At 64.7% G+C, this 56,079-nt stretch carries 59 protein-coding genes and 1 tRNA gene (2 of these 60 cut by a window edge); 43 read left to right on the top strand and 17 right to left on the bottom strand.

All coding sequences use genetic code 11. The features are described from left to right. The 10 genes from EYE40_RS15265 to EYE40_RS15220 form a co-directional block, all read left to right on the top strand. On the top strand, window positions 1–1,572 hold the 3' end of the coding sequence (locus EYE40_RS15265) for an FtsK/SpoIIIE domain-containing protein (protein WP_130983127.1). Its footprint begins 2,784 nt before the window's first position; only the last 1,572 of its 4,356 coding nucleotides appear in the window; its start codon lies beyond the left edge, outside the window; its stop codon occupies window positions 1,570–1,572. A gap of 64 nt (window positions 1,573–1,636) precedes the next feature. Continuing rightward, window positions 1,637–2,206, top strand: coding sequence for an FHA domain-containing protein (locus tag EYE40_RS15260; RefSeq protein WP_130983126.1), 570 nt, complete (start codon window positions 1,637–1,639; stop codon window positions 2,204–2,206). Window positions 2,207–2,249: 43 nt separating this feature from the next. Further along, window positions 2,250–2,579 (top strand): hypothetical protein, encoded by a 330-nt coding sequence (locus EYE40_RS15255; protein WP_130983125.1) that lies wholly within the window; start codon window positions 2,250–2,252, stop codon window positions 2,577–2,579. 27 nt (window positions 2,580–2,606) lie between these two features. Then, window positions 2,607–3,176, top strand: a complete 570-nt coding sequence (locus tag EYE40_RS15250; RefSeq protein WP_130983124.1) for a hypothetical protein — start codon at window positions 2,607–2,609, stop codon at window positions 3,174–3,176. A gap of 144 nt (window positions 3,177–3,320) precedes the next feature. Then, entirely contained in the window at window positions 3,321–3,614 is a 294-nt protein-coding gene (locus tag EYE40_RS15245) for a WXG100 family type VII secretion target (protein ID WP_130983123.1), read from the top strand. A 74-nt stretch (window positions 3,615–3,688) separates the two neighbouring features. Further along, window positions 3,689–4,102, top strand: coding sequence for a WXG100 family type VII secretion target (locus tag EYE40_RS15240; protein ID WP_130983122.1), 414 nt, complete (start codon window positions 3,689–3,691; stop codon window positions 4,100–4,102). Beyond that, on the top strand, window positions 4,099–4,407 hold the full coding sequence (locus EYE40_RS15235) for a WXG100 family type VII secretion target (protein WP_130983121.1): 309 nt from the start codon (window positions 4,099–4,101) through the stop codon (window positions 4,405–4,407). The genes EYE40_RS15240 and EYE40_RS15235 overlap by 4 nt, the downstream gene beginning before the upstream one ends. 29 nt (window positions 4,408–4,436) lie before the next feature. Beyond that, entirely contained in the window at window positions 4,437–7,169 is a 2,733-nt protein-coding gene (locus EYE40_RS15230) for a hypothetical protein (protein ID WP_130983120.1), read from the top strand. 16 nt (window positions 7,170–7,185) lie between these two features. Next, window positions 7,186–7,581 (top strand): SseB family protein, encoded by a 396-nt coding sequence (locus EYE40_RS15225; RefSeq protein WP_130983119.1) that lies wholly within the window; start codon window positions 7,186–7,188, stop codon window positions 7,579–7,581. Between the two features lie 18 nt (window positions 7,582–7,599). Continuing rightward, entirely contained in the window at window positions 7,600–7,878 is a 279-nt protein-coding gene (locus EYE40_RS15220) for an SseB family protein (protein WP_130983118.1), read from the top strand. A 6-nt stretch (window positions 7,879–7,884) separates the two neighbouring features. Here EYE40_RS15220 and EYE40_RS15215 read toward each other — a convergent pair whose 3' ends face one another. After that, window positions 7,885–8,391, bottom strand: a complete 507-nt coding sequence (locus EYE40_RS15215) for a hypothetical protein (RefSeq protein WP_130983117.1) — start codon at window positions 8,389–8,391, stop codon at window positions 7,885–7,887. Window positions 8,392–8,454: 63 nt separating this feature from the next. Here EYE40_RS15215 and EYE40_RS15210 point away from each other — a divergent pair, with 63 nt between their 5' ends. The 8 genes from EYE40_RS15210 (at window position 8,455) to EYE40_RS15175 (ending at window position 18,585) form a co-directional block, all read left to right on the top strand. Continuing rightward, a complete protein-coding gene (locus tag EYE40_RS15210; protein ID WP_130983116.1) occupies window positions 8,455–8,925 on the top strand; it encodes a hypothetical protein in 471 nt (156 codons plus the stop codon). A 9-nt stretch (window positions 8,926–8,934) separates the two neighbouring features. Beyond that, on the top strand, window positions 8,935–9,399 hold the full coding sequence (locus EYE40_RS15205; protein WP_130983115.1) for a hypothetical protein: 465 nt from the start codon (window positions 8,935–8,937) through the stop codon (window positions 9,397–9,399). A 9-nt stretch (window positions 9,400–9,408) separates the two neighbouring features. After that, window positions 9,409–10,032: a hypothetical protein gene (locus EYE40_RS15200; RefSeq protein ID WP_130983114.1), complete on the top strand. Its 624-nt coding sequence runs from the start codon at window positions 9,409–9,411 to the stop codon at window positions 10,030–10,032. Then, on the top strand, window positions 10,029–10,526 hold the full coding sequence (locus EYE40_RS15195) for an Imm61 family immunity protein (protein WP_161972419.1): 498 nt from the start codon (window positions 10,029–10,031) through the stop codon (window positions 10,524–10,526). Before EYE40_RS15200 ends, EYE40_RS15195 begins: the two co-directional genes overlap by 4 nt. Before the next feature lie 50 nt (window positions 10,527–10,576). Continuing rightward, on the top strand, window positions 10,577–11,836 hold the full coding sequence (locus EYE40_RS15190) for an AAA family ATPase (RefSeq protein ID WP_130983112.1): 1,260 nt from the start codon (window positions 10,577–10,579) through the stop codon (window positions 11,834–11,836). Between the two features lie 2 nt (window positions 11,837–11,838). Beyond that, on the top strand, window positions 11,839–13,266 hold the full coding sequence (locus tag EYE40_RS15185; RefSeq protein WP_130983111.1) for a tetratricopeptide repeat protein: 1,428 nt from the start codon (window positions 11,839–11,841) through the stop codon (window positions 13,264–13,266). A gap of 123 nt (window positions 13,267–13,389) precedes the next feature. Then, a complete protein-coding gene (locus tag EYE40_RS15180; protein ID WP_130983110.1) occupies window positions 13,390–18,375 on the top strand; it encodes an OmpL47-type beta-barrel domain-containing protein in 4,986 nt (1,661 codons plus the stop codon). Window positions 18,376–18,387: 12 nt separating this feature from the next. Next, window positions 18,388–18,585 carry a hypothetical protein gene (locus tag EYE40_RS15175; protein WP_130983109.1) on the top strand — a complete coding sequence of 66 codons (198 nt, stop codon included), beginning with the start codon at window positions 18,388–18,390 and terminating at the stop codon, window positions 18,583–18,585. Between the two features lie 6 nt (window positions 18,586–18,591). On the opposite strand, the gene EYE40_RS15170 is transcribed toward EYE40_RS15175, so the two are convergent. Then, a complete protein-coding gene (locus tag EYE40_RS15170) occupies window positions 18,592–19,650 on the bottom strand; it encodes a magnesium and cobalt transport protein CorA (protein WP_130983108.1) in 1,059 nt (352 codons plus the stop codon). 102 nt (window positions 19,651–19,752) lie between these two features. Between EYE40_RS15170 and EYE40_RS15165 the strand changes: the two genes are divergently transcribed. Further along, window positions 19,753–20,442, top strand: coding sequence for an aspartate/glutamate racemase family protein (locus EYE40_RS15165; RefSeq protein WP_130983107.1), 690 nt, complete (start codon window positions 19,753–19,755; stop codon window positions 20,440–20,442). On the opposite strand, the gene EYE40_RS15160 is transcribed toward EYE40_RS15165, so the two are convergent. Then, on the bottom strand, window positions 20,435–20,875 hold the full coding sequence (locus EYE40_RS15160; protein ID WP_130983106.1) for a MarR family winged helix-turn-helix transcriptional regulator: 441 nt from the start codon (window positions 20,873–20,875) through the stop codon (window positions 20,435–20,437). The two genes, EYE40_RS15165 and EYE40_RS15160, sit on opposite strands and share 8 nt — an antisense overlap. 61 nt (window positions 20,876–20,936) lie before the next feature. Here EYE40_RS15160 and EYE40_RS15155 point away from each other — a divergent pair, with 61 nt between their 5' ends. Beyond that, window positions 20,937–21,308: a VOC family protein gene (locus EYE40_RS15155; RefSeq protein WP_130983105.1), complete on the top strand. Its 372-nt coding sequence runs from the start codon at window positions 20,937–20,939 to the stop codon at window positions 21,306–21,308. 4 nt (window positions 21,309–21,312) lie between these two features. On the opposite strand, the gene EYE40_RS15150 is transcribed toward EYE40_RS15155, so the two are convergent. Further along, a complete protein-coding gene (locus EYE40_RS15150; protein ID WP_161972418.1) occupies window positions 21,313–21,807 on the bottom strand; it encodes a hypothetical protein in 495 nt (164 codons plus the stop codon). A gap of 323 nt (window positions 21,808–22,130) precedes the next feature. Between EYE40_RS15150 and EYE40_RS15145 the strand changes: the two genes are divergently transcribed. From EYE40_RS15145 to EYE40_RS15130, 4 genes are all read left to right on the top strand, one after another. Further along, complete coding sequence (locus tag EYE40_RS15145) at window positions 22,131–22,499, top strand: peptidase inhibitor family I36 protein (RefSeq protein WP_130983103.1); 369 nt, start codon at window positions 22,131–22,133, stop codon at window positions 22,497–22,499. Between the two features lie 14 nt (window positions 22,500–22,513). After that, window positions 22,514–23,200, top strand: coding sequence for an ABC transporter ATP-binding protein (locus EYE40_RS15140; protein WP_161972417.1), 687 nt, complete (start codon window positions 22,514–22,516; stop codon window positions 23,198–23,200). Between the two features lie 110 nt (window positions 23,201–23,310). After that, the gene (locus EYE40_RS15135) at window positions 23,311–25,635 is read left to right on the top strand and encodes an ABC transporter permease family protein (RefSeq protein WP_130983101.1); all 2,325 of its coding nucleotides are present in this window, start codon (window positions 23,311–23,313) and stop codon (window positions 25,633–25,635) included. A gap of 462 nt (window positions 25,636–26,097) precedes the next feature. Then, window positions 26,098–26,532, top strand: coding sequence for a hypothetical protein (locus EYE40_RS15130; RefSeq protein ID WP_130983100.1), 435 nt, complete (start codon window positions 26,098–26,100; stop codon window positions 26,530–26,532). Between the two features lie 737 nt (window positions 26,533–27,269). Here the strand turns inward: EYE40_RS15130 and EYE40_RS15820 are convergent. Together EYE40_RS15820 and EYE40_RS15120 are read right to left on the bottom strand one after the other, a co-directional pair. Then, window positions 27,270–27,515, bottom strand: a complete 246-nt coding sequence (locus tag EYE40_RS15820) for a transposase (protein WP_154071871.1) — start codon at window positions 27,513–27,515, stop codon at window positions 27,270–27,272. Window positions 27,516–27,857: 342 nt separating this feature from the next. Continuing rightward, a complete protein-coding gene (locus EYE40_RS15120) occupies window positions 27,858–28,451 on the bottom strand; it encodes a TetR/AcrR family transcriptional regulator (protein WP_161972416.1) in 594 nt (197 codons plus the stop codon). Between the two features lie 202 nt (window positions 28,452–28,653). Between EYE40_RS15120 and EYE40_RS15115 the strand changes: the two genes are divergently transcribed. Together EYE40_RS15115 and EYE40_RS15110 are read left to right on the top strand one after the other, a co-directional pair. Beyond that, entirely contained in the window at window positions 28,654–29,283 is a 630-nt protein-coding gene (locus tag EYE40_RS15115; RefSeq protein WP_161972415.1) for a CPBP family intramembrane glutamic endopeptidase, read from the top strand. A gap of 46 nt (window positions 29,284–29,329) precedes the next feature. After that, entirely contained in the window at window positions 29,330–29,698 is a 369-nt protein-coding gene (locus EYE40_RS15110) for a hypothetical protein (protein ID WP_130983096.1), read from the top strand. A gap of 239 nt (window positions 29,699–29,937) precedes the next feature. On the opposite strand, the gene EYE40_RS15105 is transcribed toward EYE40_RS15110, so the two are convergent. Then, the gene (locus EYE40_RS15105) at window positions 29,938–31,677 is read right to left on the bottom strand and encodes a CocE/NonD family hydrolase (RefSeq protein WP_130983095.1); all 1,740 of its coding nucleotides are present in this window, start codon (window positions 31,675–31,677) and stop codon (window positions 29,938–29,940) included. A 120-nt stretch (window positions 31,678–31,797) separates the two neighbouring features. On the opposite strand from EYE40_RS15105, the gene EYE40_RS15100 reads away from it, so the two are divergent. From EYE40_RS15100 to EYE40_RS15765, 5 genes are all read left to right on the top strand, one after another. Continuing rightward, entirely contained in the window at window positions 31,798–32,394 is a 597-nt protein-coding gene (locus EYE40_RS15100) for a TetR/AcrR family transcriptional regulator (protein ID WP_130983094.1), read from the top strand. A gap of 239 nt (window positions 32,395–32,633) precedes the next feature. Then, the gene (locus EYE40_RS15095) at window positions 32,634–33,539 is read left to right on the top strand and encodes a magnesium and cobalt transport protein CorA (protein ID WP_130983093.1); all 906 of its coding nucleotides are present in this window, start codon (window positions 32,634–32,636) and stop codon (window positions 33,537–33,539) included. Window positions 33,540–34,068: 529 nt separating this feature from the next. Then, complete coding sequence (locus EYE40_RS15090; protein ID WP_130983092.1) at window positions 34,069–34,272, top strand: three-helix bundle dimerization domain-containing protein; 204 nt, start codon at window positions 34,069–34,071, stop codon at window positions 34,270–34,272. Between the two features lie 719 nt (window positions 34,273–34,991). Then, window positions 34,992–36,518 carry an SIR2 family protein gene (locus tag EYE40_RS15085; RefSeq protein ID WP_161972414.1) on the top strand — a complete coding sequence of 509 codons (1,527 nt, stop codon included), beginning with the start codon at window positions 34,992–34,994 and terminating at the stop codon, window positions 36,516–36,518. 159 nt (window positions 36,519–36,677) lie between these two features. Next, entirely contained in the window at window positions 36,678–36,887 is a 210-nt protein-coding gene (locus EYE40_RS15765) for a DUF2283 domain-containing protein (protein ID WP_130983090.1), read from the top strand. A gap of 709 nt (window positions 36,888–37,596) precedes the next feature. On the opposite strand, the gene EYE40_RS15070 is transcribed toward EYE40_RS15765, so the two are convergent. Beyond that, a complete protein-coding gene (locus EYE40_RS15070; RefSeq protein ID WP_130983089.1) occupies window positions 37,597–39,228 on the bottom strand; it encodes an IPT/TIG domain-containing protein in 1,632 nt (543 codons plus the stop codon). Window positions 39,229–39,365: 137 nt separating this feature from the next. Between EYE40_RS15070 and EYE40_RS15065 the strand changes: the two genes are divergently transcribed. The 3 genes from EYE40_RS15065 to EYE40_RS15055 are packed head-to-tail and all read left to right on the top strand — an operon-like array spanning window position 39,366 to window position 41,294. Next, on the top strand, window positions 39,366–39,812 hold the full coding sequence (locus EYE40_RS15065; protein WP_130983088.1) for a MaoC family dehydratase N-terminal domain-containing protein: 447 nt from the start codon (window positions 39,366–39,368) through the stop codon (window positions 39,810–39,812). Beyond that, window positions 39,809–40,213, top strand: coding sequence for a MaoC/PaaZ C-terminal domain-containing protein (locus tag EYE40_RS15060; RefSeq protein ID WP_130983087.1), 405 nt, complete (start codon window positions 39,809–39,811; stop codon window positions 40,211–40,213). Before EYE40_RS15065 ends, EYE40_RS15060 begins: the two co-directional genes overlap by 4 nt. After that, window positions 40,203–41,294: a UDP-N-acetylmuramate dehydrogenase gene (locus EYE40_RS15055; RefSeq protein ID WP_130983086.1), complete on the top strand. Its 1,092-nt coding sequence runs from the start codon at window positions 40,203–40,205 to the stop codon at window positions 41,292–41,294. Before EYE40_RS15060 ends, EYE40_RS15055 begins: the two co-directional genes overlap by 11 nt. Before the next feature lie 3 nt (window positions 41,295–41,297). Here the strand turns inward: EYE40_RS15055 and EYE40_RS15050 are convergent, their stop codons facing one another. Genes EYE40_RS15050 through EYE40_RS15035 form a run of 4 tightly spaced genes read right to left on the bottom strand, consistent with a single transcriptional unit; the run spans window position 41,298 to window position 44,742 of the window. Next, window positions 41,298–41,912 (bottom strand): response regulator, encoded by a 615-nt coding sequence (locus EYE40_RS15050; protein ID WP_130983085.1) that lies wholly within the window; start codon window positions 41,910–41,912, stop codon window positions 41,298–41,300. Beyond that, window positions 41,909–43,051: a sensor histidine kinase gene (locus EYE40_RS15045; RefSeq protein ID WP_130983084.1), complete on the bottom strand. Its 1,143-nt coding sequence runs from the start codon at window positions 43,049–43,051 to the stop codon at window positions 41,909–41,911. Before EYE40_RS15045 ends, EYE40_RS15050 begins: the two co-directional genes overlap by 4 nt. After that, complete coding sequence (locus tag EYE40_RS15040) at window positions 43,052–43,861, bottom strand: ABC transporter permease (protein ID WP_130983083.1); 810 nt, start codon at window positions 43,859–43,861, stop codon at window positions 43,052–43,054. It lies immediately after the preceding gene. Further along, window positions 43,858–44,742: an ABC transporter ATP-binding protein gene (locus tag EYE40_RS15035; protein WP_130983082.1), complete on the bottom strand. Its 885-nt coding sequence runs from the start codon at window positions 44,740–44,742 to the stop codon at window positions 43,858–43,860. Before EYE40_RS15035 ends, EYE40_RS15040 begins: the two co-directional genes overlap by 4 nt. A gap of 178 nt (window positions 44,743–44,920) precedes the next feature. Between EYE40_RS15035 and EYE40_RS15030 the strand changes: the two genes are divergently transcribed. Continuing rightward, a complete protein-coding gene (locus EYE40_RS15030) occupies window positions 44,921–46,099 on the top strand; it encodes a glycosyl hydrolase family 18 protein (protein ID WP_204742279.1) in 1,179 nt (392 codons plus the stop codon). Window positions 46,100–46,140: 41 nt separating this feature from the next. Here EYE40_RS15030 and EYE40_RS15025 read toward each other — a convergent pair whose 3' ends face one another. Together EYE40_RS15025 and EYE40_RS15020 are read right to left on the bottom strand one after the other, a co-directional pair. After that, window positions 46,141–46,368 (bottom strand): hypothetical protein, encoded by a 228-nt coding sequence (locus tag EYE40_RS15025; protein ID WP_130983080.1) that lies wholly within the window; start codon window positions 46,366–46,368, stop codon window positions 46,141–46,143. Continuing rightward, on the bottom strand, window positions 46,368–47,783 hold the full coding sequence (locus tag EYE40_RS15020; protein ID WP_130983079.1) for a PspC domain-containing protein: 1,416 nt from the start codon (window positions 47,781–47,783) through the stop codon (window positions 46,368–46,370). Before EYE40_RS15020 ends, EYE40_RS15025 begins: the two co-directional genes overlap by 1 nt. A 102-nt stretch (window positions 47,784–47,885) precedes the next feature. On the opposite strand from EYE40_RS15020, the gene EYE40_RS15015 reads away from it, so the two are divergent. Both EYE40_RS15015 and EYE40_RS15010 read left to right on the top strand, forming a co-directional pair. Beyond that, the gene (locus EYE40_RS15015; RefSeq protein WP_240034868.1) at window positions 47,886–49,022 is read left to right on the top strand and encodes a PspC domain-containing protein; all 1,137 of its coding nucleotides are present in this window, start codon (window positions 47,886–47,888) and stop codon (window positions 49,020–49,022) included. Next, window positions 49,015–49,662, top strand: coding sequence for a LuxR C-terminal-related transcriptional regulator (locus EYE40_RS15010; protein ID WP_130983077.1), 648 nt, complete (start codon window positions 49,015–49,017; stop codon window positions 49,660–49,662). The genes EYE40_RS15015 and EYE40_RS15010 overlap by 8 nt, the downstream gene beginning before the upstream one ends. 66 nt (window positions 49,663–49,728) lie before the next feature. Here the strand turns inward: EYE40_RS15010 and EYE40_RS15005 are convergent, their stop codons facing one another. Continuing rightward, on the bottom strand, window positions 49,729–50,454 hold the full coding sequence (locus tag EYE40_RS15005; protein ID WP_161972413.1) for a DUF559 domain-containing protein: 726 nt from the start codon (window positions 50,452–50,454) through the stop codon (window positions 49,729–49,731). Window positions 50,455–50,748: 294 nt separating this feature from the next. After that, entirely contained in the window at window positions 50,749–51,945 is a 1,197-nt protein-coding gene (locus EYE40_RS15000; RefSeq protein ID WP_130983075.1) for a pyridoxal phosphate-dependent aminotransferase, read from the bottom strand. A gap of 157 nt (window positions 51,946–52,102) precedes the next feature. Here EYE40_RS15000 and EYE40_RS14995 point away from each other — a divergent pair. From EYE40_RS14995 to EYE40_RS14970, 6 genes are all read left to right on the top strand, one after another. Further along, window positions 52,103–52,175 (top strand) — tRNA-Trp (locus EYE40_RS14995). An 83-nt stretch (window positions 52,176–52,258) separates the two neighbouring features. Next, the gene (gene secE, locus EYE40_RS14990; protein ID WP_161972412.1) at window positions 52,259–52,537 is read left to right on the top strand and encodes a preprotein translocase subunit SecE; all 279 of its coding nucleotides are present in this window, start codon (window positions 52,259–52,261) and stop codon (window positions 52,535–52,537) included. A gap of 66 nt (window positions 52,538–52,603) precedes the next feature. Further along, on the top strand, window positions 52,604–53,614 hold the full coding sequence (gene nusG / locus EYE40_RS14985) for a transcription termination/antitermination protein NusG (RefSeq protein WP_130983073.1): 1,011 nt from the start codon (window positions 52,604–52,606) through the stop codon (window positions 53,612–53,614). A gap of 82 nt (window positions 53,615–53,696) precedes the next feature. Then, entirely contained in the window at window positions 53,697–54,128 is a 432-nt protein-coding gene (gene rplK, locus EYE40_RS14980; RefSeq protein WP_130983072.1) for a 50S ribosomal protein L11, read from the top strand. After that, window positions 54,128–54,820, top strand: a complete 693-nt coding sequence (gene rplA, locus EYE40_RS14975) for a 50S ribosomal protein L1 (protein WP_130983071.1) — start codon at window positions 54,128–54,130, stop codon at window positions 54,818–54,820. Before rplK ends, rplA begins: the two co-directional genes overlap by 1 nt. A gap of 101 nt (window positions 54,821–54,921) precedes the next feature. Further along, on the top strand, window positions 54,922–55,452 hold the full coding sequence (locus tag EYE40_RS14970) for a GNAT family N-acetyltransferase (RefSeq protein WP_130983070.1): 531 nt from the start codon (window positions 54,922–54,924) through the stop codon (window positions 55,450–55,452). A gap of 206 nt (window positions 55,453–55,658) precedes the next feature. Here the strand turns inward: EYE40_RS14970 and EYE40_RS14965 are convergent, their stop codons facing one another. Then, a protein-coding gene (locus EYE40_RS14965) for an NADP-dependent oxidoreductase (RefSeq protein ID WP_240034867.1) crosses the window boundary here: on the bottom strand, window positions 55,659–56,079 show its 3' end. It continues 536 nt past the right edge of the window; the window shows 421 of its 957 coding nt (coding positions 537–957); its start codon lies beyond the right edge, outside the window; it ends in the stop codon at window positions 55,659–55,661.

The following is a 56,079-nucleotide window of genomic DNA, read 5'->3' as shown; positions in this document are numbered from 1 at the left end:
TGGCTCGTGCCGCTGCCCAACGTGCTGCCGGTATCCCGCATCGAGGACTCGGACGCGAGCGAGACCGCCATCGTCATCGGCCTCGAGGACGTGCCCGACGAGCAGCGCCAGCGACCCCTGCTGTGGGATCTCGCCACCGACTCGCACCTGCTCTTCATCGGTGGTGCCCAGTCCGGCCGCACGACGGTGCTGCGCACCCTGCTCGGCCAGGTCGTCTCGCGCCAGTCGCCCGCCGACGCACACCTCTACATCATCGATTACGGCAACGGCGGACTGCTCCCGCTCGGCGTCACCCCGCACGCGGGTGCGGTGGTGACCCAGCTCGAGCATGCCCGCCTGCCGCGCCTGCTCGGCCGCATCATCGAGGAGCTCGCGCGCCGCCAGACCGTGCTCTCCGCGGCCGCCGTCGGCACGATCGCCGAACAGCGCCGAACCGCAGCCTCGCCCGAAGCTAAGCTGCCGTACATCGTGGTCGCGCTCGACGGGTGGGAACGCGTCATGTCATCCCTCTCGCCTGATGACCTGCCCGGCTTCCGCGACCAGGTGATGCGCATCCTGCGCGAAGGCCCCGCCGTGGGTGTGCGCTTCGTCATCACCGCCGACCGCGGTGTGGTCGGCGAGAAGATCGCCGGCTTCATCGACACCCAGTACGTGCTGCCGCTGCGCGATCCGGGGGATTACCGCTCCGCGGGAATCATGATCCGCGAAGTGCCCGAGAACATGGCACCCGGCCGCCTGATGTTCGGTCCGGCCGGACGCGAGGCGCAGGTCGCCGTGATCGGCCGCGACCCCTCCGCCGAGGCTCAGGCCGTGACGCTCAAGGTCATCGCCGACAGTGTGCGCGACCACTACCGCGCCAACCCGATGTCGGTCTCGCTGGCACGCCCGTTCCGCGTGGACGTGCTGCCGACGAACGTCGCGCTCTCCAAGGTGCACGAGCTGCCCCTTGCCTCGGGATGCACCGCCGAGTTCCCCACCATGGGTGTCGGCGGCGACGAGCTCTCCCGCTACACGATCGGCTGGCCCGACGCGGGCGGCTTCGCGGTCATCGGCGACCGTGGAAGCGGAAAGTCGACGACGCTGGCATCGCTCGGCCACCAGCTGCAGTGGTCGCAGACCCCCATGGCGATTGTCGCTGCACGCGAGTCCGCGCTGACAGAGTGGGCGGCAGCGTCATCCATACCCCGCCTGTCTTCTGCGCAGACCACGGCGGCCGAGCTGGAAGCTGCTCTCGCGCCGCTCGGCACCGGGCGCATCACCCTGCTCATCGACGACCTCGAGTCTCTTGCCGGATCTCCGCTCGAACTCGCGATCATGCAGTCGAAGGCCAGATTCGTCTTCTGCGTGAGCCTCGGCTTCGAGACGGCGTCGAAACAGTTCTCCGGGCCCTTCGGTGAAGTGCGCAAACACCAGCAGGGCGTGTTGCTCTCACCGACCGCTGCGATGTTCGGACAGCAGGTATTCAACCTGCGGATTCCTCGTTACATGCTGGGTCGTTCGGCCCCGGGTTCGGGAGTGCTGTTCCACCAGGGCGACTGGACGCAGGTGCAGGTGCCCGACCCGAGCCAATAATCGTCGGCCTGTGGTTGCTAGACTTTGATGCTGGCCGGGGGTTCATCGGCAGGAGAGGCGACCGATGGCTGCGAAGTGCGCACACTGTGGCGAAGCTCTGCGCCCGCACAGCATGTTCTGCCTCAGCTGCGGCCAGCTGGTAGCGCAGTCTGCACCGCCCTCGAGCCCGCCGTTCAGTGACACCAACACGAGCTCGCCTGTTCCCAAGGTCGCCGCCTTTGTCCCGCCCGTCGTGCAGGCGCCACCCGCGCCGCCCGTCGGCCCCGGGCACCAGCCCGTGCAGGTCGCGGAGCGCCGTGAGTCGCAGTTCGCGATCCAGGCGTCGAGTGGCGAGACCTTCACGGTGAAAGGTCAGGCTCTCGTCGGGCGTCGCCCCGAGTCGGCCTCCGAGCAGGAAGGCATTCCGGGCTTCCCGCTCGACGACGACACCCGCTCCGTCTCTCGCGTGCACGTGCACCTGAACGCGATCGACGGTCGACTGTGGGTCACCGATCGCGGGTCGGGAAACGGAACCCAGATCGAGCGTCGCGGAGTGCGCATCGACTGCCCGACCGGAACGCCGGTCGCCGCGGGCGCCGGAGACCGGGTCTGGCTCGGCGAGGTATCGCTGTACGTGATGATTACCGTCGGCTGATAAGTTTCTCTCGAATGGTCCGCCCTACGAACCTGGAGTTGCTGTGACGGATGTACTTGCCGAGCGTTGTGCCGAACTCGCCGATGTGGCGCTCGACCTGCTGCGCGCGGTCATGGAGTGCCAGAACAATCCGGTGAAGCTTCCCGAAGTGCTCATCCAGATCCAGCGCATGCGTCCGATCATCGACGAGGGCACGGCCGGTATTGAGCGCTCGGAATACATCCGCTGGCAGTCCACGGCTCCCGCGACTCTCGACGAAATGGAGGCGGCCGTCGGTCGCGGAGATTTCAAGGGTGTCTGGGCCGCGTTCACGCACCCCGTCAAGGGCATGGACGGCCTCGGCCAGGGTTGCTCCGGCTACCCGCGCTGGTAGTTCAACAGCGTTCTGTACAGTGAACGGGTGATCTCGACTCCCCGTTCCACCCGCCTGCTCCTTCCCCTCCTCGCGAGCGTCGCCCTGGTCGCGAGCCTCGCGGCGTGCTCGTTTCCGGCACGTGGTGTGTCCACCGTTCCGATCGGCGAGACCGTCGAGATCCCGATGAGCGCGGACGGCAGCCTGAAATACAACATGTCGGTCGACGAACTCCAGCCGTTGGGCGCAGACGACGTTTCGGCCTTCGGTCTCAAGGAGCCCGACGGGTCGACGACGGCCTTCGAGGGACACGACGTGTACCTCGTGCGGTTCACGGTTACGAGCGCGACCGACCTCGAGGTGAAGGATTCGAGCTTCGTGCCGAACAAGTGGGCATTGATCTCCGACTCCGACGATGAGTTCCGCGGCATCATCTCCTCGATCAACGATGAGGCGGACTGCGAGGACTACCGCGATTCCGGCCCGAGCGGCTGCCAGGTAGTCGCCGTTCCCGAGGGTACGGAGATCACCATGGTCCGCTACATGGGAGTCGACGACGGCCCCAATCGTGGCAGCAGCGTCGGCGCCGAGCAGTGGGCAGGATGGACAATCCCGTAGACCCCCAAACAGGGGAATATGAACTTTCTCTGAAATAACGCCGTCAAAACTTGTGCATTACTCGGTAGACCAGACATTCTAGATACCTAGACCAACGGACCCGGCTGTGAAAAGTCGCCGGTCCACTCTCTCGGAGGTACGTTCATGGCCCAGATCAGCGTCACATCAGATTCCATCAGCGGCGTCGCCAACCAGCTGTCCTCGGGCGCACAGTCCATCGAGTCGCAGCTGCAGAACCTCAAGTCGCTCGTGGACGGACTCGTCGGTGGCGAGTGGTCGGGTGACGCATCGCTCAGCTTCCAGGAGCTGTACAGCCAGTGGGACCAGGCCGGCCTCCAGCTCAAGGAAGCCCTCGAAGGCGTCAGCGGAATCCTGTCGCAGGCCGCCATGTCGTACGAAGAGTCGGAGAACGCTATCTCCGGTACCTTCCGCGGCTAAAACCTTTTCAGAAACTTCACCTGGACGCCCGGCCTCCGGCCGGGCATCCGTAATTTTCTCAAGGGGGCGACACAATGAGTACCGAATTTCGCGTATCGACGAACACGCTCGGCGACGTAGCTCGACTGCTGCAGTCCGCGGTGGCCCTGTTCGACACGCGCCTCGCTGATACCAACGGGGTCGTAGCTAGCATCGCCGGCGGCAGCTGGCAGGGCGAGGATGCCGATCTCTTCACGGAGAACTACCGTGCGTGGGAAGGTAACGCCATGGCGCTGCGTCTTGTGCTCGACAACCTCTCGCACACGCTGCTTGCGGCCGAACGCACCTACGAGGCGACCGAGAGCGGGCTCGACTCGGGCTTCGACTCCGTCACGGCCGGAATGAGCGGCCCCTCGGCAAGCAAGGCCCAGCAGACGTCCAACGACAAGAGCGCAGAGTTCGTCAGTGCCGAGCCCATCGCCATGCAGTCGACGGGAGCCACACCGTGAGCGAGCAGCAGGCAGACATCGACGACCTCAAGCGTCTCGTCGACACCATGCAGAGCCTCACCGAGCACTGCGAGGCCCTCAAGCAGGGCGCCGCAGGATTCGCGTACATGCTCCCCGCCCAGTGGCAGGGTCCGGCGATGGGTGCGTTCCTCGCATTCTTCGAGACCTGGAGCGCCGGCGCCAGCGGTCTGGCCGAGGGTGCAGCATCGCTGCACACGCAGGCGGACAGCGTGCACAAGGCCTACAGCGCGACGGTCACCGAGCTCGACAGCGCGTGGACAACATTTGAGGGGTCGTTGGGCTAAGCCCACGACCACCTAACGGGGAGTCAAGAATGTCAAGCAGTTTCGTCAGGGTAGATCCGTTCCGACTCGCCGCCGACGGCGACGACATCGCCGCGGTCGCCGAAGCGGTCATCCGCGCCTGGACCAATGTCGAGAACGACCTCGCGGGTACGGCAGGCATGGCGGGCGACGACGAGGGCGCCGAGAACTGGGCTCGGGACTACGACGAGCTCGGCAAGATCATGAACAATGCGGCGATGGGATGCGTCACCGCACTCCAGTCGATGGAAAGCATGCTCGTCGGCACTGCGCGGGCGTACAACAACGTCGAGGGGCTCGGAGCGGGTAAGGGCGCGACCTCATCCTCGATCGTCGTCTCCGAACCCACTCCGTTCATCGCGCACAACATCCCCAGCGCAATCGGCCAGGGTCTCGACAATGTCTTCGGCGACGTCGCCGAGTTCCTCGAGGAGAAGATCGCCGAGATCGGCCTCGTCTTCCCCCGTGGCGACACCGACAAGCTGCGCACTGCCAAGGGCGACTGGGAGGCGTTCTCCCGCGACATCGACTCGGCGAAGAGCCGCCTCAGCAGCGCGATCGGCGGCGCACAGGCATCAGACCTTCCCCACACGAACTCGATCAACAACTCGCTGACGGCCATCGAAGGCCTGCTCGGCGATATGGCCGGCTATGCCCAGGACGAGGCCGACCAGCTCGAGGGCATCATCACGGCCATCGACGACACCCGTCACGAGCTGCAGACGATGATTACCGCTCTGCTGCTCGAGATCGCGGTCGGCGCCGGCATCTCTATCGCGCTCTCCTTCGTGACGTTCGGTGGCGCCGCCGCCGTCGGTGCGGGAGCCGCCGCGATCCGCATCGGCAAGTTCGTCATCGACGTCGCGGCGATCATCCGCAGGCTCGCGAGCCTCCTGCGCATCTCGGGGCAGACCCTCGGCCGGATCGTCTCCCTCGCCAACAAGTTCAAGAACGGTTCGTTCCTCTGGCGCGCGGGCTTCGAGGCCGGCTCCGGCGTGGCATCCTCGGTCATCGCCAACTTCGGTGCAGACATCATCAACGGCAACGAGATCACGCCGACCGACGCCTGGGGGTACATCCTCGGAGGCGCGGCCGGTGGAATCGTCGGCGGCCCGCTCGCGGTGGGAATCTCGCGTGCGCTCCCCAACAACCTCGGTGTGGCCATCGGCGGCAACGCGGTCGAGGGTGCGGTCAGCAACGTCGCGACAGAAGGCGTCACCTCCGCCATCAAGGGCGAAGAGTTCAATCCCATCAAGTCCGCCATCACCGGCGGCATCGGTGGCGCGGTCGTCGGCGGCGTGAGCCACGGCGTTGAGACCGGCATCTCGCACGGCAGCGGCAACGCGGGTGGCAGCGGCGGCGGAACGCCCACACCTACGTCCGCCGGCGGGGGCAACTCGTCGGTCAACGCTCCGACCGTGGACATCGGTGCGGGTGGCGGCGGAAACGCCGGCACTCCCTCGACGACGGCGCCGACACCCACGGGTGGCGCTGGCGGCGGCGGAACCCCCGGTGGCTCGGGATCGCCTGACGTGAACGTCAACACGCCTTCGACGAACGTCACGCTTCCCCCGGCAGGAACCGGCGGCGGTGGCGGACGCGGCCCCGACGGCGACGGTCCGTCGGTCGACGGCCCGAGCGTCGACAGCCCCACCTCGAACACGCCGACCGTTGATGCTCCTACGGTCGACAGCCCGACCGTGGACTCGCCGACCGTTGACTCGCCCACTGTTGACGCGCCCACTGTCGACAGCCCGACCGTGGACTCACCCACAGCGGACAGCCCGACTGCCGACTCGCCGACCGTCGACAGTCCCACGACCGACAGCCCGAGCTCGACGGACGCACCCACCGACTCGCCGTCGGACACGAGCACCGATGTCGACAGCTCCACTCCGACGGACTCCACTCCGAGCGGCGACGGTCCGAGCCTGGGCGACTCCATCGGCGACATCAACGTTCCCGATGTCGGCAACTTCCACCTCGACGTGGACGCGCCCCCGACCGACGCTCCCGGCACTCCCGGTGGTGATGGCCCGCCCGCCGACGCCGACTCCACCCCCGAGGGCGACACGAGCGTCGCCGATGACATCGCCGACATCACGGCACCCGACCCGGTCGAATGGCAGACGGACTTCGACATCAACGATCCCAAACCGGACGTTGACGTCACTCCGACCGACTCGACCGACCCGGTAGGAAGCGACCCGTTCTTCGGGGATGGCGGTCCCACGAACACCGGTCCCGACTACACCGGCGAAGCCACCCCATCCGAATCGATCCTGCCGCGCCTCAACGGCGAGGAGATCACCCACGCAACCCGCCTATTCGGTGCCGAGCAGCTGCCGTATTATCTGGACCCGAAGGCGACGTACGGCCTGCCGGGGTCCAACATGTTTGCATCCCCCGATGTCGATACTCACGTGCCGAACACGCGCATCGATTCGGTTCTTGAGACTGGCCTCGCGGAGTCGGCCACGAACGCCCTCATCGCGGGTGGCGACATCTTCGGTGTCACGATCCCGCTGGACGGAATCCCGATTCACACGGCGACGGCTGCCCATGCGGGCAACTGGCCGCACTTCCTGCCCGGCGGACACACGGCCTACAACCTCGAGGGTCACTGGTTCGTGAACGAGACGCGTGAGTTCGTGATCAAGGGCGGCTTCCCGCTCCCCCCGGGAACCATTGTCTTCAAGCTGCTCGAGGGCGGCGTCCGCGACATTATTGCTATCTTCGGATAGTCACAGGGAGACACGAATGTCAGATGCAGTAACCGACGGCGGGGCAAGCCCGTTCGAAGACGCCCTCCTCGCCGGCCAGCGCGGGGAAGCCAGTAGCACCGATGTGCTCGGAGCCTTCCTCGACGCCGTGGTCATCGTGCCCAGTGGGCCCGCCTACGACGAAACGAAGGGACCGTTCGAGCCGCTCATCGTCTCCAACGGAACCGACTCGTTTATGGTCGTTTTCAGCACCGTCAAGCAGGTCAGCAAGTTCGGTGCCCCTGCCGGATCCACTCCCTACCTCGCGTCGATGCCTGCCATCGACGTGGTGAAGCGACTGGCGCCCGGTGCGGGCATCGTGGTGAACCCCGGATCCGATGTAGGTTTCGAGATTCTGCCCACACTGCTCGACAGCATTCGCGCAGCTGCCTGATTCCCCGCATCACCGCGACTGTCTGATCGCGAGTCGGTAATCGAGCGGTCACGGTCGGGCGAAGCCACGACGGGTGATCTTCTCGCTGCCTTTCTCGCCGCGACCGTATTCGCCCCGACGTCGGTCGACCCGAGCCTCGGCGCCGGCTCTTTCACGCCGCTCACCGTGACCGTGGGGAACTCGACGGCCCTCCCGGTGTTCACCTCGCTCGACGTTCTCGCCGGTTTCGAGATCGCGCCGCACGTCGTCGCTCGCCTCGCCGAGCACGTCGCGTCGGTGCGCGCCAAGAGACAGTAGCGCTTCTCAGGCGGTGAAAGCCTCGGGATAACGCTCGCGTGTCACAGCCATGCGGGAAGCCGCCCAGCTGGGGTCGGAGAGCACCGCATCCCCGAGATGGAGCCGGTCGAGCAGAGCTTCGACCCGCAATGCCGTTTCGAAGTCTTCCGGAATGAGGGCGAACGCGGGCAGTCCCTGCCAGACAGCGATGTCGATGGTCGTGCCGACCTCGACGTAGACGCGACGTCCGGCGATGACTCCCCAGCCCTGGCTGTTCGGCAGGAGCCCCTCGAGGTTCGAATCGAGGTCGAAGCGAAGGTGGCCCGGTCTGCTCGCGATACCGAGCATTCCGAGAATGCCCGTGGCGTCTCGCTCGTCGTTGTACCGCAACGAGACACGGAACCGGTCGCGGTCGGCCTCGCCCGGTGTGGCCAGATACAGCGTGAAGTACCTGAGCTGGGGCAACCATTCGCGCCAGACGCTGAGGAGCTGCGAGTATTCGAGAGCCGTGGCATCCAGTCGATGGGCATTCATGGTTCCCAGAATACGGCCGCCTGCTCGGTAGTCTGGCCCTCGTGACGATCTTCGAGAGCTCCGATGCCTGACGGCCCCAACGACACGTCAGTGCCGCCGATGATCCGACAGGGTCAGCTCGTCGAGCAGATTGCCGGCGAGATCCTCGCGTCGGTGGAACAGCCCTTTTCCGTTCTCAGCTATAACGCGACCTACTTCGTGGGCTATGGCGAGTCCGAGATCCAGCTCACGCATCCCGATGGTTCCGAAGAACGACTCTTCCCGCCGCGCACCGTCTCGCGGTGGGCCCGGGAGCTGCGAGGCGTGATGTACACGACGACCGCCGGTACCTGGTTCTCCATGACCCTGGCGATCGCCAAGTCGGGGGCGGCGTCTGCGCGATTCAATTTTACCGAACAGCCCCCGGTCGACGGCAACATCGACCCGCTCGTCTATGTTGACGACCTAGAGAAGTATCCGCGGCCCGACTCGGCGATCCCGTCCTGGCTCCGCGCACATCTGGATCGGTCAGACGATTCTGCGCCGTCGCGTTAGGGTCGCAGGATGACCGAGTTCGAACGGCAGGCCTGGCGACGTGGAGATGCCGTACCGGCGTGGGTCACCTGGGGCCTCCGCGAGCCGGAAGAGTACATCGTGACGGTCAACGTGGACGGCAGGGAGTGGACGGCGACCGCCCGCGACGTGTTCTCCGCCCTGGTCGAGGTGCGCAACCAGCTCGACGCGCAGGGGATCCTGCTCGGTGTGGAAGGGTCGCGCCTGCAGAGCTATCCGAGCGGGATGATGCGCGACATGGGCGCCGGTCTCTCCGTGCTGCGGCTCGAGATGGGGCGCCCGAGTCGTCGAGAGGACTTTCGCGACATTTTCGCCGAGGCGCCGCTCGACGAACTCGCGACAGTGGCCGACCAGAAACAGTTCTTCGACGGCTGGCTGAACTCCCTGGGCAGGGCGACCCTCGCCCGGGTGGTCGAGCCCGCGGGCTACGAGATCAGCGGTGGAATCGGCACCTGATACTCGATCGTGAGCGCGGGCGGCGACATGCGCTACTCGCTCAGCAGGGCCTCGAGCCAGTGGCAGTTGTTCAGCCAGGAGCGCGCCGAGGCCGAAGTGTTCGAGGCCGGAATCCCGAATCAGATCGATGTGAGGCGCCTTTTGCTACTGCATTTCGGACTCAGCATTCGCACCCAGCGCGGCATGCCGCCGGTATGGATCGAGAGCGACTCGGTCGCGCCGGGCTTCACGATCGACGCGGACGGCGATCGGGAGCGGCTTATGCGCGGCTCGGTGCTTGTCGCCGAGTTCCCGCGAGATCGTTCGTCGCGCGCGACCCGCTTCTCGTGGATCGCCGATGCGGACCCCGACGAACTGCTGGCGTCTTACCAGCACACCGGCGGTAAGCCACTGCTGTCGAAGTGGGTGCAACCGCCCGCCCCGCAGCTCACCTGTTCCGAGTGTCGCGCCTATTTTCACGCCGAGCGCAAGGCGGAGGTGCCGCCGAAACTCCTCGAGATCCCCGGTGCGTTCCTCCACCGCTGCCGTATCTGCGGCACCTACTGGATCGACTCGCAGGGCAAGGTCGCGAAAGCGGTGACGCCCGAGGAGGCGCTGCGCGTGTTCCCCGAGCTCGGGGCGGGTCCCCAGTGAACCAGGACATACTCGCGGCCATCGGCGCTCCGGCGGGATTCACGCTGTCGGATCTGAACGACGGCCTCGTGCTGGCGAATCGCGGCGGCGAGGTGCGCTACTACGTTCGTAACTCCAGTGCCGGGTTCGAGGTGACACGGGCGGAACGCAGCGAGGACGAGAGATTCGGGATGGCGACGGCCCATGAGGAGCACGTCCACCGCTATCTGACTATCGAGCTCGGCAGCAGCATTCGATTCGGGCCCGAACTCGCACCCATCTGGCTGCCGCACATGCCTGACGATCTCGCGCCGGGATTCGCCCTCGAGGTCGAGGGCCCACGAGCCACCTTGAGCGCGAACGGTGTCGTTCACGGAACCTTCTCCCACGACCCCCACATGGCGCCGGCGGTCGAGTTCTCGTGGGTCGCGGCCCTGCCGGTCGATGGCCTCCTGCAGTCGTTCCTCGACGAAAAAGGCGAGCCGTTTCTGGCCCGCTGGCTCGTCGAGGCTTGAGTTTCTATAGGCTTTCTCCAGAACCGAAGCGGTTCGGAAATCGGGTGACAGTGAGCGACGACCTTCTCGCCGGGCTGGCTGCCGCCGTCCGAGCGCTTCCGGACGACGTCGCCCTGCGCCTGCACTACGCCGAACAGCTGCTGCTCGCGGGACACCCAACCGACGCGATCGAGCAGTCGACCGTGGTGCTCGACAAACATGCGGGGCATCCGGACGCCACAGCGCTCGTGCAACGCGCGGCAGCATCCCTCGGCGCACCGCCAGCGGCGCCGGCCCCCGCGGCCGCCCCCAACACCGCTCCCGATCTCGACTCCATCGACTGGGACCAGCACGAGCGAGAGATCCAGTCTCCGATCAAGCCGCCGTTCGTGCTGATGGGCGCGGACGAATCCGGCCTCGTGGTGACCGAGAACGACGACGTTGATCCCGAGATGCGGGTGACCAGGGAGACGATGACGCTCGCCGACGTGGGCGGGCTCGAGCCGGTGAAGAAGCGCATCAACGAAGCCTTCCTGGAGCCGATGCGTCATCCCGAGATCGCGAAGGCTTTTGGCAAGTCGCTGCGGGGCGGCCTGCTGTTATACGGCCCTCCCGGCTGCGGCAAGACCTTCGTCGCCCGGGCGATCGCCGGTGAACTGAACGCGCACTTCATCTCGGTGACGATCAGCGACATCCTCGACAAGTTCCTCGGCGAGAGCGAGGCGAACATGCACAACGTGTTCGAGCGCGCCCGCGAACTCGCCCCCGCCGTGTTGTTCTTCGACGAGGTGGACGCGGTGGGCGGCAAGCGATCCTCGTCGATGCAGTCAGGCGGCATGCGCAATGTCGTCAACCAGATGCTGATGGAGATGGACGGCATCGGGTCAGAGAACGACGGACTGTTCGTGCTGGCCGCGACCAACCACCCGTGGGATGTCGACGCCGCACTGCTGCGTCCGGGTCGCTTCGACCGTATGGTGCTGGTGCTACCGCCCGACGAACCGGCGCGCGAGGCGATCCTCAAAGTGCACCTCAAGGGACGGCCGGTCGAGGGCATCGACCTGCGCGAGCTGGTTGCGAAGACCGACGGGTACTCGGGCGCCGACCTGCAGCACGTCTGCTCGACGGCGGGGGAGAAGGCCATGATGGCGTCGATCGCGGCCGGCGAGGTGCGCCCGATCAACATGGACGACCTGCGCTCCGCCCTCGTCGACGTGAAGCCCTCAATTGGCAGCTGGCTTCAGAGCGCGCGCAACGTGGCCGCCTACGGCAACGCGAGCGGCCAGTACGACGACCTCGTCGACTTCCTCAAGTCGAAGAAGCTGCTCTAGCGGTGACCGACGAGAGCACCGAGGTGCAGCGCGCGATCGAACGCAGCGCGGCGCTCATCGGTTTTAATCGCCGCGAGGATGCCCGACGCGAGCTTCTCGCCGCGACGAGTCGCCACCCCGACGCCGACGAGCTGTGGGCGGCGCTCGCGGTGCTCGAGGTGCAGCTCTCGGATTTTGCGGCAGCACGGGTATCCGCGGAGCGCGCCCTCGCCCTCAACCCCGAGTCGGCGCTCGGCTTGCACGCCCTCGCCCCCTCGCTCTTCTACCTGAAGCAGAAGAAGCGCGCCCGAGCGGTCGTCGACGAGCTCGTGTCCCGGTATCCTCAGTGGCCGGCGGCGCACCTGCAGAGCGCGTTCATCTACGCCTGGACCGAGTTCGGTATCGACGATCGCAACCGCGCGAGGCTGAGTGCGCTGCGGGCGATCGAGCTCGCCCCCGAAGACCCCGGCGCCTACGGGGATGCGGTCGACGTGCTCGCAGCCCTGCGCTTCTACGGCGAGGCGAACGTGCTGCTCACCCGAGCGCTCGAGCTGGATCCGACGAACGAGCAGCTGCTGTTGCTGCGCGCGCGATTCGGCGGTTCCGCCGAGAGCGGCGCCGAGGACATCTATCTCGGGATGATCGCCGAGAATCCCCGCCAGAGCCAGGCCGGGCGCGCGCTGCACCAGCTCGTCTGGCACCGCATGACAAGACTGGCCTCGCTGATGCTCGGGATTGCCGCAGCCTTCCTCGTGGTGGCGACCGTGCTCTACTCGTCGCCGCTCGGGAGCACAGCGCTCGGCGTGCCGGCGGTGGGCGTCATCCTCATCTTCGCGATCATCTGGCTGGTCTGGGCGGGATCGTTGGGCAGACAGGTGCCCCGTGGCTACCTGCTCGACGCGCTGCGCGGAGCGGGCGAGGCCTTCGTCGCGCTGCTGCTGGTTCTCGGTGCCGCCATCGCGACGACGCTCGCGGTGATCGCACTTGTGCTGCCGCGACCGGGCGGCGAGGACTACCTCGGGCCGACCCTGCTCAGCGTTGTGACGGCGCTCGCCGTATCCGGCGCGGCGCTCGGGCTCGCCGAGGTCGCGCTGCGCGTGGCCTCCCTGCGCACGGCACTTCGCCATGACCTCTACCCGGATACGCCCGCGGGCAGGCTCGCCGGGGTCTTCGCCACGAAGGGCCGCGGGCAGGGCGTCGTCAGCAGGGCCTTCCTGGCGTTCTTCTACGCGCTCTTCGCGATCGGCGGCGCGTGGCCGCCAGCCCTGCCCGGCCTCGGAGCCGTGCTCGCTGCGCTCCTCGCATCGGTGTTCGCGCGCCTCGCGGTGCGTGCCGCACTGCGTCGATGGAAGGGAGCGCGCGGGTGGTTCGTGCCCGCGGGAGCGCTCGTGATCGTGGCGCTGGCCCTCGCCGTTCTCCAGGTGCAGCAGTGGGCGGCGGTCGTCGCGTAATCAGCGCCAACCATTGACGGGCTCGGCGGCGGCTGCGTATGGTGTTCTCATTCCGGCTTCTTGAATCGATTCAATTCGTCACTGCTGACGCGAATCGAGACACACCCCCCGATTGGATCGACGATGACGTCAACCCCCCTCGCCCGCTCCGCCCGCCTCGTCGCGACGCAGGTAGCTGTGGCCGCACTCGTGCTCGGCCTCGTGAGCCCCGTGGCTGCGGCGCAGGAGAGCATGGTGAGCCCGGCGCTCGCCGCGGTGCAGGCCGACCCCGACCTGAGCATCCCGGGCTGGGATACCGACGCCTTCATCAACCCGACGGCGCAGAAGCCCGCAGTGCTGTGGTTCTGGGATCGTCCGCAGAGCGAGGCGCAGATCGACGCGAAGCTCGAGTCGATCCACGCTGCCGGCTTCACCGAGACCGTGATCTTCCGCTGGTTCGGAAACATCCCCGAGGCGTACTTCTCGCAGGCCTGGTTCGACCGGGTCGAGCACCTGCTCGACAAGTCGCGCGAGCTCGGCCTCAAGGTCTGGCTCGACAATGACGACAAGTTCCCGAGCGGTTCGGCCGGCGGCTTCATCATCAACGGCGGAACAGTAGGCGATAAGACCTACGCACCGCGCCCCGACCTCGCGGTGAAGACACTCGGCTCTGCGGGGAGCGCGACGCGTAGAGGCGGGAGCGCCATCCCGCTCGACGCACTGTTCGGCAGCAGCCTGCAGCTCGAAGACGGCCAGGTGAAGGCCGACAGCCAGAGCGCCCCCGGCATCACCCTGCTTCGGGATGGCGCCGACTGGAGCAATTACACGGTCGCCGCGGATTTCACCATCGTGCGCGCGACAGCTGGGTTCATGGTCCGCTCCGCTGACAAGAACAACGGCTACCTCGTCGACGTGCGCACCGACGGCGGCGTCGACCTGTGGCGCCTGCAGGGCGGCAACTTCTCCCTGCTGCGCCAGGACACACCGCGGGCAGGATTCGACGGCGCGGCCCCCCACACGATCAGCATCGCGCTCGACGGTCCACAGATCGCCGTGACCCTGGATGGGGTCGCCGAGGCTCCCCAGACCGACAACACCTTCGCCACGGGTCGTGTCGGCATGCGCGTCGCCGGCAACCAGGCCTGGCTGCTCGACAGGCTCGTGGTCACCCCGATCCCGACCGGCGCCGCGCTCTACAGCAACGAGTTCACCGACGACTCGGCTGTCACTGATTTCGACCTCGCGACCACCGAGTTGACGAACGTCGTTGCCGTGGCTGCGCGTCCGGTGGGATCCACCGACCCCGCCCAGGTTCTCGACCTCACCCAGACCTACCTCGACGGCGAAGCCTGGAACGCTCCCGCCGGCAACTGGCGCATCGAGGCGTACAAGTACAACGTCCGCGGCGGCGATCGCGCGGAGTATGCCGACACGATGTCGCTCGAAGCCCAGGAGCTCTACAACGAGATCGTCTTCGGCGAGTACTACGACCGCTTCGAGGAGTACTTCGGCACGACCCTCGTCGGGTTCGCCGACGACGAGCCCGAGGTCGCCCGCCACGGCGACGACCTTCCGCCGTGGTCACCCGACCTGCTCGAGCGCTTCGAGGACGCCGGCGTGAACAAGGCCGCGGCCGTCGTCTCCGTGATGAACGACCTCGGAGCAAAGGGTGCGGCACTGCGCTCCGCGTACTACCGCGCGGCAAGTGACCAGTTCGTCGACGCGTACTGGAAGACGAAGTACGAGTGGGCGGAAGAGCACGGCGTGAGCGTCATCACGAACCCCCTCTACGACGAGTACGGCCCCGCCGGACGCCTGCACGAAACCGGCAACCTCATGACCCAGCACCAGTGGGCGCACATCCCGGGCACCGACCTGATCTACGACCACATCGATAACGGCTGGGTGCGCAACCTGCCGCGCGAACCCGCGAGCGTCGCCCATCAGCTCGGCCGTCCGCTCGTCTACGACGAGCTCATGGGGGCTATGGGCTGGGAGACGCCCCTCTCGGAGGTGCGCACGGGAACGGCGATGTCGGCCGTGCGCGGGATCAACAAGGCCCTGTATCACGCGACCTTCGACGCTCCGGCGACGGCTCCGTACCCGCCGACCTTCGACGACAACAACGTGTGGTGGAAGTTCATGCCGCAGGTCAATGAGTGGACCGGCCGCCTGATGGAGTTCGGCCGTCACACCACGAGCGCGCAGACCGCCGTGCTGCAATTGCAGCGCGCGGCGGAGGCCGTGCAGAACGGCGGCAACCAGGGCTCGGTCGACGCCCCGTTCATCGCGGCGCAGCACTCCCTCGAAGACAACCAGGTCGACTTCGACCTGCTCGACGAGGGTGCGCTCTCCGATGACCCGGCAATCCTCGCCCACGCTGTTGTGACCCGGGATGGCCGACTCGAGGTCGGCGAGATGACGTACTCCGCCGTCGTCGTCCCCACCGCCCCCTACCTCTCGCTCGCCGCCGCCGAGACGCTGCTCGAGTTCGCCGAAGCCGGTGGCGAGATCGTGTTCGCCGGGGGCGTGCCCGGGGCGGAGATCGACGGCAAGAACGCCGAGCTCGCTGCGGTCTTCACGCAGATCGCGAGTGCGGGTGGGTCTCGGGTCGTGTCGACTCCTGCCGCATCCAGTGCTGGGATTACGGCACGCGAACTCGGCCAGTCCGCGGTGACTCTGGCCGCGCCGAGCGCCAACGTGCGCGTGCTGCGCTTCGACCAGGGCGGAACGAGCGGGTACCTGCTGCTCAATGAGGGTGCTGCTGCCGTGACCACCGACGTTACCCTCCCGACCCCGGGTGTTCCGGTCGAGTGGGACCCGGAGGCCGGGACCGTCGATGCGTTCACGACCTACTCGATCGGCGACGACGGCACCACGGTGCCGCTCGAGCTGCTGCCCGACGTGCCGGTCGGCATCACCGTCTCGCCGGGACTTGCGGAAGGGCTGCACGCCCTGAGCGCCTCGGGCGCCGGCACGGTCGAGACGATCGAGGTGGATGGCGAGGCCCTGCGCGCCACCGTGCGCAGCACCGCGGCCGGTGTCACCACGGTCAAGGCGACCGACGGCACCGACAGCTACTCGGGATCGGTCATCACCGCGGCACTGCCCGCTACGGTCGCCCTCGGAGGCGACTGGACCATGCAGCTCGGCAACGGTTCCGCGGCGGTCACCCGTCCGCTCGCGAGCTGGACGAACATCGCCCCGAACTACTCGGGTACGGCCACCTACACGCGCTCGGTCACCCTGACGGCGGCGCAGCTCGAGGCGGGCTGGACGCTGGATCTCGGATCGGTCGCCAACGCCGCCGAGGTGACCGTCAACGGCGAGAAGGTCGGTGACCGCATCTGGGCGCCGTACACACTCGACGTGAGCGACGCACTCGAGGTCGGCGTCAACGAGATCTCGATCGTCGTCACCAACACCGACGGCAACTCGCGCGGCTCCGGCCAGGCGTCCGGCCTGCTCGGCCCGGTTTCGCTCGACCCCTTTACGACCAGCTCCGCGAGACTGTCGACGGCGCCGCTCGAGATCACCGCGGCGACCGCAGTGATGCACGAGTCCAGCCAGTTCGCGACAGTGACCGCGACCATCAGCAACCCGAGTGGCGCGGCCGTCACCGGAACGCTCGAGATCTCGGGACCGGCAGGCTGGACGAGCCGGGCGGGAGCCGCGGTGACGGTGCCCGGCGGGGGATCCGCGAGCGTCACGAGCCGCGTGCTGGCCGAGGGCTTTGTACCCAACGGCGCCGTGCCGTTGACCGCGAGGTTCGTCGTTGTGGATGGCGCTGCTGCATCCCGGGCGATCTCGCTCGACGCGTCGTTCCCCTCGCCGCCGACCAGGTTCAGCGACTACGTCGACTTCGGTGATGGCCCGTCGGAGACGGCGCACAACCTGGAGAAGTCGGCCACGAGCGGATCGAACACCGAGGCGGGGCTCACGCGTCGCTACGGTGGCTACCGAGTGCCCGACGCCTGGTACGAGGTCGACCTCGCCGTCACCAAGGACAAGGCGTTCGTGCTGCAGGGCATCGAGACCTACAACGCGGACCCGCAGCAGAAGAGCTACCTGATCTGGGTCGACGGCGTGCTTGTGAAGACGCGCCTCAACGTGCGCGACCTGCGCCAGGAGGGCACGGCCGAGTACCGCGTCACGATCCCGGCGGAGTACGTCACGGCGAACACGGTGACGGTGCGCTTCCAGAGCCGCTCGAACCCGGACTTCGCCGACCCGTCGCTCGCCGACATCTGGGCGATCCCGCTGGCCGATGACACTGTTGCGCCGACCGTGACCGCTACCGTCGAATCGACTCTGCCCGGCCTGAACGGCTGGCTGCGCGGTCCCTCGACCGTGACCCTCACCGCTTCGGATGACCGCCCGGGCGACCTCGCAATCGAGTACAACACCGGCTCCGGCTGGGCGGCCTACACGGCGCCCATCCCCGTGACCGCCGAGGGCTCGACCGCCGTGCAGTACCGGGTTCGGGATGTCGCGGGCAATACGTCCCCGACCGGAACCCGCACCCTGCGCATCGACTCCGTGCTCCCGTCGAGCTGGGCCTGGCTCTCCTCGGCCGGACGGGTGACCTCCGTCACCCAGGACGGCCGCTCCGGCCCGACGGTCGGCGATTACTCGCTCGACGGCACCACCTGGGTACGCGGGCTCGGAGCCCTCGTCGCGATCGAGAAGAAGCCCCGCGAGGTCTGGTTCCGGGCGACTGACGCCGCCGGCAACACGGCAGCGGTGCTGCACCTCGAACGCGAGAAGCTGCCACCCACGCTGCAGATCGCGGCGGGGCAGGCCATCCTGATCGAGGCGAGCGGGTTCATCCCGGGCAAGGTGGTTCGGGTGGAGCTGCACTCGAAGCCGACGGTGCTCGGGAGCGCGCGGGCGTCGTCCGCCGGTGTGGTCACGCTCGCTGGCGCGGTTCCGGCCGGCTTCCCGCCCGGAGCGCACTCGCTCGTGCTCGTCGCCCCTGCCGCGGTGGTGATCCCGGCGGAGCTCGTGACGACGGGAGTCGACCTGCCGTGGCTGCCGATCGGGCTGGCTGCGCTGCTGCTCGCCGGGGGAGCGTTCCTGCTCATTCGCCGACCGCGTCGTTCTCGGGTGTCGCAGCTCGAGCTCGAGTGATAGCTTTCCCGCATGGCTGACACCGCATCCCCCGACAACATGACCGACGACGAGAAGCGTCACGACGAACTCACTACGGCGCCCAAGGCGTCCGAGTCCGACGCGGCGCCCCGCATCGAGGTCACCGAGTCGGGGGATGGGGTGAAGCGCATCGACATCGCCGACACGGCGGCGGTGCGACCCGGCAACCCTGACAAGCAGAACGGCTGAGTCGGCCTATAGCCACCCGCGGCGCTTGAAGACGCGCCAGAGAATGAAGCCGCTCACGAACATCGCGGCGAGAGCGAGCGGATAGCCGAGGGGCCAGTCGAGCTCGGGCATGTAGGTGAAGTTCATGCCATAGATGGTTCCGATGAGCGCCGGGGCGAACAGGATGGCCGCCCACGAGGAGATCTTCTTGACCTCCTCGTTCTGGGCGAGAGCCGTCTCAGACAGCTTTCGGGTCTCCTCGTTCTGGGCGAGGCTCGCCTCCGAGAGGCTCCGCATCTCGTCGTTCTGCTGCTGGGTGACGAGTGTCGAGTGCACGGTGAGTGCGTTCTCCAGCAGGAATCTGAAGGAGGCTGCTCTCTCGATGACGGGGATCGCGTGGTCGAGCACATCCCGAAGCGATCGCTGCAGTTCGAGGTCGACGTGATACTTGTCGGCGCCGGCCTGCAGTGCTTCGAGCATGGCGCGGATGGGTGCCGTCGCACGCTGGAACGAGATGACCTCGCGCAGAAGCTGGAAGATGCGCTGCGACACGTGCGGGTCGCTGCCGAACAGCTGGTCCTGGATCTCGTCGATGTCGTTCTCGAGACCCGCCACCACCGGGGCGTACCCGTCGACGACCTCGTCGAGGATGGCGTACAGCACGGCTTCGGGTCCGAGGCAGAGCAACTCGGGACTCGCCTCCAGCCGACGGCGCACCGAGGCGAGGTTCGGGTTCTCGGCATGACGCACGGTCACCACAAAGCCCGGCCCGATGAAGATGTGCACCTCCCCGAATTCGACCACCTCTTCGGTGTCGATGTAGCGGGCGGGTCGCAGCACCACGAAGAGGGTGTCGCCGTAGCGCTCGATCTTGGCGCGCTGGTGCCCGGTGAGCGCGTCCTCGACAGCGAGCGGGTGCAGGCTGAACTCTTTCGCGACCGACTGCAACTCGCTGGCGTCGGGTCGGTAGAGGCCAATCCACGCCATGCCGTCGCGCTGGCGCAGCAGTTCGTAGGTCTCGTCGAGGGTGGCGGGATTACCCGTGCGGTGTCCCTTGACGTAAATGCCGTTGTCTACGAGTGCCATTGTTCTCCGTGCTCTCCGCCGTTGCGATTCCGGGCAGAATACTGCCACCAGGTGGACGGCTGGGAAACGGGTTACGGAAGCCCGATCAGTAGTGTGGGAGCCGTGAAACGCATCGGCCTGATCGGCGGCATGAGCTGGGAGTCCAGCGCGGAGTACTACCGGCTGCTCAACGAGCTCGTGCGCGAGAGGCTCGGCGGCCTGCACTCGGCCGACTGCGTGCTGGTCTCGCTCGACTTCGCCGAGATCGAAGCGCTGCAGGCGAGCGGCGACTGGGAGCGCGCGGGGGAGATCCTCGCCGACGCTGCCCGCTCGCTCGAGGCCGCGGGTGCCGAGCTCGTTGTGCTCTGCACCAACACGATGCACAAGGTGGCCGCCCCGATCGAGGCGGCGATCACCGTGCCGTTCCTGCACCTTGCCGACACCACCGCCGAAGCGGTTCGGGATGCCGGTCTCGTGCGCGTCGGCCTGCTCGGAACCGCGTTCACCATGGAGCAGGACTTCTACCGGGACCGCCTCGCGAGCCACGGGCTCGAGGTGCTGGTGCCTTCGCCTGCGGACCGCGCGATCGTGCACCGGGTGATCTACGACGAGCTCTGCCTCGGGATGGTGACCGAGGAGTCGCGCAGCGAGTACCGGCGGATCATGGGCGAGCTCGTGGCATCCGGAGCTGAAGGCATCATTCTCGGCTGCACCGAGATCGAACTTCTGGTCGGACCATCGGATGCCTCGGTGCCCACGTTCCCGACGACGCGGTTGCACGCCGAAGCGGCGGTAGCGGCGGCCCTCAGCTAGACGTCGGCTGCAGCGACGAGATGCAGCTCGCGAGCATGCGTCCGAACTGTTCCTGCTCGGTCGCGGTAAGGCCGGACTTCATGCGGTCCTCCACGCCCCGAATCGCGGCGCTCGCCGTGGCGAGCTGCCGACGGCCGGCCGCGGTCAGCTCGGTCGGCAGAGCGCGACCGGAGGCGGCCTCCTCGGCGCGGGTGACGAGGCCCTCGCGCTCGAGCGCCTGCAGCAGCACGTTCATCGACTGGCGGGTGACGAACGCTCCCCGGGCCAGGTCGGAGTTGGACAGCCCGGGGCGATGCGCGAGCAGCTCGAGGCACGAATAGTGGGTGACCGTCATCCCGAGCGGACGCAACTCGGCTTCCATCGCGAGACGCAGCGCGGTCGCGGCCTGCTTGAGCGCGTAGCCCACGGACGTGTTCATATCGATTTGACCCATGTCAGTATCCTGACATAGAGTGGCCTATGTCAGCTAACTGACACACCACTAAGGAGTTCCTATGACCGCCGTATCCGGCCCCGGTTTTATTTCCCTGCAGGTTCGGGATGTCCCGGCCTCCGCCACCTTCTACGAGGAGTACCTCGGCTTCACCCGCCAAGCCGGCCCGCCGAACGCCGTGGTGTTCGACGCGAAGCCCGCTTCATTCGCCGTGCGCCCGCCTCTGCCGGGTGTCGATCTCGGCTCGGTGCACCAGCTCGGATTGGGTGTCGGGATCTGGCTGCACGCCCCGGAAGCCCAGCAGGTACACGATCGCCTTGTCGCCGACGGCTACACGATCACCGCGCCGCCCATCGATGGCCCGTTCGGTCGCCAGTTCACCTTCGCCGACCCCGACGGCTACCAGATCACGCTGCACGACCTTCTCAAGTAGGGCATCAATCAAGTTCTGGATCCCCAGCCGGGCTCTCTCGGAACTGCACAAATAGTGACCCTTCGGGCATCGTGTCGCAATCATCCGCCGTAAGCAGTTCCTCTATGTTTGCGCTCTCAACGCCTTCTCCAATTCGATAACCATGAGCGGTGATTCCGTCTTCGCGCGCGAGTGCGAAGGCTGACTCGGTCGCCCCCCCGGAATAGTCCAGCCCCTCAAGACCGGCCACGATATCCTTCTGTGCATCGTTGCCATCGAATAAGAAATAGTGGGTGAAGCCTCGGTTGGGGAGGGGCTCACCGCCCTGGCCCTCGCATAGAACGCGACCGAAACTGGGGGCCCTGAATTCTTCGACGGCGGCATCGAGGTTGTCCTGGCGCGCCTGAACCCACTCGCGGTCCCAGTGCTTGCAGCCCCCAAGACCCAGCAGCACGAGCGTGCTCACCGCTGCCACGACAGAGGCGTCCCTCAGGCGAGAACTCTTCCATCCCGGAGTCATGCTGAGAGTATGTCACCACCGATGCCGGACTCCCACAGATACCGGATCACCGTTCACGATTCAGTGAAGTAGAGGTTGCCCATGAGTGGCGCTATTCGCCGTACACGCCAGCGCTTCGAGCACTTACTACGTCAGCCGGGGGACACAGACCGGTCTATTCAAGCGTGAATAGTGCTCAAAATCAATATTGTCTCTGGCCACCTCGTGCTCAACAATAAGTGCCATGCAGTGGTCGAGAATTTTTCAAACCTGCTGCGTTTGTGTAGCGGTCTCTCCGCTCTCACACGTGAGCGGAGTATTCAAAAGTCTTTAAAGGTAAACCCATGAAGTTAAAAAATGCCTTCGCTCTTGTCGCGCTTGTGACAGTACTAGCGGGCACCACTGCCGGCACCGCCGCTGTCGCAGGCACCGGATCCGACTGTCCCAGCAAGAATGTATGCCTCTACGACTACTACTCCTTCGATGGCTTCCTCGGCAATCGCCCGGCAGGGATGAGCCGGACGTCCATCTCATCGGGCAACAACGACCACATGGCCTCCTGGATCAACAAGATGACCACGAACTCTGCGTGGTATCCCGAAGCCAGCGGCGGACCGTGCTACACAATGTCTGGCAATAGCACCGACAGCGCCCTCGCCATTGGTTGGCGGGACACCGCATCCAGCTGGAGAACCACCGCCGGCTGCCCGTAAGAAAAGGCTGTTCCTTGATCTCTCTATCCAACATCACGCTAGAGCACCACACCGCCGCCGGCACCGTCGTTGCACTAAACGACATCAGTCTGCGCATCGACTCCGGTGAGTACGTAGCTTTGCTGGGAGCAAGTGGATCAGGGAAAACAACTCTCCTTAACGTCATCGGCGGACTGGTGCTGCCCACCGCCGGTGACGTTGAGGTGGCAAACCGAGAGCTATCCGTCCTAAGCGAATCGGAACGAGCCCGACTGAGACTGCATGAGATCGGGATCGTTTTTCAAGACAACAACCTGATAGCCGAATTCACCGCATCTGAAAATGTGGCTCTACCCCTCCGTGCCAGAGGCTGGGGACCGCGTGAGGCCGAGGCTGCAGCCAGCCAATTGCTTTCAGAATTCGGACTCGACGGGTTGGAACGTCGCAGGCCCGTCGAACTATCTGGTGGACAGAAACAGCGCGTTGGTATAGCCCGCGGCCTCGCCGGAGGGCGTCAAATACTTCTGGCTGATGAACCAACAGGCGCCCTAGACAGTGTTAGTTCGCGGTCTGTATTCGAACTCTTGCAAAACATCGCAGGCCAGGGAGTTGCGGTTATCGTTGCCACTCATGACCCCATCATCATGAACTACGCAAGTCGAGTGATTTCAATACGAGATGGCTCCATCATGGAGGACACAGTCAGAGTCGCCCGCTCATGAGCCGGTCGGGTTCCGCCGCTGATCGACGCTTCGGACTGAGCTGGTTCTTCCTCAAAGCAGCACCAGTCCGTGCGTCCGGTCTTATCACCGCTACAGTCGCCCTAATTCTGATGGCAGTATTCCTGACCCTTCAATCATTCCAATTCTCTGGGGCGCAGCAAGCGAACCAAATGGTGGGCGCTTATGACTACTCACTTCAGACAGGGACGTTCATATCGCTCGGCGACAGCGGAGAGATAACGGACGACGCTTTACAAGCGGCGATAGCCCAAGCGGGCGCGGTCAACTCCATCATTCGATACAACATCTCTGATGGGCTCACCATCGAGGACAAGCTATCCACCTCGGTTGGTTTCGAAGAGGGCGATTGGAGCGACGAACCGTTTCCCAACCGTTTGTTCATTCAGGACGGACGCTGGCCGGCGAATGTCTCGGAAGTCACCGTCTCGTCTGTCCTCGCAGAGGACTATCCAGTCGGGTCATCAGTCAGCCTTTTTGATGGGAATTGGACGGCAACAGTAGTAGGTGTGGCCAAGGATGATTTCTCTCGACGCACGTCCACCTTGTTTGGCTTTCCAGGGACTTGGAATTCTCTGGCGACAATCGACGACGTGGTCGCTGAGCGCTATGGAAATACCGCAAACCGAAGTGTTTATTGGAGCGGCGGCGACCCAACTGTCATCGTGGATGTCGTGGCTGATGTGCTCTCTTCATCCGAAGGATCGCAGGCGAACGACATTCTGCTCCAGCAGGTGCAGAGCCGCTCGGAGTTGACTTCACGTACGTCATCTCCGCTGATCGAATTTGGTTTGGGCTCCCTCATCGCGCCCTTCGTGGCATCAATGGTGGGAACGATTGTCGCCACTCGGTTTATCAATCGGATTCGTGCAGTCATGCTCTCGATTGGTATAGCTCGACGCAAAACGGGCTTGAGCGCCCTATGGGCGATCGTTGCCAGTCTCGTCCTCGGTCTCATAGCGGGATGTTCCACCGGAATTGCAGTGGGCCTTGCCCTACGGCCTCTTCTGGACTTGGCGAGCGAGCGAGCGATAGGACCGGTTTACGACGTGGAGGTGATGTTGTTAGGCGCCTTAGTTGCCTCCCTGCTGGGCGGCGGCCTGGGTGCTCTGCTCAATAACGTGCGTCAATCGCTTAGCGCCCGCGAGCTCGTAGCCGCAAATAGGGCCCCTGTCCACTACATAGTGCTCCCCATCCTTTGCGTCGTCTTGGTCACGGCGGGTTATGTCTCAGCGCAGGCCGCACAGAGCACCGATCAGATGATTCTCTCCGGCATTTGTTTTGCGCTATCCGGGGTAGCACTGTTGCCACTCGTGCTCGAGCTGTTGCTGCTTCGTGAGCCTCGGAGCATGCCAGCCCTCTTAGCTTCCCGACGACTCAAAGCTGAAATTCGTCAGTCCGGTTGGATAACGTCGTCAGTGTCGGCTTTGCTCGTGGTCGCTTTTGCGGCGTCCACTCTCCTAGCAAGTGCCCTGGCCACCGTAAATGACTCGAACTCGTCGGCCGTTCCCGTCGGTCAGATATATTTCACGCCGCCTGCAGACCTTCCGGACACGGCGGCTGACGGTCTCACGCAAGAAATTGGGGACTACATCGGCCTACAGCCCATTAGTTTCTTCATTGCCGATGGAGGCGTGGATCTTCTGGACGGTTCAACCATCGTCGTCGAGAGCGTCACCGCATTCGAGACCCTGACAGGAGTTGAATTGTCGTCTTCGGAAGTCGATTTGTTGCAGAACGGGGGAACCATTCGGACGAAACAGCCGAACGTGCCAGAAGTGTCCTTCGAATCCTCCGATGGGGCCCGGCACACCTTTTCTGCCACTGTCAAGGAAGGCCTAGCGAACGACTATCGGAGACTCGACGGATTCATTCTGCGCTCCACCGCGCAAGCGAATGACATCGGGCTAGTCAACCAAACGCGGGTCTTTTTGAATGGCTCTCGCGACCAATTGGCGCTAGCCGAGAGCGCCCCGATCGAACTCGGGTTCAACTCGGAGTGGCTAACTTTGAACAACGTCCCCGACATATTTTCCGAACCAGTTGAAGCGCGAATCGCAGCCAGCACCATCTCAGCTCTTGCGGTGTCGATCATGATCTTCTTTGTGCTGTCCGCAACGCGCCTCTTACGCGCGAACCTCTCGACGTTGCGCTCCATTGGAGCCCACCGAGGCTGGCTCAATGCCGTGCTATTTGCGCAAACCAGTACGGTATTGACTCTGGCGGTCGTCGGGGCCGCATTCACCGCAGTTGTAGGCATGTTTGCCACCATTCGAATAAGCGGCATCGAGTTGCAGCTGGTTATTCCGTGGCAATCGATCGGGATGACGATCCTCATTCTCGTGGCCGGCACGCTAATCGCCGCATTCGTATCATCTGGACGGCTCACGAACGACGAGCGATTTACGTCCACCTGATCCGGCGCCTGATCATTTGAGCGCCACGCTTCAATCGGCAAGGCTCGCCGTTGGCCGTCGGCCTTCAGCCGCAGCCGAATATTGTAGGCGCTAGTAATGCGCGCTGCACCGTCGTGAGGCCGCAAATAACGACGTTGTTCCGTTCGAGGGACCTTCAGTCGAATGAAGCCAGGGCGTCCCCTGCGTCAGGCCGGTAAGACGACGCGTCGGTCGTCGGCCTTCACATGGGCTGCGCGGTCGTGGCATCGCCTCAGTCAGGACTACATGCCCGGGACGCTCGCCGAGCACCGTTAGCGAGACAGCGTTCGCGGGAATCGCGATTCGCAATCAGTCCAGAAGACGTCTCGCGCATCGATCGGTAAGCGAACCAGGTCGTGGATGCCTGACGGAATTGGGGGATGCGATGATCGCATGGAGCAGTCTGCGGCAGAGAACCTGGCGAGTGACGAGTAGGGCAAGATCTTGGCAGAGGCGTTGCTATTCGAGCGCCACGATGTCATGAAGAACGGGAGTCCGATGAAGCTAGCCGAGACCAGCGGAGAATTTTCTTGGGGAGTTCTACTCATCGAGGATGAAGGCTCGACAGAGGAGATTCCCCCGTGGCCGAGTCCCGACGAGATCGCCACCTTTGCCTCGAGCTCCGTGGTACTTCGCATCCTTCATGGGCAGGAAGGGCCCACGTCAGTGCGAATCTGGGATAGCGATGTAGAGACACGAGGTGAGCTGGTCTTCGAACGCGAAATAGAGATCACCTCTGGGACAGTTCTCGCACGAGACGCGGTCTCTGACGTGCAGGTGAGCGCCGCCCTGCAACCAGGCACCTATGTGTGCCGCATTTTCGTCGACAGCCCCATCGAAGCGAGCGAAGTGGACATTTCGCTGAGTCATTCGGCCTAACGCGACCGCTAGCAGAGTCGTAAAGAAACGTTTGCTGTGGAAATCGACTATGGGGACTGGACTAACGCGATGGTTTCGCTCGCGGCATTTGAAGATGAGCTCGAGCGACAGCGGTCTCAGCGGGCGGGGCGACGAGCTCGGGCTTGGAAATCAACTCATTAGCCGCTACCGCCTGCGATACGGCGCGGAAGCGATCTTTGGGCGAGTCGCAAAGAGCGGATCAGACCACTCTGGTGATCAGTCCAATCCTCTTTGGTTTATATTCCAGTCCTCTTCGGAGATCGACAGAAATTGTCAGTTTCCGCTATTGAGTGCACCGGCTTCGTGACGTTAGCGCAAGCGGTGAACGCGATGCCAGAACGTTATGGATACAAAATTCCGCTTTCGACTTCACTGTGCGCGTGAGGCGACCGAGTATTCACTGGCGCAGTCGGACCAAGAGACAAATGGGTGTCAGTACGACAACGTCCATCTGGCACTGCGCTCGGCCGTAGCCGATAAGTGGCCGGCGTCGCCATGGCTTGGTCCCGCGGATGAGTGCTGCACCGAGCAGCATGCCCGTTGCCGTCGATGAGCTGATGAATCCTCGTTGACAGACCACCTCGGGGGCGTCCGATCCCGTGATTAGGTGGCTCGATGCTGGGATCGTGCAATTCGATAGGTCCCCTTAAAGGCGGGTGGAGTTCGAGGCGTGCTGATGCGCGCGGGCGACGGTGGAGTCCGCCGACAACGACCAGTCAACCAACTCCGCGGCATCCGTCGCCGCGGTGAGCTTCGCAAGCACCCCGGTCCCAGGTGCCGTCCGCGGCCATTCGGTGGTGCCACGTCCACACTGTCTGCCAGGGCCTGAACACCGGCGGCAGATCACGCCACGCAATGCCTGTCTGATACCGGTACACGATGCCCTCCACCATCACCCGCGCGTCCTCGAACAGCCTCGCCCTCCGACCTCTCCGACGCGGCGGCAGCATCCTCTCGACCAAAGACCACTGAGCACCCGAATCTTAACAAGCCATCAAGACGATTGTGAGACACGCCCTAGAGGCCTATCCGCTCACCCGCAGACCGCGACCCGAGCGAATCGTGGCGTGGGTGCGCTACGCCGCGGCTGCGGTACAGGTCGAAGCGGAGGCTGTCGGTAATGCGCACTATTGGTGAGCGCACTATTCGGTTAACTTTCAATAGAGCGCCGCCGTCCAACGATTGATGCAGGTAGCCCAATGCCAACAACGGAGAGCGCTAATGGACGGGAGGAAGCGCCCGCTGAGCGGGCCCTTCATCCCGGGTCGCATCGTTGTCTCATCAATGCGGGTGGCGACGGTGAGCTATCCAGTCCCGCGGATACCGTCGAAGACGAGGTCGATGGCTTGCGCAACCTGTTCAGTCGCAAGCGGACGGGTGCTGAGGAGGAGCCGGTAGTAGATGGCGCCGTAGAGCAGATCGATGATTGATTGCACGTCGGCATCTGAGCGAATTTGCCCCATGTCGCGGGCCTGGATGAGGCGTTTTCTGCACGCCACGCTCGCCGGTTCGATGATCTGCTCAATGTGCTTCCGAGCGAGCTCGGGGTCGGATTGCGCGGCAGCGATCAGGCCCCGATACGCCGATCCGAAATCGCTCGTGGCTAGTTTCACCGTGACGTTCTCCATCTGGGTGCGGAGGTCAGCAATGATGTCGCCTGTATTTGGGAAAGCGGCTACGTCCGCGAAGCCATCGTTGATCGCTTCGAGCACGACTTCACCTTTTGATCGCCACCATCGGTAGATGGTCTGCTTGCCCACGCCTGCGTGACTGGCGATCGACTCGACGGTGACGTTCTCGAACCCTCTATCTGCGACCAAGGTGATAGCGGCGCCCAGAATCGCACGATGTGAATGTTCATTCCGTCGACGTCCGGGGCCGCTGTCCGAGGGTGCCATCATCCCAGCCTAATCCGCGCTCCACAATACGAGTCGTCTCGTATGCTTTAATCCATGCATCGCTTTTTCATGCGGTCTCGAGCCTCGCGAACGATTAGGGAAAAATATGTCAGATCAGCCTTCCGATACCAATGCAGCCCTCCACGGTGACCGGGCCTCCGCGACACGAGTCACCTGGCCAGATTTTGCGATAACCGTCGCCATGGCCGTGGTGCTTTACGCCGTCGGGATCTTGCTCCTCCTCCAGGTTCCCAAAGACGACTCAGTTCTCGCCGGTTTGGCTCAGTTCGCGGTCTCCGGACTCGCCCCGCTCGGCGCAGTATTGCTGGCGATCGCCATCCGCAAGCGCAAGCTGGCGCTTTTTGGAATCACCCGCGTCGCGCCGAAATGGCTCGCCATCGCGTTCGCCATCGGTCTTGGCGTCGTTGCTTTGAACATCGGCATCACCAGTCTCGTCAGCGCGACCACCGACGCCGCAGACGTCCAGGCGAACTACCAATCCGCCGCGACGAGCGGAGTCGCAGGATTCATCGGTGCGATTCTTTTCGGAGCCGTCCTCACTCCTATCGGGGAAGAGTTCCTGTTTCGGGGGGTCATCTTCAACCTCCTCAAGCGTTACGGCGTGTGGCTTGCCGTGATCCTCAGCGCAGCGGTGTTCGCTTTCAGCCACGGCGTCAACCTCGCAACTCCGGTCGCATTCGTCGTAGGCGTCTCGGCCGCACTGCTGATGCAGAAAACGAAGTCCGTCTGGCCGGGCGTCATCGTCCACGCCGTCAACAACGCGTCTTCGACAATCATCTCCGTCATCTACTTCCACATGGTTGCCAGTTGAGCCGCCGCCACCAGGTCTCGGCCTCGATGCGCGCCGGGCAGACACTATGAACCTGTACGCCATCTACGAGGGCGCTATGCAGGTGGTCCCGCTCCTGCTGATCGCGCTATTCCTGGACCGCCGGAGCACTGCTGACCAGACGGGCACCGGCCGGCTCGCAAAGATGTGGTTCCGATTTCAGAACCGAATCATTTCGGTACTGGGAATCGTCGCATTCTTCGTATCTATGTTTGTCGTCGCCGGGGTCCTTCCACACACATCCATCGCCGTCAGTGTGGTCATCTCCGCTCTCAGCGGGTCCATCGGACTGCTCTTTGCATTGATCTGGCGACGAATCGACGCTGACCCCTCATCTGATCGTTCGAGCTCTTCGAGCTGGGCGAGTGAGCGCAATGAATCGACGCCGAAGCGGTGATCGGGCGGATGAGGGCGAACATCCCGCTGGCTAGTAGTCGGTCAGTGAGCGGGTCAAGACCCCATCGACGGGCGCAACATTTTCGGACAGTAGCAAGAGATAGTCCGAATGAATCTGCTCTCCGTTCCATCCTGCTCGCTCAGTGGCGTGTGTACTGAGAACTTGGCAGGCATAGACGGGAACGTCGCACGGTGCTCGGCTTCCGGCAGCACGACCCCAGCAGGTTTGCGTGGGCGGCCCTACTGTTTCTGCAGGGGAAGCTGCAGATACGAGGCATGTTCGCCGCCAGTGTGGATGACATGCTTTCCACTGTTTGTGCCCACGTACTCGACGATGCCTGGCATCATGGTGCCGAGCAGGTTGCGGGAGCTCACAACGAAGCGCAGCTGTTCACCCGGGTAGAAGATGAGACCGACAGGCAGCAGCTCGATTTCGATCTCTACGATCTCGCCGGCCGAGAGCTTCTCCGTGCGGTCAAATGTGTGTTCTGGCACATCGTCTGTCGACAACTTTTCATCGAGATGACGCAGCGAAACTCGAAGGCGGCCATCGGAACCTTTGTACCGCAGGATCGTGCCACCGTGATCGGTGATGTCGTGGACCATGGCGCTCTGATTTGGCACTGTGAACGCCTCTCGCGGGGTCCCAAACCTGTCGAGCTTCTGCAGGACGACGAACAGGTCCATGTCGTCCGAGTCGCGCGCTTCCACAAAGAGATGCGCCTTCGGGTACCCGACCAGAGTGGTCTCCTCATCGAACCGCGTCACGAACGAGACCGCGTCCGGGTTGGAGCCCACGACGTAGGTTGCAGGCACATCGTCGGACGGCGCTTCGTTATTAAGAGAGCGAGTGTGACCGTTCAGGTAGTACTTCGTCGACACGACATTCGCCGGCGGAAACTGATCGGCCGCGACATTAATCTGGTCACCGCCTTCGAGGTCCAGAACGGAATAGCGCACGCGGGGCGTCGTCTCCCACGCGTTATCGACGCCCTTTAGGAAGTGATCGAAGAACCGGCGCAGGTCTTCGCGGTTTCCCTCATCGTAGTAATCCGGCCACTCCTGGCTGTTATGAATGCGCAGCCACTTGTCTTCGGACGTCATGCGGCGCCACGCGCGGAAGGTACCCGCGGTATGCAGGGTGTTCGAGTAGCTGGCCACCACGTAGGCCGGCACGGAAATCTTGTCGAAGTCGGCAATCTTGTCTTCCCATAGGTCATTGACCAGCGGGTAGGCCTCAGCTTCGGCAAGGATGTCCTCCTTCTTGCCCTTGCCGAAGAAGCTCCCGGTCTGCAGTTGCCGGGCGAACCCGGAGTCGGGCATCCCACCGCGCATTACTAAGTCGCGGTAGGTGTCGCTTACGCCCTCCCACGGGTTTATTGCCGCGAGGTGCGGCGGCTGCTCGCCAGCCGTGAACCACTGGGTTGCTGCGAGGTAAGAAGTGCCGGTCATACCTACCTTGCCGGTGCACCACTCCTGCTCAGCCAGCCACTCCACAATGTCATACCCGTCGCGCCCATCTTGGCGATCCCAGAGCACGCTATCGCCGTCGGAGTCGACAACGCCACGGATGTCCGGGTTCGCCACGGCGTAGCCCTGCGCACACCAGAAGGCGGGGTCGGCGCCCTCGAACTTCTCGAGACCCGACACGATGCCATTGCTGAGACCAACAAGACCGAAAACACCCATCACGCTGATCGAGCTGCCTTGGGCCTTGCCATAGGGGCTGTACCCGAAAATAACGGGAACCTTTTCATCGGTCACCGGACGGAAGATGTCGGTGTAGACAATCACTCCGTCGCGCAGAGTGATCGGCACATCCTTCTCGAAAATGATGTCGGTAGGCAACGGGAGAAACGACGGGGCAACCTGATAACCGGCCTTAAGCGTCCGCGTCCCTGGTTCGAACGGTGTGAGAACGCCCCTGCGCCCTTCCGGAAGCGGGCTGGACGGGATAAATATCTTCTTGTCATCGCTCATGGTGAGCTCCTTCGTCTCGTGATCCACGGACCAACTTTCGGATCGCAGTGAGCGTACGCCCGTTCACGCTCGAACTCAACACCTGTTGAGATAATTGAGGCGAGGGGTTAGATTTGACCCATGACTGAAGTGAAGTCCCGCCGCGGACGGCGCCCCGGCACCTCCAGTACGCGACAAGCAGTGCTCGATGCGGCACGCTCGCGTTTCGCGAGCGACGGCTTTACTGCAACGACGATTCGCGCGATCGCCGCTGATGCGTCGGTTGATGCATCCCAGGTCATGCAATTTTTCGGCTCGAAAGACGAGCTATTCGCTGAGGTCATGGCGATTCCCTATTCGGCACTCGAACGATTCAACACGGCATTCGAAGGACCCGACGGCTCACTCGGCGAGAGGGTCGTTCGGGCCCACCTCAAGGCCTGGGAAGGCTCCATCGACGAGTCCGAACCGCTCATGGCGATGCTTCGAGGTGCAATCGTCAACGAGACAGCGAACGAACAGCTGCGGAGTTTCATCCAGTCCCGCCTCATCGAAGGCACGAGGAGCAGCGGTGACCCAGCTGCGATGCTGCGGGCTGGTCTTGCCGCGTCCATGCTCGTGGGTGTGGTTATAAGTCGCCGCATTGTCGGGGTGCCAGCTCTCGTTGCTGCGGACCATGATGAGCTCGTCGCGGTGCTCGGGCCCGCCATCCAGCGAGTGCTCGTGCCCGCATTCTGAACCACCCGCGTCGCCGACAGCCAGGAAATCGGCGGCGCGGGTCCTCTCAAATAAGGAGAACGCCCGTGACTCGCACACCCAACCGTCGCCCGCTCCGCGTCGCCAAAGTTATCGCTCCAGCGGCGCACGGGCCGTCTCCGCGACTCACGCGATTCGTCACGAACGGTGTCCCGGATCCCGAGACAGCGCAGGTCCCCGTGGTCGAGGCCCTGAGGTTCGCACAGGGCTCGAGTGACCGCATGACAATGTTCTTCTTTCCAGCTCCCGATGAAGACGACATCGCAGAGCTCGCAGACGCGTGGCGTCTACATCCGCTTCTTCGTGAGGACCTCGTCAACGCTCACCAGCGGCCGAAGCTCGAACGATACGGGGAGGTGCTTTTCCTCGTAGCGCGATCAGCCCGCTACGTGGACGAGACAGAAGAAGTGGACTTTGCCGAATTCCACGTGCTTGTCCAACCCAACTCAGTTGCCCTCCTGTGCCAGGATCACCGGTGGCTCGACGGGTCCGATGGGACAACCCTTGGTGACACCGAGAGGGGCGATCGAACACTCCTTGGAGACGCAAACCTCCTCAAGCTTGGACCCGAAGCGGTTCTCTACGGGATCCTTGACACCATCGTCGACGGCTATCGCCCCGTACTCGCGGGCCTATCAACAGACAAAGAACAGATCGAACGCGAGGTGTTCAGCGGCGACGCGGCCGTCGCCGAGCGCATCTATCGTCTGAGTCAAGAAGTCATCGACATGCAGCACACGGCGGCAGCCATGTCAGACGTACTTCGATCATTGCAAGCGGGCTTCGATAAGTACGCGATTCCCGAAGAGTTGCGCGCCTACTTGCAAGACGTATCCGACCACCTCACACAAGCATCCCGACGAACAGTCGAGCTCCGCGACGCTCTCGCTCAGATCCTGAGCGTCAACGCGACGCTCGTGGCCCAACGGCAGAACGAAGACATGAAAAAGATCTCGGGCTGGGCAGCAATCATCTTCGCACCCACGCTGATAGGCGCCATCTACGGAATGAATTTCGACATCATGCCTGAGTTGCACTGGACTTACGGTTACCCCATGGCCATCGGTCTAATGTTCGCGTTCGCCCTCGCACTCTTCATCATCTTCAAACGAAGCAAGTGGATGTGAGCAGAAACCCAAGGATCGAGGCAAAATCTGTCCTATCCGCGGCGGACGCTTGCGCGAGCTCGGCGGCTTCGTATGGACAATCATGCCGAGCTCTGTGGCCGCGCCAAGACTTTTACGAGATACGAGATACGAGATACGAGATACGAGATACGAGATACGAGATACGAGATACGAGATACGAGATACGAGATACGAGATACGAGATACGAGATACGAGGTACGAGTCGCGGGAGCGACCTGCTGCGCCTAGTCCGTCGCGTGGACTCCGCGGGCTGTAGCGGTCCGATGGCCCGACCCTGACGACACCGAGGACTGGACGAGGCTGTGGGTTTCGGCAGTAGACCGGGGCTGACACCCCAGAAATGGAGCGAGCGACATCCCGAGGTGCCCTGCCAGGCTGGCTGCGCGTTGCCGCTTCTGCCCATCCGGTATCGCTCTCCCCCCAGAGGTCGGCCGACCCCCGCAGAAGCGGCACCGCGTCCCACCTCGACCGTGTCGATCGTTTACCTTCGAGTGCGATACTGCCCACATGACTACGGAATTTGATCAGGAAGAAGTCGTCCGCCAAGTCACCGATCGACTTCGCGAAAAAGACCCGTCGGCTAGCCCGGCCGAGGTCGAGCGGATCGTGAAGGAAGAGGTCACGGAGCTCTCCACAAAGCCCGTCACGGACTACGTGTCCGTGCTCAGTGAACGGGCGGCCAAGAAGCGACTAAAGGCAGACTCGAAATAACACTCCTCGCTCTGCCAGACTGCACAGCGTGACCGCTACCGAGCCTGTCCCCGCCCACGCCACAAACATCGTCTCGTCGACTACTGGGGCAGAGGTGAACGTCGAATGGGCACTCTCTGACGTGGTGCATCCTCCGGTGTGGATAGGTCGCGTCGGTGGCCATTTCCTCGGCATGATCGAACTTAGAGATCCTGCCGGATACGTAGCCCTGACACGTCTGGGTCGACAGCTTGGCCGATTCGATACCCTCGAGGAGGCCACCAGCTCCTTCATCCGCCCCTCGTCAATCGCTGAGTGAGACTCCGCTGACCTGCCCGATGGTGAGCAACCCCTCTCTGCCAAGGGATGCAAACCCCGAAGTGGGGAGAGCGTGCCACCACGAAGCCTGGCATGCTGTCTCAGCGTTGCCGCTTCTGTGATTCCGTTATCGCTCTCACCCGAAGAGAGCGACCGTCGCCAACCAGAAGCGGCAACTTCTCCTCACGCCGGCCTATCCCGGCGAGACGACGCGTTCATATTCATCGCCAGGACTCCAGCCCTAGGGACAACCCGCGCACTTAGACTCTGGCGGATGCTCAGAGTAGGTTGAACGCGTGTCTCCTCGCATGGATCCTCGGATAGGTCTCGCAACGGCTCTGGCCACGCAACCAGGCGTCTACTCATTGCTACTCGGTTCGGGTGTTTCCACCGGCGCGGGTATACCTACCGGCTGGGGCGTCGTGGATGCCTTGGTTCGCCGAGCCGCCGCCGCCGCAGGGACCAAACCGGGCGTCGACTTTGACGCAGAGGCGTGGTGGCTGCAGCATGGTGACGGCGCGCCTCTTGGCTATTCATCGCTGCTTGAACAGCTTGGGACCACTCGCGCGGCGCGCCGAGCGATCCTGGCGGGTTTCTTCGAACCGAGCGATGACGATCGTGACGCTGGACTCAAGGTCCCCGGGCCCGCTCACGAGGCTATCGCCGCGATGGTGCGAAAAGGCGCTGTCCGCGTGATTGTGACGACCAACTTCGACCGCCTCATTGAGCGAGCACTCGAGAGCGAGGGTATTAGTCCTCAGGTGATAACCAGCGACTCTGCGATCGCAGGTATGGAGCCGGTCCAACACATGGCCTGCACCGTGATCAAGCTGCACGGCGACTACGCCAGTCTTGACCAGCGAAATACCGTTGATGAGCTGAGCCAGTACCCGAAGCGCACGAACGCCCTACTCCAACGCATTTTTGATGAGTACGGAGTTGTCATCGCGGGATGGTCTGGCGACTGGGATCCGGCGTTGACCGCGGCCCTGGAGTCGAGCGCGGGTCGGAGATACCCGATGTACTGGTCAGCGCGTTCCAAGCTGGGCGACGTCGCTCGAACTTTGACCGCGCGAACTGGGGCTCAGATTATGGAAGGCGCATCGGCAGACGAGTTCTTTGCCGACATGCTGACCCGCGTCGAGGCTGTCGAGGCAATGTCGGATTCCCCCCAATCACTTGGTGTCAATATCTCCCGAGTCAAGCGCGCGCTACCCGACCCCAGGCGCCGAATTGAGTTGCGCGACCTCCTCGATCAACAACTCGGCGAACTGCGGTCTCATCTAGCCGATCGCCCGATGGCGGCCCCCGCGTCAGATTGGGAGACGGCTGAGACTGCGCATCTTGACATGACTGCACGGTCAAACACGTTGGCGAACATGCTTGGAACTGGCATCTTTTTGGATCGCGATCAAGAGCACTCTGACCTCTGGGTTCACGTGGTTCAATCCGCATTACGGGCACGGCGCCGGCAGACTGGGACGATAACTCCATGGTGGGATGACCTTCAACACCTGCCCGCGCTGCTGTCGCTAGTCGTGGGATCCGCGGCTGCCCTTGCCGCGGGCCACGAAGAAGCGATCATTCGGCTACACACCGAGCCAAGCTGGAGTGATCCTTTCAAAGGAAACGACGCGCGTCCAGCGTTCGATGTCATCCATTCGTATAACGTCCTGAACGCGGACGTCATCAATGGGTTCCCAAGCTCCGGCACGACGAACTGGCTTTATCCTCAGAGTCATTTTCTGAAGTCGGTGGCGATGCCTATGATCGAGTCGATAACGGGCGACCCGGGCGAAGCGGAGCACCTTTTCAACCGGGCAGAATATCGAGCGGCTGTGGCGAGCGCTCTGTCGTCGTCGCTCCAGTGCGGTTCCCACTCCTCCCACTCACTTGGGCTAGGTCCCCAATCGAATTCCGCCCTGCGATATTCTTCCGGCTCGGAGTAGGTCAGCTGGATGCGTTCTTGTCGTGGCCGGAGCGTCTTTGGTCGGATCGCGCTGACATCCAGCCACGAAGATCTTCCTTGGTAGTGTCAACAAAGAGGTGACTACCGTCATCACCAGAGTTACAGCGAAGTACATCACCAATCTGAAAAGTGCGCTCCCTTGAACATAAAATATGACGCTCGAGTAGACGCCGCCTATATCCAGCTCGCGGACGAAATTTTAAGTGGCGGTGTTGACCACACCTATCTCTGCGATACGACTGAGATCGACGCGATGATAAATCTTGACTTCGATGCCGACGGTCGGCTTTTGGGAATCGAGATAATGGACGCGTCGCGCGTCTTACCGGTAGAAGTTCTCCGACAATAGTCAGGGGCGGTTCTTCCGTATTTCATCGGGTATCGACCTCTCAGCTCAATGCCACTGAGGCACTATGTGGTTTCGAGATTCTGACTAAGGGCATTGCGGGCCCGAGTCAGGTCTACGCCAGCTTCTTCAGTTTTACGGTTGTGGATATGGCGGTGTGCTTGCTCCGGACTTACGTTCAATTAACTGAACGCACCTACTTGACAGCGGTTTTTCTCGGCTGCTCGCGGCGTATTGCCTGTGACAACGCCACACGCCGTTCCACATCACTTCGCAAACCGCTCCGTTTGTCTTCGAAAAACGACAGCTGGTGAACTGGTTAGCGGACACTGGTGAACTGGTTAGCGGACATGGTGAAGCGGTAAACGGAAATCGACAGAAATGTCAGTGGCCAGCGTTACTCTGGAAAAAGATCGCGACACGCCGAACCACTACATGTAGTGGAATGACACGGCTGTGATTCCCGTTATATAGTGAGAACCCTCGCAGCAGCGATCGAAAGAAAGTCGCTAAGAGTTCACCACCCATCCACTCAGACAGAAGGAGGATCGAATTGGATAACGAAGACACCGTCGGCGGCTACGCAGTTCCCGTCGACCCAATGGATCTTCTGCAGTGCGACAGCTGCCAGTAGGCACTCGTACTCACTAAGACCCCCCAAAACCCCGGACACCAGCGATGGTGACCGGGGTTTTGTCGTTCTACGGTGACGTTACTTATACGTGTAGTGCGTTACACCGCGGACCACGCTGAACGCCGAACCCGCGTAAGCCACGACGACGACCTTCTTACGCGAGACGCCCGCGGGCACCTTGACGAGCAGCTTCGTGGAGCCGACGTGCGTGATCTTCGTGGAGAGGATGCCGCCGATCTTCACATCGGTGACGCCGGTGAGGCGCGAACCGGTGATGGTGATCGTGTTGCCGCCCGCGAGCTTGCCGGCCACCGGTGCCACCTTGGTGATATACGGCCCGGTATAGACGGCCGCGAACTGCAGCTTCACCGTTCCTCGGGTCTCCGTGATGTCGCCGGCCTGGAAGTAGTACGTGTGACCTGCGATGACCGGCACGTGCAGGACCGCACCGTGGCTGTTGAGGTCCTGGTCGAAGCCCGCCGGCATCATCCCGACAGTCGGCGATTCTTCGAACGCCGCGAGGTAGATCGTCGATGTGCTGCCCACCGTGGTGACGTCAACGGTGCCGGACGCGAGCGCGATCCACTTCCACCAGATCGAGTTCTGGCGCTTGTTGGCCGCGGTCTGCGGGTTGGAGGTCGGCTCGAAGCCGGTCTCGATGGTCGAACCGATCGTGGTCCCGGCGCTCGTCCAGCTGCCGCCAGTCATGGCCGGCGCCTTGCCCTTGTTGTCGTTCGACGGGGCCGCGTACGTGCCGACCAGGTTGACCTGCATCGATCCGGTCACCGAGGAGGCCGCCGACTGCGAGACGCTACCGACCTGGATCGCGTAGACCACATTCTTGGTGACGGAGAGGCTGGTGATGCGGGAGTGCTTGTCGCCCTGCGCGGCATCGTCGTTGGCGGCGATACGCACGGCGGTGTTCACTTTCGTGCCGGTGAACACGGCGAGCGAGGTCTCCTCGGTCGCACTGCCGTAGGTGTCGATGGTGACCGAACCGGTGGCCGGCGCCTTCCACTTGAGCCAGACGGTGTTGAAGATGCGCCAGCCCGACACCTCGTCGAAGGTCAGGCGCTCGCCGGTCTCGGTTCCGGCGGACTCGTTGTTGACGAAGTGCGTCCACGCTTCCCCGGTCGGCACGCCTGCCGCGGCGAACCTGTCGTTGAACGGGGCATCGCCGAACAGCGCCTGGGGATCCTGCGCGGGAGTCGGCTCGGGGTCGGGCGCCGCGACGGGCTCGTCGCCGGTGACGGTGAGCTCGACGAGAACGGGGGCGGGTACATCCACCGCACCGATCGCGGAGACCTGCACGTGATACGTCTCACCTGCTGTGACACGGGATGCCACGACGCCCGTCGCCGAGAACACGAGCTCGGCTGCCGTCTCGAGCGATGCGCCCGTGTACAGCGCGACGCCGGTCGAGTGGGTCGACGCGTGGAGGGCGATGCTCGCGTCCTCCGGCGCGGTCCAGCTGAGCCAGACGGTGCCGGTGCGGCTGACCGCGGGGTCGGGTGTGGCGAAAGCCTCGCCGGGCTCGAGGGTCGCTCCCGCGGTGTCGAGGTTGGCGATCCAGGTCGAACCGGATTGGACGAGTGCGTCGGCGAACGCGTCGCCGGCAGTGCCGGGAGTGGCGGCGAAGGCTCCGCCCGCGAGGGTGGCGGAGACGAGGCTCGCGACTGCGAGCCCGGCCGTGAACGAGGTGCGTGACATGGATTTCTCTTTCGTGAAGGTCGAGTGGCGTGCTGCCAGGACTTCACGGTACGAGCGGGGGTAGTGGGCTGATCAGAGTCACCGGTACTCAGATTGGCGCCCGCGATTACTCACTGGGCGGTGGCTACACTTATCGGGTGCCAGTGAACCCCGAGCTGCAGGGCCGAACCTTCGCCCCCACAGCGCCCTACCTCGTCGGGCGGGAGAAGGTGCGCGAGTTCGCCCGCGCCGTGCTCTCCACCAGCCCGCTCAACTCCGATCCGGAGGCCGCGCGCGCGGCCGGCTACAGCGATGTGGTCGCCCCGCCCACCTTCCCGATCGTCATCGGTGAGCTCACGCTCGCCCAGCTGCTCGCCGAGCCGGATGCCGGAATCGACTTCACCCGCGTCGTCCACGGTGACCAGCGCTTCAGCTACACCCGCCCGATCGTGGCCGGCGACGAGCTGACCGCGACCCTCGCCGTGACGGCGATCAAGTCACTCGGCGGGCACTCGATGGTCACCGCAGAGTCGACGATCGTCGACGGCACCGGTGCCCACGTGGTCACCGCCATCTCGACACTCGTAGTCAGGGGAGACGAATGAGCGACCTGACCGTCGGCGAGATCATCGCCGAGCAGACCTACGCCCTCACGCGCGACACCCTCGTGCGCTACGCCGGCGCCTCGGGCGACTTCAATCCCATCCACTACCGCGACGACGTGGCGACCTCGGTCGGCCTCCCGGGTGTGCTCGCGCACGGCATGCTCACCATGGGCTTCGCCGTGCAGCCGGTCGTCGACTGGCTCGGCGGTGACAGCGGCCGCGTGCTCGACTACCAGGTGCGCTTCACCCGCCCCGTGCTCGTGCCCGCCGAGGGCGAATCGGTCGTGACCGTCGTCGCCAAGGTCGGTGCACTGGATGACGCCGGGGCGCGCATCGACCTCACCGTGAGCTTCGACGACGCCACTGTGCTCGGCAAGGCCCAGGTTCGCGTTGCCCTCTGACCTGTCCGCTTATACGACCCTGCGCGTGGGTGGTCCGGCGCGACTGCTGATCGATCAGTACGAGTCGCTCGTCGACACGATGCGCGAGGTCTGGGAGAGCGGTGAGCCGTGGCTTGTGCTCGGTGGCGGATCCAACGTGGTCATCGGTGACGAGGGCTTCGACGGATCGGTGGTCCGCATCACCGACGCGGGCTTCGAGGCACGCGACAACGGTGACGGAACGGTGCGGGTCCGCGCGTCCGCCGGACACTCGTGGGACGCCCTCGTGGCCGAGACCGTGAGCCGCGGCTGGGCCGGCATCGAGGGCCTGAGCGGCATTCCGGGAACATGCGGGGCTGCACCCATCCAGAACATCGGAGCGTACGGGCAGGAACTGGCCTCGGTGCTGGTCTCGGTCGAGTTCCTCGACTACCTCACGGGTGACCTGGTCACGCTCAGTGCGGCGGAGCTCGAACTCAGCTACCGCCACTCGGCGCTCAAGGGCGGCCGCCTGGGCGTGGTGCTGTCGATCGACCTCGCACTGACCGCCACGGCAGACGGCCTCAGCGAACCGATCGCCTACGACCAGCTCGCCGGAGCGCTCGGTGTTGCACTGGGAGCCAGGGTTCCCCTCGCCGACGTGCGTGCGAGCGTGCTGCAACTGCGTGCCTCCAAGGGCATGGTGCTCGATCCGACCGACCCCGACACCGCGAGCGCCGGATCCTTCTTCACCAACCCGATCGTCGGCGAGAATTTCGCGCGCACCCTGCCCGAGGCCGCCCCGCGCTGGCTGATGGAGCCGGAGCCCGCCGACCGCGTGGTTCCCCTCGGCGAGGAGCCCGCACCGCCCGCCGAGCGCAGCGACTTCCGGGTCAAGCTGAGCGCGGCGTGGCTGATCGAGCGCGCCGGCATCCGTCGTGGATTCTCGCTGCCCGGGTCGAAGGCCGCGATCTCCAGTAAGCACACCCTCGCGATCACCAACACCGGGGGAGCGACGGCGACCGAGATCTCCGAGCTGGCCCGGTATGTGCAGACCCGCGTGTTCTCCGAGTTCGGAGTGCGGCTACAGCCCGAGCCGGTGTTCATCGGGCTGGAGCTCTAGCGCTCAGAGCAGTCCCAGCTCCATCGCCTTCGTCACGGCGCGCGTGCGGTCGCTCACCTCGAGCTTCTCGAATGCGTGCAGCAGGTGCGTCTTCACGGTGGCCTCGCCGACGAACAGGCGGGCGGCGATCTCGGGATTGCTGAGACCCTGAGCGACGAGCTTCAGCACTTCGGTCTCGCGGGCGGTCAGGGTCACCGCCGGCGTCTTCATGCGCTGCACGAGCAGGGCCGCGATCGCGGGGGCGAGTGCGACCTCGCCGCGAGCGACCGAACGGATGCCGGCCAAAATCTCCTCCTGCGGCGCCGCCTTCAGCAGGTAACCGCTCGCCCCCGCCTCGATCGCGGTGAGAATGCTGGCGTCGGACTCATAAGTGGTGAGAACCAGAATCCGGATGCCCGTGCTCCCCTTCACGATGCGTGCGGTGGCCTCGTCGCCATCGATGCCGGGCATGCGGAGATCCATGAGCACCAGGTCCGGCTTCAGCGACAGCGCGAGCTCCACGGCCTCGAGCCCCGTCGCGGCCTGGCCGATCACCTCGATGTCGTCGGCCGCGTCGAGCAGCGCAACGATGCCGCCGCGCACGATCGGATGGTCGTCGGCGACGAGGATGCGGATCACGACAAAGCTCCAGGCAGCGTCACGATCAAACGAGTGCCGGCCGGACTCGTCTCGAGATCGAGGGATCCGCTCACGAGCGCGAGCCGGTCACGCATGCCGCTGATGCCGTAGCCCTGCCCAACGGAGGCGGGGTCGAAGCCGGAGCCGTCGTCCTCGAGGGTCAGCGTGATCCCGCGCTCGCCGACCGTGAGTGCGAGCGCCGCCGAGCTCGCGCCCGCGTGCTTCCGCACGTTCGCGAGGCCCTCCTGCGCGCACCGGAGCAGCACGACCTCGGTGGCGCGGTCGAGGGGAGCCGTGACATCCACCTCGACAGGAATGCGGATGCCGGTCTCGCGCTCGAAGCGCTGCGCGAGTCGCTGCAGCGCCGGCCCGATGCCGCCGTCGTCGAGGGCGGCGGGAGAGGTCGCGGCGACGAGGGACCGGGTCTCGCTCAGGGCGAGGCGCGCGCTCTCCTCGAGCAGGGCGAGCTGCTGCTCGGCACCTGACACATCACCCGCGGCGAGGGATCGGCGCGACTGCTGGCTGAGCAGAACCAGCCCGGTGAGGTCCTGCGCGATTGTGTCGTGGATCTCACGCGCCAGCCGCTCGCGCTCACTCGTGACTCCCGCGTCGCGGCTCAGCGCGGCAAGGCTCGTCTGGGCGGCCTGCAGCTGTTCGACGAGGGCGAGGCGTTCGTCGCTGAGCTTCCAGATGCGGGAAATCCAGGTGCCCATGCCGATCGCGAAACCGAGGGAGAGCGCCGCGATGATCGCGGCCTCGCCGATCGAGTCGGTGCCGAGGCTCACGATGAGGCCGAAGAACACGCTCACGGCGGTCGCGGTGCTCGTCGCGATTGCTGTTCTCACGCTCGGTGCGATCGTCCACAGGATCGGATAGGTGATCGTCTGCATGGTGGCGAAGTTCGGGTCGAAGGCGACCAGCACCCCCGAGATGATCACGAGGAAGACCGCGTAACCGAGCGAGAGGCGAGGGCGGCCACCAGCCAGCCTGCCCACCGTGAACCACGCGAGAACGAAGACGACGAGGGTGATCACGCCGGCGACCCGCCACTCCTGCCGGTAGCCGTCGATGACGGCGACAGCGCCCACGATGAGGCTCACAGCGATCACCGCCGCGTGCCACCATCGCAAAGTCGCCATTCAGCTATCCTTGCGGATCCAGCGGAAGGTGAAGCGCGCCGCGACCAGGCCGACCACGAGCCAGAGCAGCGTCACGAGGGCAACGCCCGGCAGGTCCCAGCTGCCACTCTGCTCGAGGGTCTTGTAGCCGTCAGGCAGGAACACGGCCCGCATGCCCTGCGCCATCCACTTGAGCGGGAAGACGCTCGCCACGTTCTGCAGCCAGTCCGGCAGCTGCGTGAATGACAGGTAGACGCCCGAGATGAACTGCAGCACCAGCGTGATCGGGATGATGACCGCCGTCGCACTCTTGCCACTGCGGGGGAGCCCGCTGAGTGCGATCCCGAGTATCGCGGAAGTCACCACACCGAGCAGGAAGACCCAGGCGAATGTGAACCAGGCGGCCGGGTCATCCGGCAGTCGCACACCGAACACGACGCCGGCGAGCAGCAGGATCGCCGCGGCCTGCAGGGTGCCGGTCACGAGCACCTGCCCGATTTTGCCGAGGAAGTAGCTGAACACCGGGAGCGGTGTGCCGGCGAGGCGCTTGAGGGTGCCGTCGCCCTTCTCCATGGCGATGTCGACGGCCATGTTCTGCAGCCCGCTGAGCAGCACCCCGGCTGCGAGCATCGCTGGCAGGTAGAAGGCGGCGGCGCTCACATTGTTGCCGTCATCGTCGACGCCGAAGCTGGTCTCGCTGAAAGCCGTCGAGAAGATGGTGAGCATCACGAGCGGGAAGAGGAACGTGAAGAAGACGGTGTCGCCCTGGCGGAAGTACTGGCGCACCTCGTAGCCGACGCGGCGCGAGCCGAGGGTCAGGGTGTTGGTCATGATGCGTCCTCGCTGATTGAGCCTGTCGAAATCGAGCTTGTCGAAGTGACCAGCCCGAGATACACATCCTCGAGCGACGGCCGGATGATCTCGAGCCCCGGCACCTCGAGTCCAAGCCTCGTCTGCAGTGAGGCGATGAGCGCCCCCGGCTCGGTGGTGAGCTGCTCGCGCGGGCCGCCCTCCGTCCAGCGGACGATCGGGGTGCGGGCCTCGGCCCCGCCGATCTCGGTGATGGTGCCGATATCGATGAGCCGCCCGCCCGCGATGACCCCGGCCCGGTCACCGAGCTGGGCGGCCTCGTCGAGGTAGTGCGTGGTGAGCAGGATCGTCGTGCCCTCACGCTTCAGCTGCCGGATGAGGTCCCAGAACTGGTGCCGCGCCTCCGGGTCGAAGCCGGTGGTGGGTTCGTCGAGAAAGAGAAGCTCGGGGCGTCCGATCACGCCGAGAGCGACATCCACCCGCCGTCGCTGGCCGCCCGAGAGATTGCGGATGAGTGTCTTCTGTTTGCTCTCCAACCCGACAGCTGCGATCACCTCGTCCACAGTGCGCGGGTTCGGATAGAACGAGGCGAAGTGGCTGAGTTGCTCCCGCACGGTGACCGCGCCGCTTTCGCCGGAACTCTGCAGCACGATTCCGAGCCGGGCCTTCCAGTCGAGGCCACCCCTGCTCGGATCCACGCCGAGCACCGTGGCCTCGCCGCCGGAGCGATCGCGGTAGCCCTCGAGTATCTCAATCGTCGTGCTCTTGCCGGCGCCGTTCGGGCCGAGGAGCGCGAAGGTCTCGCCGCGCTGAATGTCGAAGGTCACGCCGTCGAGCGCGACGAAGGATCCGTAGCTTTTACGCAGGTCGCGCACGCTCACGACGGGGTCGGTAGTGGTCATGTACCCATCGTGGACGCAGGAAGCGCCTCTGGCCAGCGGTGTGCCGGTGGAACTTCCCCTCCACCGATCGGTGGAGCTACGTACGCAATACCCCCCGAACGGGGGACGTGCTAGCGTGGAAGAGACCCGAATTAGTAAAGATGACTAACAAACTCGGAGGTGCCTTTTGATGAACACCATGTCTCACCCAGCGAAGCGCTGGTCGGCCGCAATCCTCGGTGCAACACTCGCCGTGGCGGGGGCTGTTGTCGCCGCGCCGCTCTCGGCGCAGGCCGCGCCGAACGTGCGTGCCCACACGATCACCGGCTACTGGCAGAACTTCGACAACGGGGCGACCAACCTCAAGCTGTCGCAGATCCCCGACGCGTACGGCATCGTCGCCGTGGCATTCGCGGACGCCTCACCGACAGTCGGAGGCATCACCTTCACCCTCGACCCCGCGCTGACCTCCGCGCTCGGCGGCTACGACAAGGCGCAGTTCATCGCCGACATCGCGACACTCAAGTCGCAGGGACGCCAGGTGGTCATCTCGGTGGGCGGCCAGAATGGCGCCATCTCACTGCCGGATGCCGGCGCGGCCAACGCGTTCGCGACCTCCACCTACGCACTGATGCAGGAGTACGGTTTCGACGGCGTCGACATCGACCTCGAGAACGCCCCGAACCTCGTCAACATGACCTCGGCGCTGCGCCAGCTCTCGGGACTCGCCGGCGACGATTTCGTGCTCACTATGGCGCCGGAGACGATCTACGTGCAGCCGGGAGGGTCGTACCTCGCACTCATCGACGAGGTCGCCGACCTCATCACCGTGGTGAACACGCAGTACTACAACTCGGGATCCATGCTCGGACGTGACGGAAAGGCCTACAGCTCGGGCACCGTCGACTTCCAGACGGCGCTCGCCGACATTCTGCTCGACGGTCACCTGCGCGCTGACCAGGTCGGACTCGGCCTGCCCGCCTCGCCCTCCGGTGCCGGCAGCGGCTACGTGAACCCGACGGTTGTGAACGCGGCCTACGACTGCCTCACTGTCGGGGTGAACTGCGGCTCATACAAGCCCGCGGCCAAGTACCCGACCCTGCGCGGTGCGATGACCTGGTCGATCAACTGGGATGCGTCCAACGGCTACAACTTCGCGAACGTCGTCGGCCAGCACCTGGGATCCCCGCCGGTCGAGCCGGAGGATCCGGAAGAGCCCACCGATCCGACCGACCCGGGCGCCACGACCTGGACGGCCGGCCAGGTCTACGTCGGCGGTGACACCGTGCTCTACAACGGAGTGACCTACCGCGCCGCATGGTGGACGCAGGGCGACGTCCCCGGCGCCGACCAGTGGGGGCCGTGGAAGGTCGTCTAACGTTCTGAAAAGGGGGCAGCCGGAGTGGCTGCCCCCATTTCTTATGCTCTTTGTGAAGCGGCCCGGATGATCGCCGCAACGATGGCCCCGACCACGATCAGCCCGCCGACGGCCGCGATGCTCCACAGCACCACCGTTCCCGTGATGAGGGCTGGATCAACCAGGGATCCGGTGATGGCGAGCCCCGCGATGATGAGCAGGATCACGCCCCAGCTGAGGGTGCCCCACCGGGGTCCGGGGCGGGTGGGGGTTGTCGTCTCGTCGGTCATCAGTTCTCGTCCTCCGTGGCTGTTCCTGCGCTGACGACGTCTATCGATCCGCCGCCCATGATGATGTTGAGTTCGAGGGTCCTGGTGAACTCGTCACCCTGTTCGAAGCCCTCGGGGATGAATTCCTCGCGGCGGATGAGCAGCGGGCCGCCGGTTCGCACGTTGTCGTTCTGCTCGATCGCGAGTCGGCCGCCGCCCATCGTGGCGGTGAGATCCACGTACTGGTCGTCGGGCACGATCACCCGCAGCGAGCCGCCGCCCATAACGAAGTTGATGCGGTCGTCGGGGTCGGCCGTGCCGGTCGTCGAGGCCGAGGAGTTGTAGTAGTCCCGCAGGTCGAGGGTGGTCGATCCGCCGCCGAGCACGTAGTTGTCGGTGCTGCGGGTCTCGCTCGTGTCGTTGCGCGGCGAGTAGCCGTCCGCCGCGACCGGCGAGAAGTTACCGCCGAGCGGCACGCCGCTCGTGGCGACGAGCACCACGATCACGGGAACCGCGAACCCGCCCGGGCCTCCCGAACGCTTGCCGAGTGCGCCGGCGGCGAGCACGCCGAGTCCGAGCACGGCGAGGGCGGATCCGAGCGACGCCCGCATCACGCTCACGTCGAAGGTCTCGCCGCCGCCCACCGCGAGGGCGACGATCGCTCCCACGAGGATGGCGGTGCCCACCACGATGAACGAGACGAGGTGGTTGGGGCGCGAGCGCTCGCGCTCCTCGTTATAGAGCCGAGCGCGTTCCGCGCTGGCCGCGCGAGCTCGTGCACGGGCCTCCTGGCTGGCTGCGGTGGCCTGCTGGTTGCGCCAGTTGGCGTGCTGCGCCTTCCACTCGGCCTGGCTGGTACGCCAGGCTGCGACATCCTCGGGCAGTGCACCGGTCGGGGGAGCGGGCGGCTCGGGGGTGGTGAAGGAAGTGGCCGTGGGCGTGGGCGTCCCGTTGCTGCGCTGTGCCACCCAGATGAGGAACCAAACGAGGGCGCCGATGAGCAGGAGGGTCCAGATGCCGCGGCCGAGGCCCGAGCCCCAGTTGCCCCAGTCGCCGTAGCCCGGGAAGAACCACAGGCCCGGCGCGGCGGGGATGAAGGAGAGGGCCACCATCGCGCCGATGCCGGCGAGCGGCGCCTCGAAGCGGCCGGCGATGGCCTCTTCGAGGTGGATCTTGTTGCCCGAGTCGGGCAGCAGCAGCCAGGCGGCGGCGTAGAGCAGCAGCGCGGGTGCGCCGAACAGGGCGAGCACCACGAGGATGCCGCGCACGATGAGCGGGTCGATGCCGGTGCGCTGGGCGATGCCGCCGGCGACGCCGCCGATCCAGCCATCCTGGCGTCGGATGCCGAGCGAGCGCATCCAGGAGAAGAAGCGTGTGTCGTTGGCCGGGGGTGTCTCCGGCGTGGGCCCTGCTGTGGGCGGTTCGGTAGTGGACATACCTCGATGGTGGCCGAGCCCGGCGCGCGCAGCTATGGGGTATTCCCCTGATCGCACCCTGACTTCGGGTTCGGGGCGGGCTTTCTCTGCTTGGATTCAAGGGTGACCCCTCGACCTCCCCTGCTGCGCGAGCGCTCCAACGCGCTCGGCGGGGTAAGTGAGGCCGTCGCTCTGCACCTCGGCTGGAAGCTCGGCACGGTGCGCTTCGCCTTCATCGCCTCCACCCTTCTGGGCGGGGCGGGCGCGTTGCTGTACCTGTGGCTGTGGGCGCTGGTTCCTCTGGTTCCGGATGACGCGGCGCCCGTCACCCGCCGTGCCCCCGTCGCCGCCCTGCTCGTCGGAGCGGGTGCGATCGCCGCGATCATCGTCGCGACGGCCGCGACCGGAGCTGACGCGCTCGCCACCAACGCCCTCATCGCCGTCGTGCTCACGATCGGCGCGGCCGTCGCGTGGAGCCTGACCCTGGATCGCACCGACCCCGACCGCACGCGCGAGTACGCGCTGTGGGTGCGAGGTCTCGGATCGGGCATCCTCCTGGTGACGGGGCTGGTCGTGCTGCTCTCGCGTCCGGCCGCCATCAACGCGGTGCTCGCCGTCGGACTCATCGTGCTCGGCGTCGGCGTGGTGGTCGCGCCCCGGGTGGTCGCCCTGTGGGCGGAGCTGCAGGCCTCGCAGACGGCGCGCGTGCGCGATGAGCAGCGGGCGGAGATCGCGGCACACCTGCACGACTCGGTGCTGCAGACGCTGGCGTTGATCCAGAACCGGGCGGGGGCGTCATCCGAAGTCGCTCGCATCGCGCGCGCCCAGGAGCGCGAGCTGCGCGACTGGCTGTTCACCGGCTCGGCCCCCGTCGACGCGGATCTCGCCTCTGAACTGCGCGAGATCGCCGCACTCATCGAGCTGGACTACGCCGTGCGCATCGACGTGGTCGCGGTCGGCGAGTTCGGCCCGTCACCTTCGGCACTCGTCGCAGCCGCGCGTGAGGCGATGCTGAACGCGGCCCGGCACGCGGGCGGCGAGGTGTCGGTGTACCTCGAGTCCACGGTCTCGGCTATCGACGTGTTCGTGCGCGATCGCGGCCCCGGCGTCGACCTCGACTCGGTGCCCGATGACCGGCTCGGCATCAGAGAATCGATCATTGGCCGGATGTCCCGTGCCGGTGGTTCGGCCACCATCGGCGTCGGTGCGGACGGCACCGGAACCGAGATCCACCTGCACCTGGAGGTGCCCCATGACTAGCGTGATCATCGTCGACGACCACTCCATCTTCCGCTCGGGGTTGCGCGCCGACCTCGACTCCTCCGTCGAGGTGCTCGGTGAGGCCGCGACGGTGGATGACGCCGTGGCGCAGATCGCCGCCCTGCTGCCCGAGGTCGTGCTGCTGGACGTCCACCTGCCCGGGGGCGCCGGCGGCGGGGGAGCCGAGGTGCTGCGCCGCTCGGCAGCCCTGCTCGACCGGGTACGGTTCCTCGCTCTCTCGGTCTCCGATTCCGCCGAGGACGTGGTGGGCGTGATCCGGGCCGGAGCCCGCGGGTACATCACGAAGGGCTCGTCAGGGCTCGAGGTCTCGCGGGCCGTTGCGGCCGTGGCATCCGGAGACGCCGTCTTCTCGCCCCGTCTGGCCGGCTTTGTGCTCGATGCCTTCGGCGCTGTCACCGGTGAACAGGCAGCCACCGATGACGAGCTCGACCGGCTCAGCGCCCGGGAGCAGGAGGTCATGCGCCTCATCGCCCGCGGTTTCGCCTACAAGGAGGTGGCGGCGTCCCTCTTCATCTCGATCAAGACGGTCGAGACCCACGTCTCGGCGGTGCTGCGCAAGCTGCAACTGAGCTCCCGCCACGAGCTCACGGCCTGGGCGCTCGAGCGCAAGCTGCTGTAGGGCCCGGCCGAGTTGCCCAAAAACGTCCTCTCAATGCCCTCCTAGGCAGCAGAAGTGGGCAACTCGTCAGCGACGCCGTGCCAGAACGGTTCGCACACGCGCAACCAACTCCTCCGGGCTTCTCAGATCGTCTGCGTTGATCTCCATGACGTACCAGCCCTCGGCCTCGAGTTTGGATCGACGCGTCATGTCCTTTCGCCACTGCTCGCGAGTGCGGTGGTAGTCCCCCTGGTACTCGAGAATCACCCTGTGTTCGCGAAAGGTGAAGTCGGGGCGAAGATGTCGTCCCGTGTCCGTATCGACGAGCGCGTGATTGATGTCCGGTGAGGGGAGGCCGGCCACGGCGAGGATTACCCGCAACTCCGACTCGGGAGGTGACTCCGCGCGGTCGCTCAGCAACGGCAACGCCTTTCGCAGATTGATTGCACCGCGAGCACGACCGAAGCTCTCGACGGCGCGGGAGAGTTCGTCGCGCTCGGCCAGCGGCAGGCGCCAGTGAATGATGTAGTCGCCGGCCGCTACCAGGTCGGCGAACCTGACCATCGAAGCGAGATCGAGCCATGTTCGAACAGGGGATGTCACGCGCACGCCGCGCATCACCACACCGTCGCGTTCCGTGAGTCGGGACCGGTGACCGATGATGCCGGCCGCGTGAGGCGCCCGACGGGGAGCGGCGACGCTCACGTGGAGCCGGGCATCCCGTTCCGACCACCAGGGCACCGGGATGCCGATCAGACGCGCCGCCGTCGAGTGGCTGAACAGTGATTCGGTGGGAAGTCGCGACGAGAACAACGCCGCCCGGTGAAGCAGGTCAGCGTCAGCGACAGTGCTTGCTCGAACGCCCCACACAGTTGCGTCGAGATCGCTCGCCCTCAGGCGACCTGGGCTTACTCCGTTGTGGAGGGCTTCCCGGACGGAAAAGCGCCTGTCAACGAATGCGGGCGGAAGGCTTTCGGGGTGCATCGAAGAATCTTGCGCTTCGCCTTAGTCCTACGGCTCGAGCTCTCCACACGGGGATCGAGTCGCCCGAAAACGTCCTCTTCGCCAAGGATCAGGCAGCAGAAGTGGGCAACTCGGCGGGGGAACCTACTCCCGCACCCCGAACAGCCCCTGCAGGCGCTGCACGCCCTCGAGCAGCGGCGCGTCACCGAGCGCGTACGACAGGCGCAGGTACCCCGACGGTCCGAATGCCTCGCCGGGCACCACCGCGACCTCGACCTGGTCGAGGATCAGATCGGCCAGCTCGAGCGAGGTGGTCGGCGTGACACCGCCCCACTCGCGACCGAGCAGGCCGGTCACGTCGGGGTACACGTAGAAGGCGCCTTCCGGCGTCGGGCAGATGACGCCCGGGATGCGGTTCAGCTCCGCAACGATCACGTCGCGACGGCGTTCGAACGACTGGCGCATCTCCTCAACGGCGTCCTGCGGGCCGGTGAGTGCCTCGATGGCGGCACGCTGCGAGATGTTGGACACGTTGGATGACAGGTGGGACTGCAGGTTGGATGCTGCCGCGATGACGTCTTTCGGGCCGACCATCCAACCGAGTCGCCATCCGGTCATGGCGTAGGTCTTGGCGACACCGTTCACGAGGATGGTGGTGTCGGCGAGGGCGGGCACGGCGGAAACGATCGAGTGCGCCACGACCCCATAAACGAGGTTCTGGTAGATCTCGTCGGCGATGATCCAGATGCCGTGCTCCAGTGCCCACTCGCCGATGGCGCGGGTCTGCTCGAGCGTGTAGACGGCACCGGTCGGGTTGGACGGCGAGACGAAGAGCAGAACCTTGGTGCGGTCGGTGCGTGCGGCTTCCAGCTGTTCGACGGTCACGAGGTAGTCCTGGTCGCTTCCGGCGAACACCTCGACGGGTACTCCGCCCGCGAGCTTCACGGCCTCGGGGTAGGTCGTCCAGTACGGCGCGGGCAGGATGGCCTCGTCGCCCGGGTCGAGAAGGGTCGCGAAGGCCTGGTACACAGCCTGCTTGCCGCCATTGGTCACGATGACCTGCGATGGCTCGACGGTCAGCCCGCTGTCGCGTGCCGTCTTGAAGGCGATCGCCTGGCGCAGTTCGGGGAGACCTGCGGCCGGCGTATAGCGGTAGTTCTTCGGATCGAGCACGGCGTTGGATGCGGCGTCGACGACGTTCGACGGGGTGGCGAAGTCCGGCTCGCCCGCCGCATAGCTGATCACGGGGCGGCCCTGCGCCTGGAGCGCCTTGGCTTTCGCATCCACTTTCAGGGTGGCAGACTCGGCGATGGCGGCAATTCTCTGCGAGATTCGGTTCACCCGATAATCTTAAGGCCGAGATTGGGTGAGGCGTGATCATGCCTTACACTTGACCCGGTAGGTGAAATCCTCCATGCTTTCGCGCGCCCTCTCCGCACATCCAGTGCGTAGAACTGTGTGGTGAAGCGCCCGTGCCGACACTCCGGTGTCAGCGCAAAGGGCGGTGGCTCAATTGGTAGAGCAGCGGTCTCCAAAACCGCAGGTTGCAGGTTCGAGTCCTGTCCGCCCTGCAGGTTCCCCCACACACTCCGTGTGGGGCGCCGGCACGACAACGACGCAGTCGCACATGTACGACTGTCGGAAGGTAGTGAAAGTGGCTAGAAAAATCATCGACGAGCCCAGCGAGGACGTCGTCGCCAATGCCCGCAAGGACCGCGCTGACAAGCGTGGACCCCTCGGGCGCTTCACCCTGTTCATGCGCCAGGTCGTCGCAGAGCTGAAGAAGGTCGTCACCCCGACCCGCAAAGAGCTCATCAGCTTCACGCTGGTCGTGCTCGTGTTCGTCATCATCATGATGGCGCTCGTCTCGGGCCTCGACTGGGTCTTCTCGTTCGTTGTGAACATCGTGTTCGGCAACGGCACACCCGCCTAACCGGCCCCCACATCTTCAGCGCCGCAGTGCGCCGATAACCGCTTCAAAGAAATGGAATGAGATCCCGTGTCTGACAACCACCGCGACGATATCGACCTCGCGACGGCAGCCGAGCAGTCCTCCGAAGAGGACGAGTTCCAGGAGGGCAACACCCTCGCCGCCGACGAGAACTCGGTGGACTCCGCTGAGCACGCGGCCATCCACGTTGAAGAAGACGAAGAGGGTGACCTCGCCGGTCTCCTCGAGGCTCTCGACGCAGCTATGGATCCCGAAGCCGACAAGATCGTCGACGACGCGCTTGACATCGATTCAGCGGATGAAGCCGACGCCTCTGTTGCGGCGACGGATGACGAAGCCGATCTCGAGGCCGAAGAAGAGGCCAACGAGTCCCACGATGTCGCCCCCTACGACGGGCCGGAACTGGGTGACGACGAAGCTGCGGCCGAGGTCGACCCCGACGCCGATCCCTACGAGGCATTCCGCGCCGAGCTCAAGGCCAAGCAGGGCAAGTGGTACGTCATCCACTCGTATGCAGGTTTTGAGAAGCGCGTGAAGCAGAACATCGAGAACCGCAAGGTTTCCATGACCATGGAAGAGTTCATCTACCAGGTCGAGGTTCCGATGGAAGACGTCGTCGAGATCAAGAACGGCCAGCGCAAGCTCGTCAACCGCGTGCGCATCCCCGGATACGTGCTCGTGCTCATGGACCTCAACGAGGACTCCTGGTCGGTCGTGCGTCACACCCCCGGCGTCACCGGCTTCGTGGGCAACGCCCACAACCCGACGCCGCTGCGTTTCGAGGAGGCCTTCAACATGCTGAAGAGCCTCGTTCAGATCGTCGAGGCCCCGGCCTCGAAGACCCCCGGCGGCAAGGGCAAGACGCCGTCGCGTGCGATCCCTGCCGAGATCGACTTCGAGATCGGCGAGACCATCACGATCAAGGAGGGTTCGTTCGCGGGCCTTCCCGGTTCGATCAGCGAGATCAAGCCGGAGAGCGGCAAGCTCACCGTGCTCGTGTCGCTCTTCGAGCGTGAGACCCCGGTCGAGCTCAGCTTCGACCAGGTCACCAAGCTTTAGCCCCGGCTGAAGAAGTCACCGCGCCCAACCGGGTGGCGGGAGAGAGGCTCGCAAGAGTCACTCGAACAGAAAAGGAAAAAGAATGGCACCGAAGAAGAAAGTCACTGGTCTGATCAAGCTTCAGATCAACGCTGGCGCTGCCAACCCCGCCCCGCCTATCGGCCCGGCACTGGGACAGCACGGCGTGAACATCATGGAGTTCTGCAAGGCGTACAACGCTGCGACCGAGTCGCAGCGCGGCAACGTCATCCCCGTTGAGATCACCGTGTACGAAGACCGCTCGTTCACCTTCATCCTGAAGACCCCGCCCGCGGCGGAGCTCATCAAGAAGGCTGCCGGCGTCGCCAAGGGTTCGGGAACGCCGCACACCGTCAAGGTTGCGAAGCTGACCAAGGACCAGGTTCGCGCTATCGCCGAGCAGAAGATGGTCGACCTCAACGCCAATGACGTTGAAGGCGCGATGAAGATCATTGCGGGCACCGCTCGCTCTATGGGAATCACGGTGGACGCATAATGGCCAAGAACTCCAAGTCCTACAAGGCAGCACTCGAGAAGATCGAGGAAGGCAAGTTCTACACGCCGAGCGAGGCAGTCAATGTCGCTCGCGTGACGGGCTCCGCAAAGTTCGACTCCACGATCGAGGTCGCCCTCAAGCTCGGTGTCGACCCCCGCAAGGCAGACCAGATGGTTCGTGGAACCGTCATCCTGCCGCACGGAACCGGCAAGACCGCCCGCGTCATCGTCTTCGCAACCGGCCCCGCTGCTGAGGCAGCTATCGCCGCTGGCGCAGACGAGGTCGGTGGCGCTGAGCTCATCGAGAAGGTTGCCGGCGGTTACACCGCGTTCGACGCAGCCGTCTCGACCCCTGAGCTCATGGGCCAGGTCGGTCGTCTCGGTAAGGTACTCGGCCCGCGTGGCCTTATGCCGAACCCGAAGACCGGTACCGTGACGATGGACACCGCCAAGGCTGTGTCCGACATCAAGGGTGGAAAGATCGAGTTCCGCGTCGACAAGCACTCCAACGTGCACTTCGTCGCCGGCAAGGCCTCCTTCACCGAGGAGCAGCTCGCTGACAACATCAAGGCAGCTCTCGACGAGATCGTTCGCTCGAAGCCGTCCAGCTCGAAGGGCCGCTACATCACCAAGGGCACCGTTTCGACGACCTTTGGTCCGGGCATCCCGCTCGACATCAACGCGCTGGTCTAGTGCTTGATGGTGCGCCGCCGCTGCTGCGGCGCACGCCAGTTTGTTAAGGGAAGGGGTCCGCTTCGGCGGGCCCCTTTTCTGCACTCCCGACAGGAGATGACATGACCACCATTATTCGACGTGCGATTCGGGATGACGCTGCGCTCCTGCACGCGCTGGCCGTGGCGACCTTCGCCCTCGCGTGCCCTCCCGGCACAACGCCCGAGGCGATCGCCGACTTCATCGGCACCCATCTCTCGGAGGCCAGGTTCGGCGACTATCTCGCCGACCCCGCCCGGGATCTGTTCATCGGCGAGGTCGACGGCACTCCCGCCGGGTACACCATGCTCGTGTTCGCAGAGCCCTCGGATCCCGACGTCGCGTCGGTCGTCACCGTGCGCCCGACCGCTGAGCTCAGCAAGGTCTACGTGCTCGAGGGCTTCCACGGATCGGGTCTGGCTCGCGAGCTCGTCGGCGCAACCGTGGATGCCGCACGCGAGCGGGGCGCGGCGAGCGTCTGGCTCGGGGTCAACGAATTGAACCCGAATGCGAACCGGTTCTACGAGAAGCAGGGCTTCGAGCGCGTCGGCACCAAGAAGTTCCTGGTGGGCGAGCGCTGGGAAGATGACTTTGTACGGACGCTGGAGCTATAAGAATCGCGCCAGCGATTCCGCGACGCCAGTCCCGAAGGAGCCTGCGACTGAGGTTTCGCTGGAGCTATAAGAATCGCGCCAGCGATTCCGCGACGCCAGTCCCGAAGGAGCCTGCGACTGAGGTTTCGCTGGAGCTATAAGAATCGCGCCAGCGATTCCGCGACGCCAGTCCCGAAGGAGCCTGCGACTGAGGTTTCGCTGGAGTTCTAGTAGTCAGAGACCTTCAGCACGATCTTGCCCCGGGTGTGACCGGCTTCGAGGGCGGTGTGGGCTGCCGCTGCATCGTCGAGGTCGAAGACCTGGTCGACGAAGACGCGCACGTCTCCCGACTCGAGCAGCCTCGAGATGACCGCGAGGGTGGAGCCGTCGCCGGCTACCTTGTAGCTCGTGGCACGGAGCCCGGCAGAGGCCGCGTCGTCGAGGAAGGTGGGCCAGCTTCCGGTGGGGGCGTTGATGATGAGGCCGCCCGGGCGGAGGACGCCGAGCGAGCGGGATCCCGTGTCATCGTGCACATTGCCGACAAGATCGATGACGACGTCGACACCCGAGACGACGTCTTCGAAGCGGGTCGACGTGTAATCGATGGCCTGGTGCGCGCCGAGCTCGGTAAGCCAGCCGACGTTGCGC

This window comes from Glaciihabitans arcticus (assembly GCF_004310685.1).
In the GTDB taxonomy this organism is placed as follows: Bacteria; Actinomycetota; Actinomycetes; order Actinomycetales; family Microbacteriaceae; genus Conyzicola; species Conyzicola arctica.
This window is presented reverse-complemented; position numbering and strand designations above follow the sequence as displayed.

Excerpts from the sequence above, each read along its gene's own strand:
- EYE40_RS15260 (WP_130983126.1), top strand. The coding sequence starts at position 1,637 with ATGGCTGCGAAGTGCGCACACTGTGGCGAAGCTCTGCGCCCGCACAGC.
- EYE40_RS15245 (WP_130983123.1), top strand. The coding sequence starts at position 3,321 with ATGGCCCAGATCAGCGTCACATCAGATTCCATCAGCGGCGTCGCCAAC.
- EYE40_RS15240 (WP_130983122.1), top strand. The coding sequence starts at position 3,689 with ATGAGTACCGAATTTCGCGTATCGACGAACACGCTCGGCGACGTAGCT.
- EYE40_RS15230 (WP_130983120.1), top strand. The coding sequence starts at position 4,437 with ATGTCAAGCAGTTTCGTCAGGGTAGATCCGTTCCGACTCGCCGCCGAC.
- EYE40_RS15225 (WP_130983119.1), top strand. The coding sequence starts at position 7,186 with ATGTCAGATGCAGTAACCGACGGCGGGGCAAGCCCGTTCGAAGACGCC.
- EYE40_RS15215 (WP_130983117.1), bottom strand. The coding sequence starts at position 8,391 with ATGAATGCCCATCGACTGGATGCCACGGCTCTCGAATACTCGCAGCTC.
- EYE40_RS15210 (WP_130983116.1), top strand. The coding sequence starts at position 8,455 with ATGCCTGACGGCCCCAACGACACGTCAGTGCCGCCGATGATCCGACAG.
- EYE40_RS15205 (WP_130983115.1), top strand. The coding sequence starts at position 8,935 with ATGACCGAGTTCGAACGGCAGGCCTGGCGACGTGGAGATGCCGTACCG.
- EYE40_RS15180 (WP_130983110.1), top strand. The coding sequence starts at position 13,390 with ATGACGTCAACCCCCCTCGCCCGCTCCGCCCGCCTCGTCGCGACGCAG.
- EYE40_RS15175 (WP_130983109.1), top strand. The coding sequence starts at position 18,388 with ATGGCTGACACCGCATCCCCCGACAACATGACCGACGACGAGAAGCGT.
- EYE40_RS15170 (WP_130983108.1), bottom strand. The coding sequence starts at position 19,650 with ATGGCACTCGTAGACAACGGCATTTACGTCAAGGGACACCGCACGGGT.
- EYE40_RS15160 (WP_130983106.1), bottom strand. The coding sequence starts at position 20,875 with ATGGGTCAAATCGATATGAACACGTCCGTGGGCTACGCGCTCAAGCAG.
- EYE40_RS15155 (WP_130983105.1), top strand. The coding sequence starts at position 20,937 with ATGACCGCCGTATCCGGCCCCGGTTTTATTTCCCTGCAGGTTCGGGAT.
- EYE40_RS15150 (WP_161972418.1), bottom strand. The coding sequence starts at position 21,807 with ATGACTCCGGGATGGAAGAGTTCTCGCCTGAGGGACGCCTCTGTCGTG.
- EYE40_RS15145 (WP_130983103.1), top strand. The coding sequence starts at position 22,131 with ATGAAGTTAAAAAATGCCTTCGCTCTTGTCGCGCTTGTGACAGTACTA.
- EYE40_RS15135 (WP_130983101.1), top strand. The coding sequence starts at position 23,311 with ATGGCAGTATTCCTGACCCTTCAATCATTCCAATTCTCTGGGGCGCAG.
- EYE40_RS15120 (WP_161972416.1), bottom strand. The coding sequence starts at position 28,451 with ATGGCACCCTCGGACAGCGGCCCCGGACGTCGACGGAATGAACATTCA.
- EYE40_RS15115 (WP_161972415.1), top strand. The coding sequence starts at position 28,654 with ATGGCCGTGGTGCTTTACGCCGTCGGGATCTTGCTCCTCCTCCAGGTT.
- EYE40_RS15110 (WP_130983096.1), top strand. The coding sequence starts at position 29,330 with ATGAACCTGTACGCCATCTACGAGGGCGCTATGCAGGTGGTCCCGCTC.
- EYE40_RS15105 (WP_130983095.1), bottom strand. The coding sequence starts at position 31,677 with ATGAGCGATGACAAGAAGATATTTATCCCGTCCAGCCCGCTTCCGGAA.
- EYE40_RS15100 (WP_130983094.1), top strand. The coding sequence starts at position 31,798 with ATGACTGAAGTGAAGTCCCGCCGCGGACGGCGCCCCGGCACCTCCAGT.
- EYE40_RS15095 (WP_130983093.1), top strand. The coding sequence starts at position 32,634 with ATGACAATGTTCTTCTTTCCAGCTCCCGATGAAGACGACATCGCAGAG.
- EYE40_RS15090 (WP_130983092.1), top strand. The coding sequence starts at position 34,069 with ATGACTACGGAATTTGATCAGGAAGAAGTCGTCCGCCAAGTCACCGAT.
- EYE40_RS15070 (WP_130983089.1), bottom strand. The coding sequence starts at position 39,228 with ATGTCACGCACCTCGTTCACGGCCGGGCTCGCAGTCGCGAGCCTCGTC.
- EYE40_RS15060 (WP_130983087.1), top strand. The coding sequence starts at position 39,809 with ATGAGCGACCTGACCGTCGGCGAGATCATCGCCGAGCAGACCTACGCC.
- EYE40_RS15045 (WP_130983084.1), bottom strand. The coding sequence starts at position 43,051 with ATGGCGACTTTGCGATGGTGGCACGCGGCGGTGATCGCTGTGAGCCTC.
- EYE40_RS15040 (WP_130983083.1), bottom strand. The coding sequence starts at position 43,861 with ATGACCAACACCCTGACCCTCGGCTCGCGCCGCGTCGGCTACGAGGTG.
- EYE40_RS15035 (WP_130983082.1), bottom strand. The coding sequence starts at position 44,742 with ATGACCACTACCGACCCCGTCGTGAGCGTGCGCGACCTGCGTAAAAGC.
- EYE40_RS15030 (WP_204742279.1), top strand. The coding sequence starts at position 44,921 with ATGTCTCACCCAGCGAAGCGCTGGTCGGCCGCAATCCTCGGTGCAACA.
- EYE40_RS15025 (WP_130983080.1), bottom strand. The coding sequence starts at position 46,368 with ATGACCGACGAGACGACAACCCCCACCCGCCCCGGACCCCGGTGGGGC.
- EYE40_RS15020 (WP_130983079.1), bottom strand. The coding sequence starts at position 47,783 with ATGTCCACTACCGAACCGCCCACAGCAGGGCCCACGCCGGAGACACCC.
- EYE40_RS15010 (WP_130983077.1), top strand. The coding sequence starts at position 49,015 with ATGACTAGCGTGATCATCGTCGACGACCACTCCATCTTCCGCTCGGGG.
- rplK (WP_130983072.1), top strand. The coding sequence starts at position 53,697 with ATGGCACCGAAGAAGAAAGTCACTGGTCTGATCAAGCTTCAGATCAAC.
- rplA (WP_130983071.1), top strand. The coding sequence starts at position 54,128 with ATGGCCAAGAACTCCAAGTCCTACAAGGCAGCACTCGAGAAGATCGAG.
- EYE40_RS14970 (WP_130983070.1), top strand. The coding sequence starts at position 54,922 with ATGACCACCATTATTCGACGTGCGATTCGGGATGACGCTGCGCTCCTG.